The sequence below is a fragment of the Streptomyces sp. NPDC005423 genome, assembly GCF_040606415.1.
Lineage (GTDB): Bacteria > Actinomycetota > Actinomycetes > Streptomycetales > Streptomycetaceae > Streptomyces.
The window spans coordinates 1-53870 of record NZ_JBEXET010000023.1 but is presented as its reverse complement, the minus strand read 5'-3'; the positions used below and the strand labels follow the sequence as shown (position 1 = coordinate 53870).

General features: G+C 73.4%; 57 protein-coding genes and 1 pseudogene (1 of these 58 running past the window's edge). 25 read left to right on the top strand and 33 right to left on the bottom strand.

What is annotated here, in order from left to right:
* The 12 genes from ABZT12_RS23540 to ABZT12_RS23485 form a co-directional block, all read right to left on the bottom strand.
* On the bottom strand, positions 1–332 hold the 5' portion of the coding sequence (locus tag ABZT12_RS23540) for a glycosyltransferase (RefSeq protein WP_356387928.1). The gene continues 610 nt to the left of window position 1, outside the view; 332 of the gene's 942 nt are visible here — the first part of the coding sequence; it begins with the start codon at positions 330–332; the stop codon falls past the left edge of the window.
* Positions 310–1374: a glycosyltransferase family 9 protein gene (locus tag ABZT12_RS23535; RefSeq protein ID WP_356387925.1), complete on the bottom strand. Its 1065-nt coding sequence runs from the start codon at positions 1372–1374 to the stop codon at positions 310–312. Before ABZT12_RS23535 ends, ABZT12_RS23540 begins: the two co-directional genes overlap by 23 nt.
* Positions 1371–2819 (bottom strand): D-glycero-beta-D-manno-heptose 1-phosphate adenylyltransferase, encoded by a 1449-nt coding sequence (rfaE2, locus tag ABZT12_RS23530; RefSeq protein WP_356387922.1) that lies wholly within the window; start codon positions 2817–2819, stop codon positions 1371–1373. The genes ABZT12_RS23535 and rfaE2 overlap by 4 nt, the downstream gene beginning before the upstream one ends.
* On the bottom strand, positions 2816–3439 hold the full coding sequence (locus ABZT12_RS23525) for an SIS domain-containing protein (RefSeq protein WP_356387919.1): 624 nt from the start codon (positions 3437–3439) through the stop codon (positions 2816–2818). Before ABZT12_RS23525 ends, rfaE2 begins: the two co-directional genes overlap by 4 nt.
* Positions 3436–4668 carry a glycosyltransferase gene (locus tag ABZT12_RS23520; protein ID WP_356387916.1) on the bottom strand — a complete coding sequence of 411 codons (1233 nt, stop codon included), beginning with the start codon at positions 4666–4668 and terminating at the stop codon, positions 3436–3438. Before ABZT12_RS23520 ends, ABZT12_RS23525 begins: the two co-directional genes overlap by 4 nt.
* Positions 4665–5627: a glycosyltransferase gene (locus ABZT12_RS23515; RefSeq protein ID WP_356387913.1), complete on the bottom strand. Its 963-nt coding sequence runs from the start codon at positions 5625–5627 to the stop codon at positions 4665–4667. Before ABZT12_RS23515 ends, ABZT12_RS23520 begins: the two co-directional genes overlap by 4 nt.
* Positions 5624–6631, bottom strand: coding sequence for a glycosyltransferase family 9 protein (locus ABZT12_RS23510; RefSeq protein WP_356387910.1), 1008 nt, complete (start codon positions 6629–6631; stop codon positions 5624–5626). Before ABZT12_RS23510 ends, ABZT12_RS23515 begins: the two co-directional genes overlap by 4 nt.
* Positions 6628–7209 carry an HAD-IIIA family hydrolase gene (locus ABZT12_RS23505; RefSeq protein ID WP_356388021.1) on the bottom strand — a complete coding sequence of 194 codons (582 nt, stop codon included), beginning with the start codon at positions 7207–7209 and terminating at the stop codon, positions 6628–6630. Before ABZT12_RS23505 ends, ABZT12_RS23510 begins: the two co-directional genes overlap by 4 nt.
* Before the next feature lie 359 nt (positions 7210–7568).
* Positions 7569–8600 (bottom strand): glycosyltransferase, encoded by a 1032-nt coding sequence (locus ABZT12_RS23500; protein ID WP_356387907.1) that lies wholly within the window; start codon positions 8598–8600, stop codon positions 7569–7571.
* Positions 8597–10231 carry a carbamoyltransferase C-terminal domain-containing protein gene (locus ABZT12_RS23495; protein WP_356387904.1) on the bottom strand — a complete coding sequence of 545 codons (1635 nt, stop codon included), beginning with the start codon at positions 10229–10231 and terminating at the stop codon, positions 8597–8599. The genes ABZT12_RS23500 and ABZT12_RS23495 overlap by 4 nt, the downstream gene beginning before the upstream one ends.
* Before the next feature lie 54 nt (positions 10232–10285).
* The gene (locus ABZT12_RS23490; protein ID WP_356387901.1) at positions 10286–11281 is read right to left on the bottom strand and encodes an NAD-dependent epimerase/dehydratase family protein; all 996 of its coding nucleotides are present in this window, start codon (positions 11279–11281) and stop codon (positions 10286–10288) included.
* A 300-nt stretch (positions 11282–11581) separates the two neighbouring features.
* Entirely contained in the window at positions 11582–12028 is a 447-nt protein-coding gene (locus ABZT12_RS23485; RefSeq protein ID WP_356387897.1) for an SsgA family sporulation/cell division regulator, read from the bottom strand.
* A gap of 298 nt (positions 12029–12326) precedes the next feature.
* On the opposite strand from ABZT12_RS23485, the gene ABZT12_RS23480 reads away from it, so the two are divergent.
* Positions 12327–12554, top strand: coding sequence for a hypothetical protein (locus ABZT12_RS23480; RefSeq protein ID WP_356387894.1), 228 nt, complete (start codon positions 12327–12329; stop codon positions 12552–12554).
* 76 nt (positions 12555–12630) lie between these two features.
* On the opposite strand, the gene ABZT12_RS23475 is transcribed toward ABZT12_RS23480, so the two are convergent.
* Entirely contained in the window at positions 12631–13071 is a 441-nt protein-coding gene (locus ABZT12_RS23475) for an STAS domain-containing protein (protein WP_356387891.1), read from the bottom strand.
* Positions 13068–14576 (bottom strand): PP2C family protein-serine/threonine phosphatase, encoded by a 1509-nt coding sequence (locus tag ABZT12_RS23470; protein ID WP_356388019.1) that lies wholly within the window; start codon positions 14574–14576, stop codon positions 13068–13070. The genes ABZT12_RS23475 and ABZT12_RS23470 overlap by 4 nt, the downstream gene beginning before the upstream one ends.
* Before the next feature lie 376 nt (positions 14577–14952).
* Here ABZT12_RS23470 and ABZT12_RS23465 point away from each other — a divergent pair, with 376 nt between their 5' ends.
* Positions 14953–15828, top strand: a complete 876-nt coding sequence (locus ABZT12_RS23465) for a SigB/SigF/SigG family RNA polymerase sigma factor (protein ID WP_356387888.1) — start codon at positions 14953–14955, stop codon at positions 15826–15828.
* Positions 15829–15898: 70 nt separating this feature from the next.
* On the opposite strand, the gene ABZT12_RS23460 is transcribed toward ABZT12_RS23465, so the two are convergent.
* The 3 genes from ABZT12_RS23460 to ABZT12_RS23450 all read right to left on the bottom strand — a co-directional run bounded on the left by ABZT12_RS23460 (position 15899) and on the right by ABZT12_RS23450 (position 17759).
* The gene (locus tag ABZT12_RS23460; protein ID WP_356387885.1) at positions 15899–16072 is read right to left on the bottom strand and encodes a CsbD family protein; all 174 of its coding nucleotides are present in this window, start codon (positions 16070–16072) and stop codon (positions 15899–15901) included.
* A gap of 295 nt (positions 16073–16367) precedes the next feature.
* Positions 16368–16625, bottom strand: a complete 258-nt coding sequence (locus tag ABZT12_RS23455; protein WP_356387882.1) for a DUF5133 domain-containing protein — start codon at positions 16623–16625, stop codon at positions 16368–16370.
* A 114-nt stretch (positions 16626–16739) separates the two neighbouring features.
* Positions 16740–17759: an SDR family NAD(P)-dependent oxidoreductase gene (locus tag ABZT12_RS23450; RefSeq protein WP_356387878.1), complete on the bottom strand. Its 1020-nt coding sequence runs from the start codon at positions 17757–17759 to the stop codon at positions 16740–16742.
* Positions 17760–18146: 387 nt separating this feature from the next.
* Here ABZT12_RS23450 and tal point away from each other — a divergent pair.
* Together tal and ABZT12_RS23440 are read left to right on the top strand one after the other, a co-directional pair.
* Positions 18147–19262 (top strand): annotated as a pseudogene (gene tal, locus ABZT12_RS23445) (transaldolase); the annotation flags it as partial.
* A 753-nt stretch (positions 19263–20015) separates the two neighbouring features.
* A complete protein-coding gene (locus tag ABZT12_RS23440) occupies positions 20016–22295 on the top strand; it encodes a catalase (protein ID WP_356387875.1) in 2280 nt (759 codons plus the stop codon).
* A gap of 175 nt (positions 22296–22470) precedes the next feature.
* On the opposite strand, the gene ABZT12_RS23435 is transcribed toward ABZT12_RS23440, so the two are convergent.
* The 4 genes from ABZT12_RS23435 to ABZT12_RS23420 form a co-directional block, all read right to left on the bottom strand.
* Complete coding sequence (locus ABZT12_RS23435) at positions 22471–23781, bottom strand: ANTAR domain-containing protein (RefSeq protein ID WP_356387873.1); 1311 nt, start codon at positions 23779–23781, stop codon at positions 22471–22473.
* 331 nt (positions 23782–24112) lie between these two features.
* Complete coding sequence (locus tag ABZT12_RS23430; protein WP_356387870.1) at positions 24113–24403, bottom strand: hypothetical protein; 291 nt, start codon at positions 24401–24403, stop codon at positions 24113–24115.
* Positions 24385–24522: a hypothetical protein gene (locus ABZT12_RS23425; RefSeq protein WP_356387867.1), complete on the bottom strand. Its 138-nt coding sequence runs from the start codon at positions 24520–24522 to the stop codon at positions 24385–24387. The genes ABZT12_RS23430 and ABZT12_RS23425 overlap by 19 nt, the downstream gene beginning before the upstream one ends.
* A 52-nt stretch (positions 24523–24574) precedes the next feature.
* Positions 24575–25351, bottom strand: a complete 777-nt coding sequence (locus ABZT12_RS23420; protein ID WP_356387864.1) for a GAF and ANTAR domain-containing protein — start codon at positions 25349–25351, stop codon at positions 24575–24577.
* 689 nt (positions 25352–26040) lie between these two features.
* On the opposite strand from ABZT12_RS23420, the gene ABZT12_RS23415 reads away from it, so the two are divergent.
* Positions 26041–26385 carry a helix-turn-helix domain-containing protein gene (locus ABZT12_RS23415; protein ID WP_356387861.1) on the top strand — a complete coding sequence of 115 codons (345 nt, stop codon included), beginning with the start codon at positions 26041–26043 and terminating at the stop codon, positions 26383–26385.
* A 95-nt stretch (positions 26386–26480) separates the two neighbouring features.
* On the opposite strand, the gene ABZT12_RS23410 is transcribed toward ABZT12_RS23415, so the two are convergent.
* The 3 genes from ABZT12_RS23410 to ABZT12_RS23400 all read right to left on the bottom strand — a co-directional run bounded on the left by ABZT12_RS23410 (position 26481) and on the right by ABZT12_RS23400 (position 31190).
* The gene (locus ABZT12_RS23410) at positions 26481–28511 is read right to left on the bottom strand and encodes a fibronectin type III domain-containing protein (protein WP_356387858.1); all 2031 of its coding nucleotides are present in this window, start codon (positions 28509–28511) and stop codon (positions 26481–26483) included.
* Between the two features lie 79 nt (positions 28512–28590).
* Positions 28591–30315: a SpoIIE family protein phosphatase gene (locus ABZT12_RS23405; RefSeq protein ID WP_356387855.1), complete on the bottom strand. Its 1725-nt coding sequence runs from the start codon at positions 30313–30315 to the stop codon at positions 28591–28593.
* Between the two features lie 191 nt (positions 30316–30506).
* Positions 30507–31190 carry a type III effector protein gene (locus ABZT12_RS23400; protein WP_356387851.1) on the bottom strand — a complete coding sequence of 228 codons (684 nt, stop codon included), beginning with the start codon at positions 31188–31190 and terminating at the stop codon, positions 30507–30509.
* A 130-nt stretch (positions 31191–31320) separates the two neighbouring features.
* Here ABZT12_RS23400 and ABZT12_RS23395 point away from each other — a divergent pair, with 130 nt between their 5' ends.
* Both ABZT12_RS23395 and ABZT12_RS23390 read left to right on the top strand, forming a co-directional pair.
* A complete protein-coding gene (locus tag ABZT12_RS23395) occupies positions 31321–31755 on the top strand; it encodes an Hsp20/alpha crystallin family protein (protein ID WP_356387848.1) in 435 nt (144 codons plus the stop codon).
* 304 nt (positions 31756–32059) lie between these two features.
* Positions 32060–32500: a DUF2267 domain-containing protein gene (locus ABZT12_RS23390; RefSeq protein WP_356387845.1), complete on the top strand. Its 441-nt coding sequence runs from the start codon at positions 32060–32062 to the stop codon at positions 32498–32500.
* A 324-nt stretch (positions 32501–32824) separates the two neighbouring features.
* Here the strand turns inward: ABZT12_RS23390 and ABZT12_RS23385 are convergent, their stop codons facing one another.
* A complete protein-coding gene (locus ABZT12_RS23385; protein WP_356387842.1) occupies positions 32825–33202 on the bottom strand; it encodes an STAS domain-containing protein in 378 nt (125 codons plus the stop codon).
* 156 nt (positions 33203–33358) lie between these two features.
* Between ABZT12_RS23385 and ABZT12_RS23380 the strand changes: the two genes are divergently transcribed.
* Positions 33359–33838 carry an ATP-binding protein gene (locus ABZT12_RS23380; RefSeq protein WP_356387839.1) on the top strand — a complete coding sequence of 160 codons (480 nt, stop codon included), beginning with the start codon at positions 33359–33361 and terminating at the stop codon, positions 33836–33838.
* 498 nt (positions 33839–34336) lie between these two features.
* Here ABZT12_RS23380 and ABZT12_RS23375 read toward each other — a convergent pair whose 3' ends face one another.
* Entirely contained in the window at positions 34337–35212 is an 876-nt protein-coding gene (locus ABZT12_RS23375; RefSeq protein ID WP_356387836.1) for an alpha/beta hydrolase, read from the bottom strand.
* 115 nt (positions 35213–35327) lie between these two features.
* Here ABZT12_RS23375 and ABZT12_RS23370 point away from each other — a divergent pair, with 115 nt between their 5' ends.
* The 3 genes from ABZT12_RS23370 to ABZT12_RS23360 all read left to right on the top strand — a co-directional run bounded on the left by ABZT12_RS23370 (position 35328) and on the right by ABZT12_RS23360 (position 37424).
* On the top strand, positions 35328–35834 hold the full coding sequence (locus ABZT12_RS23370) for a CGNR zinc finger domain-containing protein (protein WP_356387833.1): 507 nt from the start codon (positions 35328–35330) through the stop codon (positions 35832–35834).
* A 91-nt stretch (positions 35835–35925) separates the two neighbouring features.
* Positions 35926–36483 (top strand): DUF2243 domain-containing protein, encoded by a 558-nt coding sequence (locus ABZT12_RS23365; RefSeq protein WP_356387830.1) that lies wholly within the window; start codon positions 35926–35928, stop codon positions 36481–36483.
* A gap of 14 nt (positions 36484–36497) precedes the next feature.
* Positions 36498–37424 (top strand): cytochrome c oxidase assembly protein, encoded by a 927-nt coding sequence (locus ABZT12_RS23360; RefSeq protein ID WP_356387827.1) that lies wholly within the window; start codon positions 36498–36500, stop codon positions 37422–37424.
* Here ABZT12_RS23360 and ABZT12_RS23355 read toward each other — a convergent pair.
* The 3 genes from ABZT12_RS23355 to ABZT12_RS23345 form a co-directional block, all read right to left on the bottom strand.
* Positions 37414–38478: a hypothetical protein gene (locus ABZT12_RS23355; protein WP_356387824.1), complete on the bottom strand. Its 1065-nt coding sequence runs from the start codon at positions 38476–38478 to the stop codon at positions 37414–37416. The two genes, ABZT12_RS23360 and ABZT12_RS23355, sit on opposite strands and share 11 nt — an antisense overlap.
* 83 nt (positions 38479–38561) lie before the next feature.
* On the bottom strand, positions 38562–39008 hold the full coding sequence (locus ABZT12_RS23350) for an ATP-binding protein (protein WP_356387821.1): 447 nt from the start codon (positions 39006–39008) through the stop codon (positions 38562–38564).
* A gap of 160 nt (positions 39009–39168) precedes the next feature.
* On the bottom strand, positions 39169–39711 hold the full coding sequence (locus ABZT12_RS23345; protein ID WP_356387818.1) for an MOSC domain-containing protein: 543 nt from the start codon (positions 39709–39711) through the stop codon (positions 39169–39171).
* A 256-nt stretch (positions 39712–39967) separates the two neighbouring features.
* Here ABZT12_RS23345 and ABZT12_RS23340 point away from each other — a divergent pair, with 256 nt between their 5' ends.
* The 6 genes from ABZT12_RS23340 (at position 39968) to ABZT12_RS23315 (ending at position 43670) form a co-directional block, all read left to right on the top strand.
* Positions 39968–40771 (top strand): alpha/beta hydrolase, encoded by an 804-nt coding sequence (locus ABZT12_RS23340; protein ID WP_356387815.1) that lies wholly within the window; start codon positions 39968–39970, stop codon positions 40769–40771.
* On the top strand, positions 40771–42069 hold the full coding sequence (locus ABZT12_RS23335; RefSeq protein WP_356387812.1) for a SpoIIE family protein phosphatase: 1299 nt from the start codon (positions 40771–40773) through the stop codon (positions 42067–42069). Before ABZT12_RS23340 ends, ABZT12_RS23335 begins: the two co-directional genes overlap by 1 nt.
* Positions 42066–42404 (top strand): STAS domain-containing protein, encoded by a 339-nt coding sequence (locus ABZT12_RS23330; RefSeq protein ID WP_356387809.1) that lies wholly within the window; start codon positions 42066–42068, stop codon positions 42402–42404. Before ABZT12_RS23335 ends, ABZT12_RS23330 begins: the two co-directional genes overlap by 4 nt.
* A 138-nt stretch (positions 42405–42542) precedes the next feature.
* Entirely contained in the window at positions 42543–42776 is a 234-nt protein-coding gene (locus ABZT12_RS23325; protein ID WP_356387806.1) for a type II toxin-antitoxin system VapB family antitoxin, read from the top strand.
* Entirely contained in the window at positions 42773–43180 is a 408-nt protein-coding gene (locus ABZT12_RS23320; RefSeq protein WP_356387804.1) for a PIN domain nuclease, read from the top strand. The genes ABZT12_RS23325 and ABZT12_RS23320 overlap by 4 nt, the downstream gene beginning before the upstream one ends.
* 82 nt (positions 43181–43262) lie before the next feature.
* A complete protein-coding gene (locus tag ABZT12_RS23315; RefSeq protein WP_356387801.1) occupies positions 43263–43670 on the top strand; it encodes an amphi-Trp domain-containing protein in 408 nt (135 codons plus the stop codon).
* A 77-nt stretch (positions 43671–43747) separates the two neighbouring features.
* Here ABZT12_RS23315 and ABZT12_RS23310 read toward each other — a convergent pair whose 3' ends face one another.
* Positions 43748–45172 (bottom strand): MFS transporter, encoded by a 1425-nt coding sequence (locus ABZT12_RS23310; protein WP_356387798.1) that lies wholly within the window; start codon positions 45170–45172, stop codon positions 43748–43750.
* 472 nt (positions 45173–45644) lie between these two features.
* Here ABZT12_RS23310 and ABZT12_RS23305 point away from each other — a divergent pair, with 472 nt between their 5' ends.
* On the top strand, positions 45645–46049 hold the full coding sequence (locus ABZT12_RS23305) for an SHOCT domain-containing protein (protein ID WP_356387795.1): 405 nt from the start codon (positions 45645–45647) through the stop codon (positions 46047–46049).
* 125 nt (positions 46050–46174) lie between these two features.
* On the opposite strand, the gene ABZT12_RS23300 is transcribed toward ABZT12_RS23305, so the two are convergent.
* Both ABZT12_RS23300 and ABZT12_RS23295 read right to left on the bottom strand, forming a co-directional pair.
* A complete protein-coding gene (locus ABZT12_RS23300) occupies positions 46175–46372 on the bottom strand; it encodes a hypothetical protein (protein ID WP_356387792.1) in 198 nt (65 codons plus the stop codon).
* 219 nt (positions 46373–46591) lie between these two features.
* Entirely contained in the window at positions 46592–46867 is a 276-nt protein-coding gene (locus ABZT12_RS23295) for a GlsB/YeaQ/YmgE family stress response membrane protein (RefSeq protein ID WP_356387789.1), read from the bottom strand.
* Between the two features lie 447 nt (positions 46868–47314).
* Here ABZT12_RS23295 and ABZT12_RS23290 point away from each other — a divergent pair, with 447 nt between their 5' ends.
* Positions 47315–47518, top strand: a complete 204-nt coding sequence (locus tag ABZT12_RS23290) for a cold-shock protein (RefSeq protein WP_069934205.1) — start codon at positions 47315–47317, stop codon at positions 47516–47518.
* Positions 47519–47660: 142 nt separating this feature from the next.
* On the opposite strand, the gene ABZT12_RS23285 is transcribed toward ABZT12_RS23290, so the two are convergent.
* Complete coding sequence (locus ABZT12_RS23285; RefSeq protein WP_356387786.1) at positions 47661–48461, bottom strand: helix-turn-helix transcriptional regulator; 801 nt, start codon at positions 48459–48461, stop codon at positions 47661–47663.
* A 203-nt stretch (positions 48462–48664) separates the two neighbouring features.
* Here ABZT12_RS23285 and ABZT12_RS23280 point away from each other — a divergent pair, with 203 nt between their 5' ends.
* The 6 genes from ABZT12_RS23280 to ABZT12_RS23255 all read left to right on the top strand — a co-directional run bounded on the left by ABZT12_RS23280 (position 48665) and on the right by ABZT12_RS23255 (position 53796).
* Positions 48665–49402: an SDR family oxidoreductase gene (locus ABZT12_RS23280; protein ID WP_356387783.1), complete on the top strand. Its 738-nt coding sequence runs from the start codon at positions 48665–48667 to the stop codon at positions 49400–49402.
* A 251-nt stretch (positions 49403–49653) separates the two neighbouring features.
* On the top strand, positions 49654–50529 hold the full coding sequence (locus ABZT12_RS23275; RefSeq protein ID WP_356387780.1) for an aldo/keto reductase: 876 nt from the start codon (positions 49654–49656) through the stop codon (positions 50527–50529).
* 428 nt (positions 50530–50957) lie between these two features.
* Entirely contained in the window at positions 50958–51161 is a 204-nt protein-coding gene (locus ABZT12_RS23270) for a cold-shock protein (RefSeq protein ID WP_023586116.1), read from the top strand.
* 344 nt (positions 51162–51505) lie between these two features.
* Positions 51506–52993, top strand: a complete 1488-nt coding sequence (locus tag ABZT12_RS23265) for a DEAD/DEAH box helicase (protein WP_356387777.1) — start codon at positions 51506–51508, stop codon at positions 52991–52993.
* 48 nt (positions 52994–53041) lie between these two features.
* Positions 53042–53434, top strand: coding sequence for a CBS domain-containing protein (locus tag ABZT12_RS23260; protein WP_356387774.1), 393 nt, complete (start codon positions 53042–53044; stop codon positions 53432–53434).
* Between the two features lie 53 nt (positions 53435–53487).
* On the top strand, positions 53488–53796 hold the full coding sequence (locus ABZT12_RS23255) for an SCO5918 family protein (protein WP_356387771.1): 309 nt from the start codon (positions 53488–53490) through the stop codon (positions 53794–53796).
* Positions 53797–53870: the final 74 nt, after the last annotated feature.

Sequence of the window (53870 nt, the reverse complement as noted above, 5' to 3'; positions counted from 1 at the left end):
GCGCCCGGGGCCCACCAGGAGTCGTCGTCGCTGAACGCCACGTAGGGCGTGCGGGCCTGCCGCACCGCGAGGTTGCGGCCCAGGGCGCCGGTGTTGCGGCGGGCCCGCAGGAGGCGGGTGGCCGGCGGACGGCCGCGCAGGGCGGTGAGGGTGGAGTCGTCACAGCTGTTGTCGACGACGATGACGGGGGGACGTTCCGGGAGCGCGGCGAGGACGCCGAGGGTGCGCAGGACGGCGGCGCTCCGGTCCCGGGTGATCATCGCGACCGTGATCCGGCCGTCCGGGGCGGCGGTGCGGGCGGGGGCGGGGTCAGGGCCGGGCCGAGAAGACACCGGGTGCTTCTCCTTTCCCCTGGGCTGTCCCCTGGGCTGTCGTCCGGGGTGCCTCCCGCGTTCCTCCTGGTGCGGGGGCCGGGTGGGGCGGGAGCAGGCGCAGCGCCGCGGCGGCGGTCTCCTCGACGCCGATACGCAGCAGCAGCGGGTCGGGGAGGGTGCCGTGCGGGTCGCCGGGCGGGCCGGGGACCCACAGGGCGGTGTGGCGCGGGGAGGGGGGCGGCCCCCACCGGCGGGGCGAGACCGGCCCGAAGAGCGTGACGGAAGGGGTGGCGTGGGCGACGGCGAGGTGGGCGACGCCGGTGTCGCCGCTGACCAGGAGCGGGGCGTAGGCGATCAGCGCCGACAGCCGGCCCGGCGGCAGACCGCCGCGCAGCACGTCCTGCCGGGGCAGCTCCGCATAGGCGGCGACGTCCAGGACCAGGGCGTCCTCCCGGGGGCCTCCGGTGACGACGACCCGGTGGCCCGCGGCGCGCAGCCGGCGGATCAGGGCCGAGTAGCGTTCGGCCGGCCAGCGCCGGGACGCGGACTGCGCCCCGGGGTGGACGACCACCGCCCCCGGCGCCGGGGAGGGCCCCTCGGGCGGCGGCAGCCGCAGGTCGCCGGGGTCGGCCGTGATGCCGTAGGCCGCCAGGAAGGAACACCAGCGGTGGCGTTCGTGCTCCTCGGCGCGCCACACCGGGGGCCGGGCCGGCGGCGGACCGGGCTGGGCGTGGGCCAGCAGCCGGCGCGGGGCGAGAGCGGCCAGCGCGTCGCGGCTCTCGGGCCCGTTGCCGTGCAGGTCGATCGCGATGTCGGGGGCGGGCCCGGCCCACCCGGCCAGCGACGGTACGGCGCGGCCGGGTGCCTCGGCGGCCAGGACGGTGTCGACGGCGCCGACGGCCGGCACCAGCTCGCCCAGCGCCGCCGGCATCGCCAGCACGATCTCGTGCGCGGGAAAGGCCCGGCGGATGCCGCGCAGCGCGGGTACCGCGGTGAGCAGGTCGCCCAGGCCCAGCGCGCGCAGCACCAGCAGCCGAGGGCGGGGCGGCAGCGCGCTCACCTCGGCCCGCGTTCCATCGGCGGGGCGGCGGCGGCGCGTTCGGCGATGCCGGTGGTGGAGCGGCCGTCGAGGTAGGGCAGGAGGACGACCTGGCCGCCCCAGCTCTCCACGAGCGCGGCCTCCGGCAGGCGGCCCAGCGCGTAGTCGCCGCCCTTGGCCCAGATGTGCGGCCGTACGTCGGCCAGCAGCCGCTCGGGGGTGTCCTCCTCGAACACGGCGACCGCGTCGACGCACTCCAGCGCCCGCAGCACCCGCACCCGGTCGGCGAGCGGAACCAGCGGCCGGCCCTCGCCCTTGCCCCGGCGCACCGACGCGTCGGAGTTCACGCACACCACCAGGCAGTCCCCGGCGCGCCGGGCCGCTTGCAGGAGGGCGACATGGCCGGCGTGCAGCAGGTCGAAGCAGCCGCCGGCGGCGACGACGGTGCCGCCCGCCGCCCGCACCCGGGCGGCGGTACGCAGCGCCTCACCGGCCGGTCCGCCCCCGCCCGCCGGACGCGGCCCGCTCCGCGCCACGGTGTCCGCCACGGTGTCGGGGACAGCGTCGGGGGCGGTGTCCGCCACGGTGTCCAGGGTGCGGGCGCCGCCCTCGGCGACGTAGCGGGTGGCGGCGTGGACCGCGGCGCGGACGGCGGTCTCGGTCAGCCCGCCGTCCGCCAGCACGCCGGCCGCGGTCGCCGCGAAGCGGTCCCCGGCGCCGCAGGCATCGCCCTGGACGGTGGCGGCCGACGGCACGAGCAGCGGCGTCTGCCCGTGCGAGAGCAGCGCGCCCCGCCCGCCCATCGTCACCGCCACCGACGCCGCCCGCCAGGCGCGCACCAGCGCGTCGGCATCCCGCGCCGCCCGCCGCAGGGGGCGGCCGGCGGCGGGCCCGGCGGCGAAGGCCCGCGCCTCGGCCGCGGAGGGGGTGGCCAGCCGCACGCCCGGCACCGGCGGCTTCCCGCGCGGATGGGGGTCCCAGACGACGGGCACCCGGCCGGCCGCGGACGCCAGCGCGCCGCGCAGCGCGTCGGCGGTGCCGCGCCCGTAGTCGGCCACCAGGATCGCGCCGGCCCCGGCGACGGCCCGGCGGGCCTCCTCGGTGGCGGGCCCGGCCCGTCCCTCGCCGTCGTCCAGCCGCAGCAGGGGCGTGTCTCCCGCGATGACGCGGGTCTTGCTGGACAGGGCGCCGGCCAGGGGCAGCCGCACCAGGCGGACGCGCCCGGCCAGCAGCCGTTCCAGCAGCCCGCTGGCTTCGTCGTCCCCCAGCGCGGTGACCAGGGTGACGGGCCGGCCGCCGGCCGCGGCGAGACAGGCCGCCAGCGCGGCGCCGCCGGGCCGGCTGGTGCGGTGCGCCGAGGTGAGGACCGGGACGGGGGCGTCGGGCGCCAGCCGGTCGGCCCGGCCGCGCAGATCGTGGTCGAGCAGCGCGTCACCGACGACGAGCAGCGGCGCCGGGGCGCTCATGAGCGGCTCTCCCCGCTCACGGCCGGCCACCGGCCCAGGGCGGGCTGCCGTGGCTCCACGGCCCGGTCGAAGGACTCGCAGAGCATGTGGACGGCCACGAGGTGCAGTTCCTGGACGGTGGCGGAGGCGGCCGCCTCCACGCAGAGGGCCTCGTCGGCGGCGCCCGCCAGCGGGTTGGGCGCCGGCCCGGTCAGGACCAGGACGCCCACCCCGGCGCGGTGCGCCTGCCGCGCGGCGGCCACCAGGTTGGCGCTGGCGCCGCTGGTCGACAGGAGGATCAGCAGGTCACCGCCGCGGCCGTGGGCGGCGACCTGCCGGGCGAAGATCTCCTGCACGCCGTAGTCGTTGGCGATGGCGGTGGTGGCGGAGGTGTCGGCGTGCAGGGCGAGCGCGGAGAACGGGGGGCGGTCGTCGCGGTAGCGGCCGACCAGTTCGGCGGTCAGGTGCTGGGCCTGGGCGGCGCTGCCGCCGTTGCCCGCGGCCAGGAGCCGGCCGCCCGCCGTCAGGCGTTCGGCGAGCAGGTCTCCCCACCGCTGCAGCACGGGTGCGGCATAGCCGCCGAATCCTTCGAGGGCCTTCATCAGGTCCCCGCAGTGGGTGGTACCGGTGGCGAGTTTCATCGGACGACTCCCGAGAGCGAGGGGACACAGGAGACGGCGCCGTACACGCGGCTCACCCCGTCGGACACGCGGTCCCAGGTGTAGCGGGCCAGGACACGCCGCCGTCCGGCGGCGCCGCAGCGCGAGAGACGGGCGGGGTCCGCCAGCAGGCCGCGGACGGCCGCGACGAGGTCGTGCTCCCCGTCGGCGGGGACCAGGGCGCCGGTGACACCGTCGACGACGGTGTCGAGCTGCCCGCCGACGGCGGTGGCCACCACCGGGGTGCGGCAGGCCATGGCCTCCACCGGGACGATGCCGAACGGCTCGTAGCGGGGAACGGACAGCACCAGGTCGGCGTCCGACATCAGGGCGGGCATACGGTCGCGGCCCACGCCGCCCAGCAGCGTCACCCGGTCCGCCACCCCGTACTCCTCGGCGGTGGCATACAGCCGTTCCGCCTCCGGTTCGCCCAGCAGCAGGGCGGGTTCGGGACCGCCGGCGATGAGCAGGCGCGCGCCGGGCAGGCCGGCGACGGCCCGGATGGCCCGGTCGAAGCCCTTGCGGGGCACGAGCCGGCCCACGGTCAGCAGCCGCGGCGGCCCGGCCCGGCGGGGCGCGGGCAGCGCGGTGAACTGTGCGGGGTCCACTCCGCACGGCACCACGTGGAGGTGGCGCCGGGGCAGGCCCATGGCGAGGAGTTCGGCCACCTCGTCCTGGCAGGTGGCGATGATGCCGGCGCACTCCCGCCCCACCGCCGTCTCGATGGCGATCCGCTGGGCCGGACTGGAGTCCGCCTCTCCCTGGTACCGCTTCTTCACCGTGCCCAGCGCGTGGTACGTCTGCACCACGGGCACCCCGAGGCCGCGGGCGCCGGCCAACGCCGCCATCCCCGACATCCAGAAGTGGGCGTGCACCACGTCGGGCGGCCCGCTCGCCCACTCGGCCGCCAGCCAGTCACCGAACTCCGCCATGTAGGGCAGCAGTTCGTCCTTGGGGACCGGCGCCGGCGGCCCGGCGGGCACGTGCACGACCTGCACGCCGTCGGCGGTGAGGACCCGGGGCGGCAGCCGGGGGTCGTCCCGGCGGGTGTAGACGACGACCTCGTGACCCCGGCGGGCCAGCTGCGCGGCGAGCTGGGCCACGTAGACGTTCTGGCCGCCGGCGTCCGGGCCGCCGAGCTCGGCCAGCGGACTGGCGTGCTCGGAGACCATGGCGACACGGCCGGCCGGCGGGCGAGTGGGGCGGCTCATCGGATGACCTCCTTGATCAGGCGTTCCCAGTCGTCCCGGAAACGGGGTTCTCCGTAGCGGGCCTGTGCCGCGGCCCTGGCGGCCTCCCCTGTGCGCCGGGCGTGGACGGGATCGGCGAGGAATCCGCGGACCGCCTCCTCCAGCACCTCGAAGCGGTTGGAGACCACCCCGGCGCCGGCCGGTACGGCCTCACGGGTCTCGGTGGTGTCCAGTGCCACCACCGGCATCCCCAGGAACATGGCCTCCAGCAGGGACAGCCCCAGCGAGGTCCACCGCACGGGGTGGAGGTAGAGGCGGTCGCGGGCCATGGCCGGGTGCAGCTCGCCCTGCGGCAGGTCCCGGCCGCGGCAGCGGCTCGCCGGCAGCCCGAGGTGGCCGGCGAGTCCGGGGGTGCGCATGCCGAAGACGTCCAGCGGCACGGCGCGCGCGAACCGCGCCAGCAGGTCCGTCCCCGTCGTACGGCCCCGCCGCACCGGCTCGTTGACGACCACCGCCGCGCGAGGCTCCTCCCCGCTCCACAGGTGTCCGGGGTCGATGATGCCGTGCTCGATCACCTCGGTCGGGGCGCGGCCGTTGTCCCACATCAGCCGGTTGAAGTGGGTGACGTGCACGAGCGGGATGTCGTCGCGGCCGGCGAGCGGGTGGCGGCTGTCCACGGGGGAGCCGTGCGGGCTGTTGTGCTCCACGTACACGGCCGGCACGTCCCGGCCCGGGCGGCGGCCCGTCCACCGCCGGGCGAGGTCGAGCTCGTGCGGGCGTTGCAGCACCATGAGATCGATGTCGGTGCGGGCCAGTCCGGCGGGGGTCACCTCCCGCACCGTCGGCGGCCACCGCCAGGTTCTCGCCCGGCCCCGTCCGTCCGGTCCGCGCTCCGGGGTCACCGGCACCAGGAAGGTGTACGGCCCCTGGACGAACGAGGTGAGCCAGGATCCGTGGACATGCCAGACGAGGATGTTCATGTGCACTCCTTGAGCAGTTTCCGCACCGCCTGCACGACGTCCTGCGCGGTGACGCCGTCCAGGCAGGGATGGCCCGGTACGGGACAGCGCCGGGCCCTGCTGTCCGCGCACGGCGCGCCCTGGTCGCCCAGCAGGATGCTCGGCACGCCGTAGGGCGCCCACCGGCCGGCCGGGACGACCGGGGCGAACAGGGACACCACAGGGGTGGCGACCGCCGCGGCCAGATGGGCGGGACCGGTGTTGCCGCTGACCACGACGTCGGCCGTACGCAGCACGCCGGCCAGGGTGGCCGGAGGGGTCCGGCCACCGAGGTCCACCGCCCACTCCCCGCTCACCCGCCGGGTCAGCTCCCGCTCGCCGGGCCCCCCGGTGACCACCACCCGGTGACCCGCCTCGGCCAGGAGGGCGGCGGCCTCGGCGCAGCGGCCGGGGCTCCAGGCACGGGCGGGCGCGCTGGCACCGGGGTGGACGACGAGGTAGGGGCCGTTGCCGGTGAGGGAGACGGTGTCCGGCGAGGGCAGCACGCGCAGCCGGCCGTCGTCCCCCGGACGCGGCGGGAACCCCAGGGCGGCGGCGGTGTCCAGTGCCGCCTCCGTCTCGTGCCGGCCCGGCAGCCGCCGGTGGCGTACGTCGAGCAGGCGCCCGGCGTGGTCGCTGCTGTCGGCGCCGATGCGGGGGACACCGGCCAGCCGCAGCAGCAGGGCCGTGGGCAGCGGGCTCTGGTGGAAGGAGGTCAGGACCAGGGCCACGTCGAACGCCTCGGCCCGCAGCCGTTCCACGAGCGCGCCGACGTCCGCCTCCTCCACGGCGGGCGGGGCCACCCCCTCCCACGGCGCCTGCCATACGAGGATGTCGCCGACGCCGGGCAGCAGCCGCGCGGCGGGTTCGCCGAGCGGCCCGCACAGCACCGTCACCCGATCGCAGTGCGCGGCGACCGCACGGACGGCGGGCCCGGCGAGCAGAACGTCACCGAAGCTGTCCAGCCGGACCACGAGCGCCTTCACGACAGGCTCCCGCGCTCCCGCGCGAGCAGCCGGCGGACCGCGGTGAGCAGGTCGGGGGCGGTGCAGGGCGCCGCGCGGACCTCCTCGGGCCGGGTCGCCGCGGTGGGGACGAGGACCCCGCGGGCGCCCGCGGCCCGGGCGGCGCCCACATCGGCGGCGATGTCGCCGACCACCACGCACTCCCGCGGCGCCACCCCCAGCCGCCGGGCCGCCTCCCGCACCAGGCCCGGCCGCGGCTTGCGGCACCCGCAGCCGTCCCGGGGAAGGTGCGGGCAGTACACCCAGACACCGAGGCCGCCCAGCAGGGCGTCGGCGCGGGCGTTGACGCGCCGCACGTCGGCGTGGGTGAGCCGGCCCCGGCCGATGCCCGACTGGTTGCTGACCACCCCCGTCGCCACCCCCGCCGCGCGCAGCAGCTCCAGGGCCGGCCGGGCCGCCGGCAGCAGCCGGACCAGGGCGGGGTCGCCGTTGTAGGGGACGTCCTCGATCAGGGTGCCGTCCCGGTCGAAGAGAACGGCGGCCGGCCGGCCGGCCCAGGGCCGACGACATCCGGAACCATCCGACCCGGCGTGCGCCACCGCGATCTCCCTCCCGGCGTCCGCCACCGCCTCCGCCGCCCCGGTCTGCGCCACCGCGTCCGCCGACACCGCCTGAACCGCCGCGATCGCCGACACCGCCTGCGCTGCGGTGTCTGCCGGCACGGCCACCGTCGCCGCGTCGGCTGGCCCGGTCTGCGCCGCCGCGTCGGCCGTCCCGGCGTGCGCCGCCGCGTCCGTCGGCACGGCCGCCGTCGCCGCGAGCGCGGGCCCGGTCTGCGCCGCCGCGTCCGCCGACACCGCCTGAGCCGCCGCCGTGTCCGTCGGCACGGCCGCCGTTGCCGTGTCCGGTGTGGTCCTCGGTCCGGTGGCGGGGTGCTCGGGCCTTCTGGTGGGGCCGTTCACGGCGCGTTCCTCAGTACGGCCTCGGCGCCCCCGGGTCCGGCGCCGACAGGCAGGGCACGCCGGTGGCGTATCGCGCCGTCGAGCCGGTGACGGACCGCCAGCGGCGGGATGACCACGCTGGTGGCGAGCATGGTGGTGACCTCCCCGGCGGTCCGCGGGCCCGGCCGGATGCGCGCCAGGGCGAACTCGGCCGTCCCCAGCGCCCACAGGGCCATGGCGGCTGCCGCGGCCCGGCGCCGGCCGGCGAGAGCGCAGCCGAACCCGGCCAGCGCCGCGCCCGTCACCAGGAGGTGAGCGGGAAACCGCCCCCGGGGTGCCTGGGCGCGCGCCCACCAGTCACGGCCGTGCAACCGGTTCATCAGGGCGTCGTCGGCGTTGCCGCGCTGGGCCCGCACCGACACCCAGCGGTCGGCCGCACGCACCGGATGGCGGGTCCCGCGCCGTCCCTGGCGCAGGGTCCAGCCCGCGCCCCGCACCCGCAGCGCCAGGTCGGCGTCCTCCCGGAAGGCCCGCGGGAACCGCTCGTCGAAGCCGTCCACGGCCGCCAGTACGGCCGTCCGGTAGGCCATGTCGGCGGTGGCCCAGGCGGCGCTCTCCAGTCCGGCCGTTCCCCGCTCCCAGTCGGTCGGCCTGCGGCCGGCGGGCAGCGGGACGGCCAGCCGGCCCTGGACGCCGCCGGTGGCCGCGTCGACGGACCGCAGGTCCTGGGCCAGGCGGTGCGACCAGTCGGGCAGGACCTGGACGTCGTCGTCGAGGAAGACGGTCCAGGGCGCGGTGACCGTACGCCAGCCGGTGTTGCGCGCGGCGGCGGGGCCCCGGCCGCCGCTGCGCAGCGTGCGCACCCGCCCGTACAGCGCACCCGCGGCCCGCACGGACAGCTCCCGGGCCGGCCCGGGCCGGTCGTCGACCACGACGACCTCCTGGGGCGGATGGCAGGCCGTGGCCGCGCCGAGGGCGCTCAGACACTCCTCCAGACAGGCACGTCCGATCGTGGGGACGACGACGGCGTAGGCGAGGGGGCCGCTCATGCGAACACCTTCTTGCGCCGGACCGCGAACGGGCCCAGGGCCAGCAGGTCCACCGGGGCGGACCCGAAGCACTCCAAGGCGTCGCGCGGATCGTCGACCATCGGCCGGCCGGCCGTGTTGAGGCTGGTGTTGACGACGACGGGCAGCCCCGTACGCCGTTCGAAACCCTCGATCATCCGCGCCACCAGCGGTTCGGTGCCGCGGTCCACGGTCTGGATGCGGGCGGTGCCGTCCACGTGGACGACGGCCGGGATCCGCTCGCGCCAGCCGGCCGCGACCTCGTGCACGAACAGCATGTACGGGCTGGGCAGCGGCCCCTCGAACAGCTCCGCGGCCCGCTCCCGCAGGACCATCGGGGCGACCGGGCGGAACTCCTCGCGCCCCTTGACGGCGTTGAGCCGCTCCAGGTTCGCGACATGGCCGGGATGGGCCAGCAGCGACCGGTGCCCCAGCGCGCGCGGCCCGAACTCGCTGCGGCCCTGGAACCAGGCCACCACACCGTCCCGGGCCAGCTCCTCGGCGACCGTCTCGGCGATGTCCTCGGGCTCCTCGTAGGGGACGGCCGCGCGCTCCAGCCAGCCGCGCAGCTCCTCGTCGCTCCAGCCGCGTCCCAGGGCGGCGGTCCCCATCGCCTCCACCGCCTCCTTCTCGTGGGCGACGTGCAGCGCGGCCCCCAGGGCGGTGCCCGCGTCCCCGGCCGCCGGCTGCACCCAGACCCGCCGGAAGGGCCCCTCCCGGTACAGCCGGGTGTTGGCCACGCAGTTGAGCGCCACCCCGCCCGCGAGGGTGAGGACCTCACCGCCGGTGTGCTCGTGCAGCCAGCGCGCCAGGCCGAGGAGGACCTCCTCCACGCACAGCTGCGCGCTGGCCGCCGCGTCGGCGTGCTCCCGCGTCCAGGGATCGCCCGCCCCGCGCGCGGGCACCAGCGAGGACCAGGGCACGGGCCGGGCCCGGAAACCCCCGGCGCCGTCCGCGTGGACGTACTCCCGCAGCCGGCCGGCCAGCCGCGGCTCGCCGTAGGAGGCCAGCGCCATCACCTTGAACTCGTCGTTGCTGCGCAGGAATCCCAGGTGCTGGGTGAGGTCCTCGTAGAACAGGCCCAGGGAGTCGGGCAGTCGCTGGGCCGCCAGCACGGTGAGTTCCCGGTCGGTGTAGCGGCCGGCCAGGTGGGAGCCGCATTCGCCGCGGCCGTCCAGGACCAGGACGGCGCAGTCCGGGTAGGGGGAGGCCTGGCCGGCGGAGGCGGCGTGGGCGACATGGTGGGCGACGAAACGGACCTTGGCCGGGTCCAGTCCGGGCAGGGCCTCGGCGAGGAACTGCGGGGCGCGGCGCGCGTACTCCTGGCGCAGGTGGTCGAAGGGGTCGTGCAGGCCCAGTTCGCCGGCGGGGCGGGCGAGCGCGGGATCGTAGGAGTAGGCGACCGCGTCCAGGTCGGCCGGGTCCAGCCCGGCCTGCCGCAGGCACCAGCGGGCGGACAGTTCGGGCAGCTCCCACGCGGAGAAGGGCAGGGGCCGCTTGCCGTGTTTGCGGCGGCTGAACCGCTCCTCCTCGGCGGCTGCCACGATCGCGCCGTCGACGAGCAGGGCGGCGGCGGGATCGTGGAAGAGGGCGTTGATTCCCAGGACGCGCATGGATGCCTCCGTGGCGGCGTGAGGGCGGCGGGCGGGGGGCCCGGGGCGGCCGGCTCACACCCGCTGGGCGGGCTCGCGCGTGCGCCGCGCCCTGACGAAGTGGTCGATGGTCTGCTTGAGCCCTTCCTTCCACGGCACCCGGGGCTCCCAGCTCAGCAGTTCGCGGGCGAGCCGGGTGTCGGGGCGGCGCCGCTGCGGATCGTCGGTGGGGCGGGGGACGAACTCGACGGGGGAGCGGGAGCCGGTCAGTTCCACCACGCGGCGGGCGAGGTCGCGGACGGTGATCTCGTCGGTTCCGCCGATGTTGACGGGGCGCACCGAGCGGCTCGCGGCGACCAGCAGGATCCCCTCGACCGTGTCGTCCACGTAGCACAGCGACCGTGTCTGGCTGCCGTCGCCGGCCACCGTCAGGGGTGCGCCGTCCAGGGCCTGGCGGACGAAGGTGGGTACGGCGCGGCCGTCGTCGGCGCGCATCCGCGGGCCGTAGGTGTTGAACAGGCGCACGATGCCCGCGTCGGCGTCCCGCGCCCGCACGTGGGCGGTGACCAGCGCCTCGGCGAACCGCTTGGACTCGTCGTAGACGCTGCGCGGGCCCACGGGGTTGACGTTGCCCCAGTAGTCCTCGCGCTGGGGATGGACCAGGGGGTCGCCGTAGACCTCGGAGGTCGAGGCGAGCAGGAAGCGGGCGGCGTCCCGTTCCGCGACGGCGAGCAGGGAGCGGGTGCCCAGGCTGCCGGCGTCGAGGGTCTCCAGCGGCAGGCGCAGGTAGTCGGCCGGTGAGGCGGGGCAGGCGAAGTGCAGCACCAGGTCGTAGGGGCCCCGCAGCCGGTGCCGGCAGCCGGGGGCAGACACGTCGCACTCGACGAACCTGAATCCGGCGTGGCCGGCCAGCGCGGCGATGTTCTCGCGCGAGCCCGAGCACAGGTTGTCGGCGCAGTCGACTTCGACGCCTGAACCCAGCAGACGCTCGCAGAGGTGACTGCCGATGAAGCCGGCGCCGCCGGTCACCAGGGCGCGGCGCCAGGGCATGGGGAACACGGCGTCAGTCATGGGACGTCCTTCTGTCCGCGCTCGCGGGCCGTAGCGGCCGACGTGGGGCCGTCTGGTGCTGCGGAGGGCGGCGGGAGCTGGGTGAGGGGGACGGGGGGAGGACAGACGGGACGGGCGGGGAGCGGGCACCGCACGGGCGCCCGGTGAGCGGAGCCGTCTCGGCCGGCCGCCGTGGTCCCGACGGCCCGGTCCGGAATTCACGGGGTTCCCACGGCAGTCGCTTTCACACCTTGACGCCTACTGCGGGCGGGGGGACCTCGCCCTCGCGCCCACGGGGCGGAGGGGAAGGGGCGGGGCGGCTCAGTTGTGGTCGAGCAGGGACGCCAGGAAGGTGTCCCAGGGCAGGTAGTCGCCCTCCGTCTCCTGGGGGACCAGCCGCAGGGTGACGTCGAGCCAGTCGGAGATCACGTCCCGTTCCGTCTGGAAGACGGCACAGCCCCTGAGCGGCCCCAGCCGGATGCGCAGCCATCCGGGGCCGCCCGGCTGGTGGACGGGCCACGCGGCGACGTCGCCGATTCCCTCGTGGCGGCGCAGGCCCAGCAGCAGCGTCTCCCGCGACAGGGACCAGTGGACGCAGGCGTCCTCCGCCCGCAGTCCGATGCGGACGGCGAAGGGGTCCAGCGAGGTGTAGCACAGCTCCAGGTCGAGGGAGACGGGAGGCTGGGCGTCGCGGACCATCTGCGCGCGGTGGCGCAGGGTGGTGACGCGGTGGGGATGGAGTTCGGTGAGCGTGACTGGCTTGGGCACGGGGGATCACATCCGGAGCGTGAGGGTGACGGACCGGCTGCCGCCGGCCCTCCTCGTACCTGCCGTCCTAAGCACGGGAGGCGACGGGTACCCCTGATGGCGGGGGGCCATGTGGCGTTCGCGGCGCGAAGACCCACCTCCCCGCCGGACCGCTCCACGGCCCCGCGGGGACGGTGTGGGACCGCCGGCGAGGGGGTACCCGGCGCCACCCGGACGAGCCGGGGAGACCGCTCGCGCGCGCCCCGTGCGCGGACACGCCCCTTGCGGAAGACCGCAGCTACCCACAGCGAGGCCCGGCATGAGCGAGCAGACCCCGTCCCAGGCGGAGGGCGAACGGCAGGAAGCCGCGCCCACGGAAGGCCCCGAGGAGACCCGGGGCCGCGACGTCCCGCGTACGACGCCCTCGCAGGCGGAGGGCGAGGACGTCGACGAGGAGGAGGAGGCGGAGAAGGAGGCCAAGGAGGAGGCAGAGGAAGAAGCGGCGGAAGAGGCCGAACGGCGCGAGAAGCGTGATGACAGCAACTGAACCGGTCGCCCCCGCCCCCGGAGAGACCGCCCCCGTCCCCTCGCCCGGCAGGACCCGCAGGGCCCGGCTCCGCCGGTCAGGCGCTGTCGTGCCGGGCGGCCACCCCGGCCGCCGCGGGAAAGCCGCCCGCGCCGGCGGGCGGCGCCGTGAGGTACTCCAGGGTGCCGGTGAGGGCGAGCAGCCGGTCCAGTGCGGGGGTGCGCTCCTCCAGATACAGCGCCACGTCCGCTTCGTCGGTGCGGCGGCGGACCATCAGCAGGATCGACAGGCCCATCGAGTCGACGAAGCCGAGCCCCGCGCAGCCCAGGCGCAGGGCGCGCAGTCCCGGACGGGCGGCCAGCTCACCGGTGACGGCCTCCAGGAGGAGGCCGGCGCTGTCGTGGTCGAGGTCGCCGCGCAGGCCCAGCCGCACGGTGGTGCCGGTGCCGAGGGACGTCAGCCGCAGCCGCCGCTGCTCGCCGAGGCCGCTCATCGCGGTCCCTGACGCGGGGGAAGGGGCGGGGTGGACGGTGGTCATGCGGTGAATCTGCCCCGGGTGCGGCCGTTCACCGCCCTGAGGTGATGGGTGTGCGGCGCGGAGACCACCACGAGGGCCATGTCGTCGTGGTGCCCCTTGCCCACCCACTGCGCGGCGAGCATCTGGACGTGCTCCACGATGCTTTCGCCGGGCAGGCCCGCGCACTGGGCCAGAGCCCGCCGCAGCCGCTCCTCACCGAACATGGTGTCGCCCATCGGGCCGCCGCGGGCCTCGGTGATCCCGTCCGTGTACAGCACGCAGCTCTCGCCCGGCGCGAGGAGGAGGTCGGCGCCGGCGGTGCGGATGTCGGGAAGGACCCCGACCAGGGTGCCGTGGGTGTCGGCCTCCTCCACCACGCCGCCGGCCCGCACGATCAGCGGGGCGGGGTGGCCCGCGCTCGTCACCCGCATCCGTACCGAACCGCCCTCCCGTACGGCGGAGGCGAGGACCAGGGTGGCGAAGCGGGTCTGGCGGGAGCTGAGCAGGGCCTTGTTCAGCAGGCTCAGCACCCGCTGGTGGTCCTCGGCCAGGGGGAGCAGGGCGTGCAGGGTGTTACGGATCTTGCCCGTCAGCGCGGCGGCTTCCAGCCCCTTGCCGCACACGTCCCCCAGTACCACCAGGGACGGATCGCCTTCGGTGGCGCCGGGATGGACGTCGTAGAAGTCCCCGCCGATGCGGTGGTCGTCCTGCGAGGGGCGGTAGCCGCCCGCGAAATCCACCCCGCCCACCTGGTGGAGGGCGGGCGGCAGCAGCTCCCGCATCAGGACGTCGGTGATGGCCGACTGATCCGCGTACAGGCGGGCTGCGGACATCGCCGCCCCGGCCCGGGCCGCGAACAGCCGGGCGAAACTCTCCTCCTCCCCGGTGAAGGCCTCGCCGCCCGCGCGCCGCAGCAGGATCAGCGCGCCGGCCGGCACACCGTGCCCGGGCAGGGGGGTGATCACGATCGGACCGACGGGCCCGAACCCCGCGGGCACGATCCAGTCGGGGGCCGTGGCGGGGTCGATCCAGCGGGTGGACGCCGCCGGGAAGCCCTGCAGCGCCTCGCCCAGGCCCGGCACCTCGTGCGGGTCGACGCCGGGGAGAGAGGCGGCCGGGCTTCCGCCGCGCAGACAGGTCACCACCGGCAGCCGGCTGCCGCGCGGGGGTGCGACGACCAACGCGGCGTCCGCGAGGTACTCCGCGGCCATCCGGGCGGTGACGTCCATGCAGCGGTCGAGGTTGAGGGAGGAGAGCAGCGCGGTGGAGGCCCTGCCCAGGAAGGCGGTGCGCTCGCGCTCCAGGCGCAGCGCTTCCCCGACCCGGTGGTGGTCGGTGGCGTCGACCAGCCACCACAGCACCGTGCCGTCGTCCTGGACGGTGGGGTGCGCCTCGAAGGCGCGCCCCTGTATCTCGCCCGACACCGCGCCGGACCCCGTCACGCCGGACCGCTCCGCGCCGGGCCGGCGGGGCCGGTGCAGGGCGGCGTGCGCCGAGGACAGCCAGCCGGGGACGGCGTCGGCCATGGGGGCGCCGGGCCGCGCCCGGGGCAGCAGCGTCGAGGCCGCCGCGTTGACCTGGAGGAGGGTGCCCTGGGAATCAGCGGCCAGGAGGGGATGGGGGGAGCCGCTCCACAGCGGTCCTTCCCGGGTGCCGGTGCTGTTTTCCGCGTTGGTGGAAGTCACCAAATCAAAGGGGATCCGCTGGGCGAACCCCTCACCTCATAGCCTCATAGAAAAAAAATTGCCGTACGGCAACCATCCTCCTTCGTCTCCCACTTGGCAACCGTCCCCCAAGGCGTGGGCAACCGCCGGGGAGCTGCCCGGAATATGTGCATGGCCCGCCCGAACCGGGGAATTCGCTGCTCGCATCATCCCTGGAACAAGCGGAAGGAAACACCTGATGAAGGAGACGACGGAGCGAACGGGGTCGCTGACGTCGGAGGCAGCGGAAACGCTGCCCTGGATCGAGGACGCCGGAAAGGTCGCTCCGCGTGACGCCCGCGCCCTGTCGAAGGTGTTCTTCGACCGGCTGCGGGTCCTGGAGGAGGGCACCCGGGAGTACCAGTACGCGCGCAACACCCTCATCGAGATGAACCTCTCCCTGGTGCATTTCGCCGCCCGCCGCTTCCGCAACCGCGGCAACGGCGAGATGGAGGACATCATCCAGGTCGGCACGGTCGGCCTCATCAAGGCGATCGACCGCTTCGACCTCTCCCGCGAGACCGAGTTCACCTCCTTCGCCGTGCCCTACATCGTGGGCGAGATCAAGCGCTACTTCCGCGACACCACCTGGGCCGTCCACGTCCCGCGCCGGCTGCAGCAGCTGCGCGGCGAGATATCCAGGTGCGAGGAACGGCTCGCCCTGGACCTGGGCCGCGAACCCACCGTGAGGGAACTCGCCGGGCACCTGGAGCTGAGCGAGAAAGAGGTCGTCGAGGGGCTGGTCGCGGCCAACGGCTACACCGCCGGCTCCCTGGACACCGCCCCCGGCGCGGCGGAGAACCCCGGGGCCACGGAGAGCCGCGGCCTCGCCGACCTCCTCGGCGCGGAGGATCCCGCGCTGGAGAAGATCGAGTACCTGCACGCCCTCGCCCCGCTGATGCGCACCCTGGACGAGCGGGAGCGCCGCGTCGTGGACATGCGCTTCGGCCTGGAGATGACCCAGTCCCAGATCGGGGCCGAGCTGGGCGTCTCCCAGATGCACGTCTCCCGCCTCCTGGCGAAGATCGTGCACAAGCTCCGGGCCGGCCTGGCCGACGAGGACACCGCGCCGTAGGCGCTCCGCACAGCGCTGCGGGGCCGCCAGGAAATCCTGGCGGCCCCGCAGCGCTGTGCGGTCGCGGACGTCAGTCCTTGAAGACGTCCTTGACCTTCTCCTTGGCCTGCCGGGCGTCGCCCTTGGCCTGGTCGGCACGTCCCTCACCGCTCAGACGCTCGTTGCCGACGGCGTCGCCCGCGGCTTCCTTGACCTTGCCCTTGGCCTGCTCGGTCTTGGCCTGAGCCTTCTCATTGCCCGACATTACGCTCAACTCCTGTGAATCACTCGACGGATTCGGCATCAGCACTCGTGACCCGAAAGCCCGCTTCCAAACCGTGCGACGGAAGATTAAAAAAATTCCCGCCGGTGGCCGGTGAACGCGCGGCCGGAGAATGGGGGGAGGGGGAGCGGCACAAGAACAGGAAAAAGGCGCGCGCGGCCCCGGTCGAAAAGCGCCCGCGGAAAGAATTTCCGGGCCCCCGCCACGCCTGCCAGCGCCGCCCCCATATTTCCCGGGGCGGCGCTGGCAGGCGTGGCGGGGGCCTGCGGGGCCGGTCTCAGGCGACCAGCGTCTGGTCGGCCTGGCCCCTGCAGGACCGGCCGGCGGCCGTACCCGACCGCTCCTCGGCCAGCATGGCGTCCGCCTTCGCCAGCGCTTCCTTCACGTCCGAGGTCCCGGTGGTGACGCACAGCGTGTACGACACGTCCTCCAGGACGTGCCGGGTCGCGGCGGTGTCGTCCTCGAGCATCCGGACACACGCCTCCGCGTACCGGGACAGCAGCGCACGCAGGATCCGGGGATGGGGAGTGATCATGTGCGGGGGGCTCCCTTGTTCTTCAACGACTCCCTTCCCGGATGTCCCCTTACGCGCATCTCATGCCTGCCTGTCTCACGGACACCGGTACGCAGCCGCCCTCCTGGGGGTGCGTCAGGTATGCGGAGGGCGCTCCTGGGCGGTGCGGTGGCGCTGGTTGTAGGCGAGCGCCGCCCGGTCGTTCAGGGCGCTGCCCGCCGAGCGCAGGCGCTGACCGAGGGTGTGGGGGGCGGCCGGTTCGACGTCGATGCCCGGGCGTGGCTCCGGCTCGCCCGCCGCGGCCGGCAGCAGCGCGGCCACCGCGTGGCTGAGCCGCGCGGTGAGCACCGGGGCGAGACCGTGCGCGGTGTCCGCGGCCCGCGCGGCGGGGGTGAGCACCAGGCGGATACGGCGGCGCTGGACGGCGGTGACGATCCGGCCGGCCGCGCGGCGCGCGTCCATCGACACCAGCGGGGTGCCCGCCAGGGCGGAGAACCAGGCGAACTCCCGGCGCCGGTCACCGCCGAACACGGCGTGCAGGTGGGAGCCGGTGCGCATGAGGCCGGGATGGACAGCCGTCACCGAGACGCCGTCGCGCGCCGCCTCCGCGTACAGCCCCTCGGCCAGGGCGCCCACGGCGGCCTTGGCGCAGGAGTACGGCAGCAGATGCGGTACGGCGAGCAGACCTCCCACCGAGCCGATCAGGGCCAGCCGTCCGCCGGCCCGGCTCTCGCGCAGGTGGGGGAGGGCTTCGAGGCTGGTGTGCAGGGCGCCGTTGAAGATGGTGCTCATCGCGTCGTCGAATCCGGGCACGCCGGCGGTCTCGGCCGGTGCCACCTGGATGGTGCCGGCGTTGGCGATGACCACGTCGACGCTGCCGCACTCCGCCGCGGTCCGGCGGAACAGACCGGCGACGTCCTGCCTGTCGCGCACGTCGGTCACCGCGGTACGCACGGACCCTTCCGGATGCCGCCGGCGCAGGAGGGCGCGGGCCCGCCGGAGTTCGGCGTCGTCCCGTGCGGCGAGCGTCACCCGGCAGCCGCGGCGCAGCAACTCGTCCGCGAGGAGCAGGCCCAGACCGCGCGAGCCGCCGGTGACCACGGCGCTGAGACCGTGCAGTGATGCCGATGAACGCTGGAGCAGTGGTGGCGGCATGGGACGTCTCTCCCTGTTCTTCGAGGCCGGGGGAAGCCCGGGGGAAGGGGCAGCCGTGGCCGGGGGCGGTGGGGGCTGTCCGCCGCCACCCGGGGAAAGGGGGTGGCCGCCAGGCGGGTACGGGCGCCCCGGGACCGCCTGAGTACCCTCCCGCCGGACGGCCAATCCGCCGCCCCGGGCCCTGCCGTGGACGCCGGCCCGCGAGGGGCCGGCCCGGGCGGACATACCGCCCCCGGTATCCGGGCGGTACGTGCGTGAAGACGCCCGGCGCGGTTACCCGAGGGGTGCACCGCGTGCACGGGGGGTGCGTGACGGGCAGGTGGCACACCGGCCCGTCCGCCCGCACGAGGTGGGCGCCGGCCGGCGCCGTGTATTTGGAGGTTACCGATGTCTGTCTCACCCCCGTCCGACCCGCTGGCCGAACTCTCCGCAGCCGGGGTGTCCGTCTGGCTGGACGACCTCTCCCGCGAACTGCTGGCCGGCGGCGGACTGGAGAAGCTGATCACCGACCGGCACGTCGTGGGGGTCACGACCAACCCCACGATCTTCGCCTCAGCCCTGTCCAAGGGGGAGCGCTACGGCGAGCAGCTGCGCCGGCTGGGCGGCGAGGGGGCGAGCGTCGACGACGCCGTCTACGCCCTCACCACCGACGACGTACGCACCGGCTGCGAGGTGTTCCAGGGGGTGCACCAGCAGACCGGCGGGACCGACGGACGGGTCTCCATCGAGGTCGATCCCCGGCTGGCCAGGGACACCGACGCCACCATCGAGCAGGCACGCAGACTGTGGGAGACGGTCGCGCGGCCCAACCTCATGGTCAAGATCCCGGCCACCCGCGAGGGACTCGCCGCCATCACCGCTGTCATCGCCCGGGGCATCAGCGTCAACGTCACGCTGATCTTCTCCCTGGACCGCTACCGCGCGGTGATGGACGCCTACCTGTCCGGCCTGGAGCAGGCCCGGGACGCCGGCCACGACCTGTCCGGCATCCACTCCGTCGCCTCCTTCTTCGTCTCCCGCGTCGACACCGAGGTCGACCGCCGCCTCGACGCGCTGGGCACCCCCGAGGCCCGGGCGCTCAAGGGCAGGGCCGCGATCGCCAACGCCCGGCTCGCCCACCAGGCCTACGAGGAGATGACCGCCGGGCCGCGCTGGCAGGCCCTGGCCGCGGCCGGAGCCCGCCCCCAGCGGCCCCTGTGGGCGTCCACCGGCGTCAAGGACCCGGCCTACCCCGACACGATGTACGTCAGCGAACTGGCCATCGCGGGCACGGTGAACACCATGCCCGGCACCACCCTGCAGGCCTTCGCCGACCACGGCACCCTCTCCGCCCGCCCGCCGGGCGCCCAGGGACACGCCGCCGCGAGCGCCCACTTCGCGGAGCTGGCGCGGGCCGGCGTCGACTTCACCGATGTCACCGACACCCTCGAACGCGAGGGGCTGGCCAAGTTCGAGGCCAGCTGGAACGAGCTGGGGGAGTCGGTGGCCCGCGAGATGCACGCCCCCGCCCCTTCGGGCGAGGACACCCCGGACGGTGCCGGGCTGCTGGCGATCTACCTCAACGACCACCTCTCCGGCGCCACCGCCGGTCTGGAGCTCTTCCGCAGGGCCGCACAGGCCCAGCAGGACCACGACCCCGACACCGACCCCAACCCCGGTCAGAACCACGACGACCAGGACCAGGCCACCGTGCTGGGCGAACTGGCCCGGCAGGTCGAACAGGACCGGGACGCGCTGACCCGGATCATGACCGACCTCGGGGTGGGGACCGACCGCACGAAGGTCGCCGTCGGCTGGGTCGCGGAGAAGGCGGGCCGCCTCAAGCTCAACGGCCACCTCTTCTCCCGCTCCCCGCTCAGCGACCTCCTGGAGCTGGAATCCATGCTCCTGGGCGTCCTGGGCAAGGCAGCGTGCTGGCGCACCCTGAGCACACTCGCCAAGACCGACACCCGGCTGCGCCCCGAGGAGCTGGAGACCCTGCTGGAGCGCGCCGAGGACCAGGCCGCCGCCCTGGAACAGCTGCGGCTGGCCGCGGCGGACCGGGTCTTCCCCGCCGCCCAGCCCTCCGCCTGACCCCACCCCCACCGGCCCGCGCGCCCTCCGCGCGGGCCGGTGGGGTGAAATCCGGTACCGCCCGGGCGTACCGGCTGCGTCGCGGTTACCGAAGGGGGTAACCGCGCTGTGCGGACTTCCCGCGGGTCCCTCCTCCGGGACGGCCCGCGCCCATCCGGCCACCCCCTCAAGGAACGGAACCCTGTGAGCGCCAAGAAGAACCCGGTGGCAGCTGCCGCCGACAAGGTCGTCGAGAAGGTCCAGGAGGCCGTCCGGCCCGGTAACGAGATCCCCGGCGCGCCGGGCCCGGTACCGCCCCCGCTGGAGGAGCCCACCGAGCCGGCCGGTCCGCTGCCGCCCAAACACGACCAGCGGGGGCCCGACACCTACAGCCCCACCGGCCAGGAGACCGGGGTGGCGCAGAAGAAGGTCGCCCAGGGCGGCGACCGGCTCACCACCGCCCAGGGCGCCCGGCTGTACGACACCGACCACTCGCTGAAGGCGGGCCCGCGCGGACCGGTGCTCCTCCAGGACCACCACCTGCGGGAGAAGATCACCCACTTCGACCACGAACGCATCCCCGAGCGGGTCGTGCACGCCCGTGGCGCCGCCGCGCACGGCGTCTTCCAGGGGTACGGCGCCGCCGAGCGGATCAGCAAGGCGGCCTTCCTCGGCAAGGACGTCGAGACGCCCGTCTTCGTGCGTTTCTCGACCGTGCTGGGCTCGCGCGGCTCCGCCGACACGGTGCGCGACACCCGGGGCTTCGCGACGAAGTTCTACACCTCCGAGGGCGTCTTCGACCTGGTCGGCAACAACATCCCGGTCTTCTTCATCCAGGACGCGATCAAGTTCCCGGACGTGATCCACGCCGGCAAACCGCACCCGGACCGGGAGATCCCCCAGGCGCAGAGCGCGCACGACACCTTCTGGGACTTCGTCACCCTGCACACCGAGGCCACCCACCACACGCTGTGGAACATGTCCGACCGGGGCATCCCCCGCTCCTACCGGATGATGGAGGGCTTCGGCGTCCACACCTTCCGGCTGGTCAACGCCGAGGGCGCCACCACGCTGGTGAAGTTCCACTGGAAGCCCAAGCTCGGCGTGCACTCCCTGGTGTGGGAGGAGGCGCAGATCACCGCGGGCATGGACCCCGACTTCCACCGCCGCGACCTCGCCGACGCGATCGAGGCCGGCGCCTTCCCCCAGTGGGAGCTGGGCGTGCAGACCTTCCCCGACACCGAGGACCAGATGTTCGAGGGCATCGACCTCCTCGACCCGACGAAGATCGTGCCCGAGGAACTGGCCCCGGTCCAGCCCGTCGGCCTGCTCACCCTCAACGCCAACCCCTCCAACTACTTCGCCGAGACCGAGCAGGTCGCCTTCCACCTCGGCAACCTCGTCCCCGGCATCGACGTCACCAACGACCCGCTGCTGCAGGGCCGCCTCTTCTCCTACCTCGACACCCAGCTCACCCGGCTGGGCGGCCCCAACTTCAACCAGCTGCCGATCAACCGCACCCACACCCCGGTCAACGACATGCTGCGCGACGGCATGCACCAGACCGCCGTCCACCGCGGCGTGGCCCCCTACCGGCCCAACTCCCTCGACGGCGGCTGCCCGTTCCTGGCCGGCGCCGACACCGGCGCCTACATCGAGGTCCCCGTGGAGGTCCCCGCGGCCCGCAAGGTCCGCGAAGCCGCCGCCTCCTTCGACGACCACTACAGCCAGGCCCGCCTGTTCTGGCTGAGCATGACCCCCACCGAACGCGAGCACATCGTCGCCGCGTACACCTTCGAGCTGAACAAGTGCTGGGAGAACGCGATCAAGGAACGGGCGCTGAAGGTGCTCGCCAACATCGGCCCCGACCTGTGCGCACAGGTCGCCGCCGGCCTCGGCCTGCCCGCCCCCGCGCCCACGGTGCCCCTCACCGAGCCGCAGCCCAGCCCCGCCCTCTCCCAGCTCGGCGGCGTCTGGCCGCTGGACGGCCGGATCATCGGCATCGTCACCGCGGGCGAGCAGGACCTGAGCGGGGTGCGGTCGGTCCGGCAGGCGATCCTGGACGCCGGAATGGTTCCGCTGGTGATCGCCCCCACCGGCGGCACCCTCGACGGCGACGGCGACCCCGTCACCGTCCAGCGCACCTTCGCCACCGCCCGCTCCACCGAGTTCGACGCCCTCCTGATCGCCGGCGCCCCCGCCCCGGGCGCCGACGCCTACGGCGCGCGCGACGCCAAGGTGGACGACGGCACGGCCCTGGCCACGGGGATCGACCCCCGGGTCCTGCTGATGATCACCGAGGCCTACCGGCACGGCAAGGCCCTCGGCGTATGGGCCGACGGGGCGGAGGCCCTGCGGGTCGCGGGCATCGCCCCCGACGCCCCCGGCGTCGTCACCGCCGACAGCGCCGGCACCGCCCTGGCCGCGCTCACCGAGCTGCTGGGCCGCCACCGCGCCTGGGACCGTTTCACCCCGGCCGTGTGACGCCCGGCCCCGCGCCTCCCGCCCACCGGCCGGGCGGGAGGCGCGGGCACCCCGCCCGCCCCGCCCGCCTCCCGGCCGCTGGCCCGCAAGCCGCTCCACCGGCTCTCAACTGCCGTGTGAGGGCGGGAAGTTCACAGCCAGGACAGCCAGGACAGCCAGGACGCGCGGGGCCGGCTCACTCCGGCCGGGACGTTCCGTCCGGTCCCCGGTGCTGGTGGAGGTACTCGAGCGCGTCCAGCACGACCGTGCGCCGGTACCAGGAGCGCCACAGCTCGATCTCGGCCGCCAGCACGTCGAGCGCGTCGTCCTGTTCGGCCGTCAGCCAGGAGCCGGGCTTGGCCCAGTGCAGGGTCAGGGCGCCGGTGCAGTACCCCTCGGCAGCGATCAGGGGGACACAGTGCAAGGCGCGGCTGCCCGCCGCCAGGAGCGCGCGGCCGGCGGGGTGGACGGGCAGGGCGGGATCGGCGGCGATGTCGGGGACGGTCACCGCCGCGCCCCGGGCCTGGGCGCGGGCACAGACGTAGGGCGGCCCGAGGACGAGGGCGGCCTGGTCGCGGTAGGCGGGGCCGAGTCCGTGGTGCTGTTCGAGCATGAGCGCGTCGTCCTGCGCCGGGTCGGCCAGATGGAGTTCGGCCGCGTCCACTCCCGCCAGTCCGACCGCCTCGTGGAGGGCGGCGGTGAGGACCTGCCGCCGGTCGTGGGCGTCGATGCCGTACGTGTGCAGCAGGGCCGTGGCGGGGGGCGGCACCCGGGTGGGGCGCCCGGCGAACCAGCGCGCGTCGGACCGGGGTGCCGGAGCGGTGACGACGGCGGAGGCCAGGATGCGCAGCGGCACGTTGTGGTGCTGGGAGCCCTCCCGGAGCAGGACGAAGGCGGCAGCCGGGCCGGACAGCGCGTACCGTGCCATGAGGATGCCCTGGGCGACACCGATCAGAGTCCTGGTACGGGCCCTGGCCCGCAGCCCGAAGACCTCGCCCTGGAGTCCGGTCACCTCGCCCTGGAGTCCGAAGACCTCGCCCTGGAGCCCGGTCACCTCGCCCTGGAGCCCGAACAGCTCCCCCTGCAATCCGCTCACCTCGCCCTGGAGCCCGAAGACCTCGCCCTCCAGTCCGGTGGCCTCGCGGGGGAGCACGGCCCTCTCCCCGGCCGCCGGGGCGGCCAGCGCGGCCAGCGCGCCGGCGAGGGTGTCGTGGAGCCGGATGCCGGGGATCTCCGTGCGCTCCAGCACCGCGCGGACGGCCGGCGCCGCGCCGACGGCCAGCACGGGGGCGTGCGCGAGGTGCTCGGTGACCCGCTGGAGGGTGGCGCGGGCCTCCTGGCTGAGCGAGCTCACCCCGGCCAGGTCCAGGACGAGCCGCCGGTCGTCCAGGCCGGCCTGCCCGAGCTGCCGGCGCAGCTCCCGCTCCAGCTCTGGACCGGTCTCGGGGCCGAGGACACCCGACAGGCACACCACGGTGGTGAGGCCGGTGACCGTTCGTAGGGTCAAGGTTGGGTGGCTCGTCATGCGTATCGCTCCAGCAACCGTGCGCCGTTGTCGGCGGGCTTGCGCCGGTCGCGCACCGACGACCGAGGCGGCCCCTGCCTGACCGCGCGCTTCCACCTTCCCCCTGCCGGAGGGTGTATGCAAGGACGCGCCGACTGTGTCCCGGGCGCTCGCCGGCGCCCGCCGGCGCCCCCTGACGCACCGCCCTCTGACGGGGTGCGGGCCGTCCCAGGTCACCGGCCCGGCCGGCGTCCGCACCTCCCGGCGGGCTGTCCCCGGCCGCCGGCGGAGGCGGGAACGAGGACCGCCGCGGCCCGATGCCGGGCGCCGCGGCCTACCGCTGGCGCGCCTCGGCGACGACGGTAGGGGGCAGAGCGCGGGTGACCAGGGCGTAGGCGGTCTCGGTGAGACGCAGCCGCCGCTCGTGCACATAGGCGCTGAGCAGGCGGGCGGCCTCGGCGATGGTGGCGCCCGTGTGCTGCGCGAGCATGCCCTTGCAGTCCATGCAGGGACTGCGGCCGTTCTGCATCTGGAGCAGCTCGGCGAAGGCGGCCTCCTCGTCGGTGGTCGCCATGGTCTTCAGCTCACCCCGGGCGTCGGCGATCATCACCGCCGCCGCGTCCACGTCCAGCAGGTCCTGGCAGCTGTGGACCAGGCGGTGGAAGAGGGAGAGGGGGCGAACTCGGCGGCGTAGGTGTCGGACAGGGCGACGAACACCTGTGCCAGCTGCCGCTCGCGGTTCATGGTCGCCTCCCCAGCGCTGTCGTTGCGGATAAGGACATCTGGGCCGGGCCGTTCAGTCATCGCGCAGGTCCAGCGTGCGGCCGATGACCGCCCGGGCCACCTCGACGGTGGTACGGCCCTGGGCGAACGCCCGTGCCCGCAGCCGCAGCAGGGCCTCCTCGGCGCTCACATCGAGCTGCACCATGATCATCCCGGTGGCCTGGTGCACCTTCTCGCGGTCGGCTTCCACTCCTGCCAGCCACGTTACGACTCCTTCGGGGTCCGAGGAAGCGTGATCGAGGGCGGTGACCGCCAGAGTGACCGCGTCGGCGACCAGCAGCGCGGTGCGGACCTGGTCACCGCTGAGGAAACCCGGCACGTCCATGTACAGGTCCAGGGTGCCCAGCGCGATACCGGTGCCCCCCAGCGGCAGCGAGAAGGCCGCCCCCGCTCCGGCCTTGGCGGCCTGCGTGGAGAACAGAGGCCAGCGGCGGGCGTCCGGAGGCCGGGTCAGGTCGGCCGCGAAGACCGGCGCGCGCAGTCGCAGCGCCTCCTGGCACGGCCCCTCGCCCAGCGTGTACTGGATCTCCGCGAGCCGTGCGGCGACCTCGTCACTGGCGCACAGCACCACACCCAGGTCGAGGCTGTCGGCCATGACGGAGATCGACAGGCCCGAGACCACCGGCAGGAGTGAGACGCAGGTACGGCACAGCGCGTTGGGCATCTGGGACGGTGACATCCCGCGTACCCCGGCGATGAGTTCGCGGGCGATACGGGTCCGCTCGGCCGCTGTTTCTTCCTGGGCGTCCCCGCCGTCCCGCGGGGCCCCCTGTGGGTCGTCGCCCCCCATATCCCTCACCTCCCCACAGTCGCCTGGCACCACGGCATCACCCGATCGATCTTGGCACAAGCCCCGGGCGCCCCCGCTCGCTGCCTCCGCACCCCGAGTGTCCGCCCCGTGCCAGGGGAAACGCCGTCCGGCCGGCACGGAGAGGCGTCCGGGTCCCGCAGGACCGGGACCGGACCCGCCCGGCCAGGGAGCCACCCCCGGGACACCACTCTTACAGATGCAGGTACGACAGAAGTCCACGCACCGGGCCGAAAGGAAACCTGTTGTGGTGACGATAGACATTAGGTCGCCGCAGGGGTACTGTTGAGGGTGTACCCAGGAAGTCGAACGGCACGGCAGGGACGAACCGCCGTGCGTGCGCACCAGGCAGGACGTGGCTCGGCCGAGAGCCGCGAGTGGTTGAGCAGTACCCGCGGTACCCAGCAGTACGACGGAGCAACGACGAAGGTAAGGAGCAGACGCCATCAGGATCGCCCGGGCGAGGAGGACTGCCGCCCGGGTACCGCAGGCCCCGGATAGGAAGGTGGTCCCCGGTCACGCATCCGCGATCCCCGCAGCACCGCCCCTCCGGGCGGACCTGCGGACAGAGAACGCCGGCGCTGTTCGCCGGTAGATGGTGTTGAAAGTTAGGGGCCCGGGCGCCGACACGGCACCCGGGCCCCCCGACGCGTCCCCGGAAGAAGAGGTCTATGCCCCCTGTCCGTTCCCGTCCCGTCGACAAGCTCGACGATGACGACTACCCCGCCTACACCATGGGCCGCGCCGCCGAGATGCTCGGCACCACCCCCGCCTTCCTCCGCGCCCTCGGCGACCACCGCCTGATCACCCCGGGGCGCTCCGAAGGCGGCCACCGCCGTTACTCCCGCTACCAGCTGCGCGTCGCCGCCCGCGCCCGGGAACTCGTCGACCGGGGCACCCCCATCGAGGCCGCCTGCCGCATCGTCATCCTCGAGGACCAGCTCGAAGAGGCCCGGCGCACCAACGACCGCCTGCGCACCCACGGCTACCAGGAACAGGCGAAGACCCCGGCCTGACCCCGGCAGCCCGGTGCCGGCGCCCGGCTGCCGGAGCGCGGCGCCGCACCGCCTTCGCCGCGGTGGGCGCCGCGTCGGCCGGGGTCTTCCGGGGGTCAGGCCGGCTGCCAGGAGAGGATCGGCCGGTACGGCGACTCGATGCCGGCGGCCGCGATGAGGGCCGGCGGGACCTCGGACGCCCCGGTGACGGCGTGGTTGTCCTGGATCAGGACGCCCTTGCTGTCGTAGTCGGCGGGGCCGCCCGGCCAGTAGTTGCCCTCGATGTCGGTCGGGTCGTACGTCCCGTCGCCCAGGGTGTAGTTGACGTGTTTGCTGCCCCAGGGGGAGACGCTGATGTTCCACACCGCGTTGCCGAGGACGGACACGTAGGAGGCGCCGTTGTCGGTGTACAGGACGTGGCCGCCGGAGGTGTTGAGCTGGTCGTGGACCACGTTGCCGCTGACGTGCTCACCGCTCGCCATGGAGGTGCCGGTGATCCCGTTGGTGTAGACGGCGCCGCCGTCGCCCAGCAGCGCCATGTGGTCGTGGATCAGGTTGTCCGAGACGGTGTTGTGGTGGGAGTAGTTGGGCTGGGCGGGCAGGCTCACCTTGTCGGGCCAGCCGCCCCAGCCGATGGAGATCGCCGTGTAGGGCACGTGGTCGATCTGGTTGTGGGTGACGGTCGAGGTCTCGATGTAGCCGGCGTCGATGGCGACCCCGCCGTGGTACTCGGTGGCGGTGTCGTAGAAGTGGCTGTCCTTGACGGTGATCGCGCTGGTGTGCTGGGCGGAGGTGGTGGGCTGGGGGATGTCGACGCCGCCCAGGTCGAGGCCGTTGCCGGAGATGTCGGTGAACACGCAGGCGGTGACCGTGTCGCTCTGCGAGCCGTCGCCGAGGTCGAGTCCGGCCGCGCCGAGGTGGACGAAGTAGTCGTGGTCGAAGTGGATGCTCTTGTCGTAGGTGAACCGCACCGCGCCCGGCATCTTCGTCCAGTTGCCGTAGGGGCAGGAGCCGCCGGGGACGAAGCCGCACAGGCCCTGGGTGGCGTAGCCGGTGGCGCCGGTGACCTGGTAGGTCGCCTGGATCTCGGAGAAGCCGGTGCCGGTGTCGGAGGCGGTGTAGTTCGCGTAGCTGAACTGGATGCCCTGGAAGCCGACGTGGGTGGGCTCGTCCGAGGCGCTGCCGGAGGAGGCCACCAGGGTGTCGAGCGAGGGCGCCTCGACGTCCGCGGTGCTCAGGTTCTCCCCGGGGCGCGGAATGTAGTAGAACCGGTGCTCGCTCCTGTCGAGGTAGAACTCGCCCGGCTGGTCGAGGAGTTCGTAGGCGTTCTCCACCGCGGTGGGCGCCTCGGTGATCGAGGCGCGGCCGACCAGGTTGTAGGTGCGGCCGGAGCCGTCGGTGCGCATCACCCGCCGGGTGGAGTTGTTCCAGCAGGGCTGGCCCATGGTGACGGCGGTGGAGGTGACGGAGGCGACCGGGCAGCGCGGTTCGGTCCACAGCCCCAGGCCGCCGCGGTAGACGAACTCGATCGCCGAGGGGTTGCGCCAGCCGGCCATCGGGTCGCCGGAGGCGGTGGTGTAGCCGGCCGCGGTCTGGGTCAGCGACACCGGCAGGGAGCCCGTCGCGCGCCGGGCGCGCACACCGTCCACGTACAGCTGCCGGGTGTCCAGGCCGCTGGGGGCCGGGGCGGACCAGATACCGCCGGTGCCGGTGCCGGTCCAGCCGGTGATGGGGACACCGCCGCTGATCACGGGGGTCTGGCCGGCCGCCGCCTTCCACCAGACAGTGCCGGCCGTACCGCCGCCTGAGTCCGCGGCGGTGAAGGTCAGCGTCTTCGTCAGCCGGTAGACGCCGCCGGCCAGGGTCACGGTGACCGGGCCGGAGGTGGAGGTGTCGACGGCCCGGACCGCGCTCTGGGCCTTGGTGAGGGTGCGGAAGGGGGCGGCGGCGCTGGTCCCGGGGTTGCTGTCGCTGCCGCCGGGCGAGACGAAGTAGGTGACCGCGGCCGCCGCGTGGGCCGGCGGGGCGAGCACTCCGAGGGGCAGAAGCGCGCAGAGGAAGCCCGCCAGGACACGATAAGACCCGATGAATAAGCGGAACGCTTCCATGGGTCTGGTGCCGTACGCCTGCTCTCTTGTGGGAAACATGCTGGCAAAGTAGGGGTGCCGCAAGGAGACGTCAACGACCCGGACGGTAAGACATCGGATCAATTTTCTGGGGGTTGCCTCAGGCCTCAGGGGAGAGCGGCGTCCGCAGGGCGAGGAGGGCGACGTCGTCGTCGTTGGCTGTGGGGCGGACCCGGCGCAGCAGCTGGTCGGTGAAGGAGGCCAGCGGGCGGTGGGCGAGGCCGGCGGCGTGCCGGCGCAGCTGGTGCAGGCCCTCGTCGAGCGTGTGGCCGGGCTCCTCGATCAGGCCGTCGGTGTACAGCACGAGGGTGGAGCCGGGCGGCAGCAGGGCGGTGGCGTCGGTGCGCGGCCTGCGGGCTCCGGTGCCCAGGAGGATGCCGTGGCCGTCGGTGAGGTAGGTGGCCAGGCCGTCGTGGCCGATCAGGAGCGGCGGCGGGTGGCCGGCGTTGGTCCAGGTCAGTTTCCACCGGCCGTCCTCGGCCTCCTCCACCCGCGCCAGGATCATGGTGGCCATGGCCACGTCGGTGATGTGCCGCAGCGCCTCGTCGAGGCGCTGGACGATCAGGCTGGGCGGCTCGTGCAGGGCCCAGGCGTAGGCGCGGAGCATGTTGCGCACCTGCGCCATGCCGGCCGCGGCCTCCAGGTCGTGGCCGACGACATCGCCGATGGCCAGCGCGGTGGCGCCGTCGGAGAGGGAGAAGGCGTCGTACCAGTCGCCTCCCACCTGCGAGGCGTCGGGCGCGGGCAGGTAGCGGACCGTCATCTGCAGCCCGGGCACGCTCGGCATCTGGGGCAGCAGATGGTTCTGCATGGTCTCGGCGACCTTGCGCTGACGCTGGTAGAGGCGGGCGTTGTCCAGCGCGAGGCCGGCCCGGCGGGCGATGTCCTCGATCAGGGGCAGGTCGCCGGTGCTGAAGTCCCCCGGCTGGCCGGCCCGGCCCACGGTCAGCGCTCCCAGGACCGCGCGGGTGCTGCGGATGGGGGCGATGGCCGCGGAGTGGATGCCGGTGGCGTCGAAGAGGCGGCGCTGTTCGACTGCGATGCCGGAGTCCGGCGGGTCCTGGTAGGTCTGCGGGCCGGCCAGTGTCGAGGCGACCCCGCGCAGGGCCCGCGACAGCGGCATCGGGGACTCCTGGGGGACCGGCGGCATCGGTCCCTGCAACTCCTCGTGGCGCACCACGGTGTCACCGTCGGCTTCGGCGACGACCGTGCGCCACACCTCGTCCCGCTCGGTGATCAGGTCGATGACCGCCCAGTCCGCCAGCCGCGGCACCACCAGCCGCACCAGCCGCCGCAGGGCCTCTTCGACGTCGAGCGTGGAGGTCAGCTGGGTGGTGGTCTCGGCCAGCAGCGCGAGCCGTTCCAGTTCGGGCAGCAGCGTCGCGGGCGCCTCCGGCGGCGCGTCGGGCCGGCGCTCCTGCCGGGAGTGGAAGAGGACGAGCGTGCCGGGTTCGTGGGCGCCGGGCTCGAAGGGGGTTATCAGCCACGAGATGGGCAGCAGGGAGCCGTCCCCGCGGGCGAAGTAGTCCTCGTCCGTCTGGACGGTGCTCCTGGTGTGGAAGGACTGCCACATACGGCACTGCGACCTCGACATGCGCTGGCCGTGGGCGTCCCGGTGCAGCAGGTCGTGCGCGTCGTGGCCGAGGAGCTCCGCGGCGGACCGGCCCAGGAACTGCTCGGCGCGGGAGTTGACGCCGAGGATGAGGCCCTCCTCGTCCACGACGTACGCCCCGGTCCCGATGGCTTCCAGCAGCCCGCCGAGCACCTCGGCAGGGGCCGCCGGGAGCCGCTGCCCGTGGGTCTGCGTGTGCTCCGGTCCTGCCATGCCCTGATCTCCCTAGCTGACTCGCGGCCCGCCCGCTGAGCGGTGGCCGCTTACCCCGACTGCCCCGGCGCGGGCGACCCAGCCTCACCCTCGCATGCCCGGAGAGGAAAAGGCTGCCCGGGACCGGGGTCCGGACACCCCCCGGCGCGGGGCGGCCCGGGCCGGGGCGGGCACCTCCGGGGCCGGGGAGATCACGTGGGGTTGCGGCGCTGGTCACCGCTGTCCCGGCGGAGCCGGCCGGTGTGGCGGGCGATGTCCTCCACGCGCGCCGCGAGGTCGGGATGGCCGGGCGCCAGATACGCCCCCGCGGCCGTCAGGGGGCCGACGAGTGCGGCGGCGTCGTTGTCGGCGAGGGCCGCGTCGAGCTCGGTGAGCAGGGAGGAGCGGGCGTCGGCGGGGAGGTCGGTGAGCGCGGTGATCTGCCCGGCGAGCCGGCGGAGGTCGGCGGCGTTGGCGCGGGCCCAGGCGGTGACGGTGCGGTCGGCGGCGCGCCGGTCGCGGGTGGCCCGGACCCGCTGCTCGCCGGTGGTGCCCGGGTTCCCCGGGCGCACCCGCAGGTAGCGGCGTTCGGCGGCCTGGCGGCTGGAGACGCCCAGGGGACGGGCGAGGTCGGCCCAGTTGGCGCCCTGCTCCCGGGCCGCCTCGATCAGGCCCGGTTCCCACTCGGCGAGCTGGTCGCGCACCTCGCGCAGCAGCAGGAGCGCGGCGAGTGCCTGCTCCGCGCCGGCCGGACCGGACCGCGGGGGGTGCCCGTCCCGCGAAGTCCGGGCCGCGCGCAGGGTCTCGTTGATCGTGTCCAGGGCGGTGGCGGCGGCGAGGAAGGACGCGGGGGTGGGGGCGGGGGTGCGGGGGGCGGACGGATCGTCGCTGGTCATGGAGCCTCCAAGAGGTGATGTCACCCTTTCGACGACACTCTGCTTGTCATCACTTCGATGACATGTTACAACGATGGCAGGTGAACCGCATTGGCAGCAATGGCCTGACTGAACCTGGAGGTGTTTCACGATGTTGATGCGCACCGATCCGTTCCGTGAACTGGACCGGCTCACCCAGCAGCTCCTGAACACGACCGGCACCTGGTCGCGTCCCTCGGCGATGCCGATGGACGCCTACCGCGAGGGCGAGGAGTACGTGATCGCCCTCGACCTGCCCGGCGTCTCCAGGGACGCGATCGACATCGACGTCGAGCGGAACATGCTGACCGTCAAGGCGGAGCGGCGCCCCGTCGCCAAGGCGGACGACGTGCAGATGGAGCTCTCCGAGCGGCCGCTGGGCGTCTTCTCCCGCCAGCTCGTGCTGGCCGACACCCTGGACACCGAGCGCATCAGGGCGGACTACGACGCGGGTGTGCTGACCCTGCGTATCCCGATCGCCGAGCGCGCCAAGCCCCGCAAGGTCACCATCGGCGGCGGCTCCGCGCACAAGGAGATCAGCGGCTGACTCCCGCCGCGCCGGGCCGGAGGCAGGGAACTGCCTCCGGCCCGGACCCCGGCGCGCCCCGCGACGCCCGCCGACCGGGGGGAGAAGGCCCCCCGCCCGGCCCGCTCCCGGCGTACGAGCCGCGCTCCCGCCCGGACACCTCCCGCGCGCCGGGCACCGCACAGAGCGAACGGCCGCCGGACCTGCCACGGCGGGCGCGCTGTCCGCGGCGGCCCGGGCACACACCCCGCCGCCCCATCCCTTGCGCCCCCCGGCGGGCCGCGCCCCGCGACCACTTCAGACGAGAAAGGCAACCGCGGTACCGATGATTCCCCTTCCCCTGCAGAAGCCGCGCCGGTCCGCCGTGGGCATGACGTACCAGCAGCTGCTGGAGAGAGTGCGGTACGAAGGCGCCTACCCCACCCGTGCGCAGGCCGAGGAGTCGGTGCGTGCCGTGCTGGCCGCCCTCGGGCGCCAACTCGCGGGCGCGGAGCGGGCGGAGCTCGCGGCCAGGCTGCCCCGCGAGGCCGCCGTGGCCTTCACCTCCCGGGCCCCCGGCGCCGATCCCCTCACCGGCTGGGGTTTCGTCAAGGACCTGGCCGCCCGCACCGGCGGCACGCCCGCCACCACCCGCTGGGACACCGGCACCGTCCTGCGGGTCGTGGCCCAGCTCGCCGACGAGGATCTCCTGGACCGGATCCTCGCCCAACTCCCCTCCGGCTACGCCCTGTTGTTCGGCCGCGCCGAACTCGTCCAGGCGGCCTGAGGGCCGGGGAGCGGCATCCGGCAGGGAACGGGGCGGGCCGCACCCCCGCCCGACAGCATCCGCAAACCGGTGGGGTCGAGACCCTCTCCGGCAACAACTCCGCCCTGCCGGGGGCGAGTTCGGCAAGGACCAGGGAGGCGGGAGCCGGCCTTCGCGGTACGCCGCGACGGCCGGCCGAAGCCGGTTCTTCACCCGCCGCACCACGTGACACCCGGCCCCAAACGGCCGCCGCGCCCACCGCGGCGGCCGTTCGCCGCGCAGGCGCGCAGGCGCGCAGGCGCGCAGGCGCGCAGGCGCGCAGGCGGGCGGCGACGGGGCCGGGGCTCAGGCGGTGAGTGCCTCCTGGAGGGTGGGACGGCACTCGATGAGCTTGTCGACACCGACGAGTTGCAGGAGCCGCAGGACGGCGTCGGTGGGTGCGGCCAGGCGCAGCCAGCCGTCCGCCGCGGTGACGCCCTGGTAGGCGAGGATGAGGACGTTGAGGCCGCTGGAGTCCATGAAAGTGACCTGACGCAGGTCGATCACGATGCGGGGCCGGGCGGCGCCGGAGAGTTCCAGGGCCTGCGTGAGCCGGTCGCAGGTGTGGTGGTCGATCTCCCCGGCCAGGGTCAGCACGCGGATACCCTCCGTGGCGGTGGCCGTGATCGACAGGCCGCCAGGCGGTTCGGCTTGTCCGGTGTCCGTCATTCGTTCATCAGCCATGTCGGTGATACTTGCATACCAAGGTCTTTCACCCGAGTACGCCCTCGGACGTATCCGGTGACATCCGCGCGCCGAGAAGGGGAGTCGGCGTACGGGGTACGGCGGCCAGGGGGCCGTGCGTGCGCGGACAGACATCGGAGAGAGAAGGCGGCTGGTATGGACTCAGTGCCTGTGGGCGAGGACGACACCGCGCCGTACGAGAAGACCGTCCAGACCACGGTGGCGCTGGACGGCGACGGCAGCTGCATAGCCCAGGCCCGTCACCTGGCCGCGGATTTCCTGACCCGGGTACAGACCGAGCACGGCCTTCCCGTCTCGCAGCGCGCCATGGACCTGACCCGGCTGGTGGTCAGCGAACTGGTCACCAACGCCCGCAAGTACGCGCCCGGCCCGGTCCTGATGGACCTGGGCATCGTCGGCGACATGGTCGAAGTGGCGGTGTGGGACTCCGACACGGCGCTGCCGGTGGGCCGCGCGGCGGACGCCGGACGGGTGGGGCAGCACGGCCTGGAGATCGTGATGGCCGTCGTACAGGGCTTCGAGGTCCAGCGGGAGCCGGTCGGCAAGCGCATCACCGCCCGCATCGCCCTGCTGGACGACCCCGACGGTGACATCGCCGGCCGGAATCCCGGATGACGGACCGGACGGGCCGGACGGACAGACCGGGACCGGCTCTCCCGCAGTGACAGAAGCTCCCGCCGCCCCTGCCCGGCCGGAGCCGAGGCGGAGAATCACGTTCGGGAACCGAATGATTTCCGCGGAGGGCCCGCCGAGGAGGACGAACTCGCCCCGCAGAGGCGGCAGTTGCCCGGGGCTGAGCACGGCCGTGCGGACGCCGGCCGGGCTCTCCCGCGGCGGGAATGCCCGCCGGGCCGGTGTGGTTGAAGAGAGCGTGACGGTGAAGGGGACAGTGTCCCCGGGCCTCAATTATTGCCTGCGGGGAAGATCGTCCGGCTGAAGCCCCGCAGAGCCTTTCGCCGCGTAGGCGACCGCCCTTCACCCTCACACCACCGGGGACCGGCCCCGGCCGGCACCAGGCCGGCCGGGGCCGGTCCTTGTCCGTATCCCCGCGGGCCGGACGGCCTGTTCACCCGCTGAACCCGCTGAACCCGCTGGGGGACCTCTCCGCCGGCTTCACGCCGGTGCCGCGGCGGCGGTCAGGAACCCGCGGACGTACCCGGCCACGGTGTCCAGATGGCTTTCGAGCAGGAAGTGCCCGCCGCCGGGCACCAGGTGGATCTCCGCGTCCGGCAGGTCCCTGGCGAAGGCGCGCGCTCCGGCGGGGCCGAAGATCTCATCGCCCGCGCCCCAGACCGCGAGAAGAGGAACCCGGCGCTCCCGGAAGTAGGCGTGCACCTGGGGGTAGAGCGGCGGATTGGCGGCGTAGTCGCGGAACAGGGCGAGCTGCACGAGGTCGTTGCCCGGCCGGCCGATCTCGCGGTGGTCGGCGGCCCAGGTGTCGGGATCGACCAGCTCGGGCCGGGCCACTCCGTGCAGGTACTGCCAGCGGATGGCGTCGAGCGAGAGCGCGGCACGGACGCCGGGCTCGGTCCGGGGGCCGGGGTCCTCGCAGTATGCCCATACGGGCTTCCAGAAATCCGCTACGAAGCCGTCCTCGTAGGCGTTGCCGTTCTGCGTGATCACCGCGGTGATGGCGTCCGGGGCGCGCAGGGCCAGCCGCCAGCCGATGGGGGCGCCGTAGTCCTGGACGTACACGGCGTAGCGGGTGACGCCGAGCTGGGCCAGGAGGGCTTCGGTGATGTCGGTCAGGGAGTCGAAGGTGTAGGTGAACGCGTCGACGGGCGGGGCGTCGGAGTTGCCGAAGCCGAGGTGGTCGGGGGCGATGACGTGGAATCGGTCGGCCAGCGCCGGAATGAGGTGGCGGAACATGCGCGAGCTGGAGGGGAAGCCGTGCAGGAGGACGAGCGTGGGCGCCTCGCGGGCGCCCGCCTCGCGGTAGAAGACGCGGTGTCCCCGCACGGTCGCGTACTGGTGACGGATCTCGGCCATTGCTTACTCCTAACCCCTTAAACGCTTTATGATGGTTACTGCTCGGCATTCAGTAGACCGCCCCTGGAGTAACCTGTCAAACCACTCGATGGAGTTAGCGGGGAAGGTGGGAGCCGTGCTGGACGACCAAGCCCTCATGGAGGCGCTGAACAGCACCCCTGTCGCGGACGGCCGGCGCCAGGACCTGTGGCGCGACGACCGCGAAGTGGACGGATGGGCCCGGGACCACGGGGGCGTGGGCGGCGACGAGGAACGCGGATGGCTGCGCACCGCCCGGGACGCGCTCCAGGAGGCGGCGTCGGGCAGGCCGGCGCAGCCTCTCCTGCGCCGGGTCCTCGCCGGTGTCCGCAGAGTCCCCCGGCCCGGCGCGGCCGGCATCGAGTGGCACCTGGAGGTGCCCTCGGAGCGCCGGCTCGCCGTGGAACTCGTGCTTGCCTGGGGGGACGTCGAGGAGCGCCTGCCCGGCCGTCTGCGGCCGTGCGAGAACCCCGCCTGCCGCCTCTTCCTGCTGGACCGCAGCCGCGCCAACACCGCGCGGTGGTGCTCGATGAAGACCTGCGGGAACCGGCTCAAAGCCCGCCGGCACCAGGCCCGGGCACGGGAGACCCCGCAACCTGGGTAGGGCGCGAGGTGGCGGGCGCGGGGAGGCGGCCGAGGAGGGGGTACCCGCCCGGGACGGCACGCAGGATCCGTACCCGGACAGGAGAATGTGCATGGCCACCGCCCCGGCAGTCCGCCGCCCGCCCCCCGACGACGGCACCCCCCGCCTGAAGCGCTCGGCATGGTCGGGCGTGCTCATCGGCATCGCGACCGCCGCGTTCGTCGACGAGACGGTCTTCCACCAACTCCTGCACTGGCACCACTTCTACGACAGGTCCACTCCCGGCGTCGGCCTCGTCTCCGACGGCCTCTTCCACGCCTTCGGCTGGTTCGCCCTCGTCATCGGCCTGGTGCTCGTGGCGGACCTGCGCCGCCGCGACGCGCTGTGCGGCCGGGGACTGGCCGGCGGCATCCTCCTGGGCGCGGGGTTCTTCCAGCTCTACGACGGCACCCTCCAGCACAAGCTCCTCAAGCTGCACCAGATCCGCTACCACGTCGACCTGGTCGGCTACGACTGGACCTGGAACGTGCTGGCGGTCCTCCTCCTCATCGCCGGCGCCCTGCTGATGCGCTCCGCGGCCCGCCGGCTGCGCACGGCCGGCCCCCTGACGGAGAAGGCGGCGGAGACGGGAACAGGGACGGCGACCGGGACGGGCGGGGAGTCCCGCTGATGGGGCCGATGTCCATGCCCATGCACATGCCGGTGCCGGTGCCGGTGCCGGTTCCCACGCCGATGTCCATGTCCATGCCTATGTCCATGCCCATGTCCGGCGATCCGGCCTCCGCGGTCCCGCAGTGGTTTGCCGCCGCTCTCGCCGCCGCCGGGGTGGCCCTCTACCTGTCGGCGGCGTGGCGGCTGCGGCGGCGCGGGGATGCCTGGCCCCGGGTCCGGGAGCTGTCCTTCGCGGCGGGCGGGGGAGCGCTGGCCGCGGTGGCGCTGGCGCCGTTGCCGGGCGGGGAGTTCACCGCCCACATGACCCAGCACGTCGTCGTCGGTATGGCCGCCCCGCTGCTGCTGGTGCTGGGCCGCCCGGTCACCCTCGTCCTGCGGGTGCTGCCCGCGGGGCCGCCCCGGCGGGGCCTGCTGGCCCTGGTGCGCTCCGCTCCGGCCGGCCTGCTGGTCTTCCCGCCGGTGGCCGCGCTGATCGACATCGGCGGCCTGTGGCTGCTGTACGGCACCCGGCTGTTCGCCGGCACCCACGACCGGCCCTGGCCGCACGCCGCCGTCCACGCCCACGTCCTGGCCGCCGGTCTGCTGTTCGCCTTCGCCGTCTGCCGGCTCGACCCCCTGCGCCGCCGGTACGGCCTGCCCCTGCGCGCCGCGACCCTGGTGGCGGCGGGCGCCGCCCACTCCGTACTGGCCAAGACCCTCTACGGCGCGTCCCCGCCCGGCACCGCCTTCACCGCACACGACCTGGCCCGGGGTGCCGAAGTGATGTACTACGGCGGCGACTTGGCGGAGATCGCGCTCGCCGCCGTGCTGGCCTGGCAGTGGTACGCCGCCGCCGGCCGCACCCTCGCCCACGCCCGCCGCCGCGCCACCGTGGTGCCGGTGCCGTCAGCGCCCGTCGCTGGCCGGAGGGGACCGGACCGGGCCGGGGTCAGGTGGTGATGGTGGCCAGTCCCACGATGCCGACCAGGTAGATGACGAGGGTGGCGATGCTGTCGATGCCCATCCGGGCGTACTGCCGGCGGGGGCGGAAGATCAGTCCGGCCATGTAGACGCTGGTGAGGATGATGCCGAGCGCCGTGAGGTAGATGTCGGTGTCGTGGGCGGCGGGCAGGACGGGCTTGCCGGAGATGAGCGAGGCGAGCAGGAAGAGGACGGGGAGGAAGGCGTTGCCGCCGAAGATGTCGCTGATCGCCAGCTGGTAGTCGCCCAGCCGCGTCGAGGTCAGGCCGGTGCTCGCCTCGGGCAGGGAGGTCGCCGCGGCCAGGACGGTCGAGCCGAACAGCACACCGCTCAGCCCCTGCCGGGCGAAGAACTGCTCGCCGCTGCGTTCGAGGACGACACCGGCGACCAGGGTGGCCAGGGCGGCGGCGCCGAAGACGAGGGCGGCCCGTCCGGTGGCCGTGCCCTTGTCGCTGGCGGCCTTCTCCTTCTTCTTGCGGGAGTGGCCGCGCGGCTCGGGCTGGCCGCCGGGCGCGTTGCCGCCCTCGTGCCAGGGCAGGCCGCGGCCCGCCCGGTCGAGCAGGAAGAGGCCGGCCAGCCACAGCCCGGCGATGACCAGCGAGCCGGGGTCGAGCCGGCCGGCGTGCAGGCCGGGGGAGAGCTGGGTGCCCATGATGACCACGGCCAGCACCACCACGACCAGGGCGCCTTCCAGGACCAGTTGGAGGCTGGCCGCCATGCGGGTCAGGGGCTCGCGGGTACGGACGCCGAAGGCGTCCAGCAGGACCAGGACGACGGTCTGCAGCGCGATACCGCCCAGGATGTTGCCGACGGCCACGTCCAGGTGGCCGGAGAGGGCGGCACTGACGGTGATGGCGATCTCGGGAAGGTTGGTGGCGATCGCGAGGAGGATCAGGCCGCCCAGCGCGCTGCCCAGGTGCAGCCGTTCGGCCAGGACAGCGGTGGTGTCGGACAGTTTGATGCCCGCGTACCAGATGACGCCCGCCCCGGCGACGAACAACAGCAGCAGTACGGGTGAGCTCAGTGATCCCATGCGGCGTCAGGTACCCAGGACCGGCCCGCGTTTTCACGCCGGTCCTGGCGGATTTCGGACACTGCCCTGCCCCGGGCCGACCCCTACGGGGTGACGGGCTGGGGCAGGCGCAGGGAGGCGACGATCTGTTTGCCGGTGGCCAGGGCAATGGTGTGCAGCTGGTCGCAGAGCCGGCTGACCAGCTGCATGCCGTGCCCGCCGACCCGGCGGGCGTCCGGTTCCCGCAGTTCGGGCGGGCGGGGGGAGGCGTCCCGCACGGTGATGCGCAGCAGGGCGGCGTCGGGTGTCACCTCCAGCGCCAGGCTGCCCGGGCCGGGGGCGTGGCGCAGCGCGTTGGTGACCAGCTCGCTGACGACGATCTGGGCGTCCTGGCTCGGCCGCTGGCCGGGGTCGTGCCCGGCCAGGGCCAGCAGCGTACGTACGGCCGTCCGGGCGTCCGCGGTGGAGCCGCCTGCCGTGCTCCAGGCGGCGCTGTAACACAGGGGCGAAGCGGCTTGCTGTTCGACCGCGGCCCGGTTCTTCAGCGGCATGACCATAGAACTCTTCCCGTGGGTCGTTCCTCGCTCTTTCGCCACAGCTTGTCGGTATGGCGTAGTTCCGCCTACCCCCTGTCGCCGTGCTTATGAGCCCTCCCTCCAGCCTCCCTGAACCCGGTGGCGCGGACGGGGCGGCCCGGGGCGGGGAAGGCGGTCAGACCCGTTCCAGCGGCCGGTGCGGTCCCGGGGGCAGCTCCACTTCGACGGGGTCGCCGGGCCGCACCAGGCCGCCCGCCCGCACCACGCTCATGACGCCGGCCTTGCGCACGAGGTGTCCCGCCGCGTCGCGGCCCACCACCCGCTTGAGCAGCCCGGGGCGGAAGGCGTCGATCTGGAGGCAGGGGTTGCGCAGGCCGGTGACCTCGACGACCGCCTCGGCGCCGACCCGCAGCAGGGTCCCGGCCGGCAGGGCGAGCAGGTCGACGCCGCGCGTGGTGAGGTTCTCGCCGAGCTGGCCCGGCGCCACCGTGAACCCTTCGCCGGCGAGCTCGTCGAAGAGCTCCTCGTGCAGGAGGTGGACCTGGCGCAGGTTCGGCCGGGTGGGGTCCTGCGCGACCCGCGAACGGTGTCTGACCGTGACCCCCGCGTGCACGTCCCCCTCCACACCGAGCCCGGCCAGCAGCGTGACGCTGTCCCGGTTCGGCTTGGTGAAGGAGTACACGCCGTTGCTGCTGACCGCCGTCACCATCGCGCCCATAGCCCCTCGTCGTATCGGCGATACCCCGGCGGCCGTCCGGCGACGATCCGCCCCGAGGCCCCACTCTCCGCCCCCGCCCGCGCGGCGGTCAATCACCCGCGGGAGCGCGGAACACGGGGGTGGCCGACCGCACCCGCGCGGCCCGGGACGGCTGGGAGGAATCGGACGCTCACCCATGTGAGGGCGTTGTGGGGGTAGGTGAGCGGGACCGCCGCCGTGCATGGGAGGGCGGGCGGGATTTGAGAGAGTGGTGTGCATGGACATCGATCGCAGGAACAACGTCACCGTCACCGGAAACCCCCAGGGGCGCACGGTGGTGCTGGCTCACGGGTTCGGCTGTGATCAGAACATGTGGCGGCTGACGGTGCCGGCCCTGGCCGCGGACTACCGGGTGGTGCTCTTCGACTACGTCGGCTCGGGCCGCTCCGACCTCTCCGCGTTCTCCGAGGACCGCTACGCCTCCCTGGAGGGCTACGCCCAGGACGTGGTGGAGGTCTGCGAAGCGCTCGACCTGCACGACGCCGTGTTCGTGGGGCACTCCGTCAGCGCGATGATCGGCGTCCTGGCCGCCGCCGGGGCGCCGGAGCGCATCGGCGCGCTGGTCATGGTCGCCCCCTCGCCGCGCTACATCGACGACGACGGCTACCGGGGCGGATTCAGCGGCGAGGACATCGACGAACTCCTGGCGTCGCTGGAGTCGAACTACCTGGGCTGGTCGGCCGTGATGGCCCCGGTGATCATGGGCAACGCCGAGCGGCCCGAACTGGGGGAGGAGCTGACCAACAGCTTCTGCGCCACCGACCCCGACATGGCGCGCGTCTTCGCCCGCACCACGTTCCTGTCCGACTCCCGCACCGAGCTGAAAACCGTGCAGGTGCCCACGCTGGTGCTGGAGTGCACCCAGGACGCCATCGCCCCCCGCGAGGTCGGAGCCTTCGTCCACCGGTCGATCCCCGGCTCCACGCTGGTCACCCTCGACGCCACCGGGCACTGCCCGCACCTGTCCGCACCCGAGGCCACCAACCAGGCCATCACGACGTTCCTGGCGGGCCTGCGGTGATGTGCCGGACCGACCAGCAGCCCGACCCCCACCAGGGCAGAGGGGAGGAGAAGACCCCGAACGCGGTGAACCCCGCCTTCGCCGCCCTGCTGGAGGACAGCGCCGAGGAGCTCTACGAGAGCGCCCCGTGCGGCTATCTGTCCACCCTGATGGACGGCACCATCGCCAAGATCAACACCAGGCTGCTGGGCTGGCTCGGCCTGGCGGAGGAGGCGTTGGTGGGCCGTATGCGCTTCACCGACCTCCTGACCGTGGGCGGCAAGCTGTACCACGAGACGCACTTCGCGCCGCTGCTGCGGATGCGGGGCGAGATCGGCGGCATAGCCCTGGAGCTCAGACAGGCCGACGGCGGCCGGATGCCGGTGCTGGTCTCCTCCGTCGTCAAACACGGCGTCAGCGGCGAACCCCTGCTGATCCGCACCACCGTCTTCGACGCCCGGGACCGCCGCGCCTACGAAGAGGAACTCCTGCGCGCCCGCAGAGCGGCCGAAGCGGCACAGCGGCAGGCCGAGACCGACCGCGCCCGCCTCCAGGACGCCCTCGCCGTGCTCCAGCAGTCCCTGCTGCCCGACCGGCTGCCCCCGGTACCCGGAGTGGAGACGGCCGTCCACTACCGCGCCGCCTCCCCCGACCACCTCGGCGGCGACTTCTACGACCTCTTCCCCGTCGACGGCAAACGCTTCGGCTTCTTCCTCGGCGATGTGTGCGGCAAGGGCCCCCAGGCCGCCGCGGTCACCTCGCTGGCCCGCTACACCCTGCGCGCCGCCGCCCTGTACGACCCCGACCCCGTCTCCGTGCTGTCCGCCCTCAACCAGGCGGTCCACGAGCGCTACACCGGCGGCGACCCGCGCTACTGCACCACCATCTTCGGCGTCATCGAACCCGACTCCGCGACCGGACAGGCCACCGTCCACCTCGCCTCGGGCGGCCACCCCCCGGCCCTGGTGCTGCGGGCCGACGGCACCGCCGACTACCTGCCCACCGCCGGCGGCCTCCTCGTCGGCATCCTGCCCTCCGCGCCCTTCACCGCCGCGACCACCACCCTGGGCCCCGGCGACACCCTCCTGCTCTACACCGACGGCCTCACCGAGGCCCGCACCGGCGAGGACCGCACCGCCCTCTACGGCGACGAGGCCCTGCGCGCCTTCACCGCCCGCCACGCCGGCCGGCCCGCCCAGGCCGTCGTGGAGGCACTGACCGGACTGCTGGACGACTTCGCCGACGGACTGGAGGACGACACGGCCCTGCTCGCCCTCGGCGTCCCCGCCCCCGGCCACAGGAGTGACGCCCCCCGATGAGCCCGCTGAAGATCACCGTCCGCTCCGCCGCGACCGGTCCCGTCGTGGAGGTCGCCGGCGAACTCGACTACACCAGCGCCCCCGAGCTGCGGGACCTGCTCACCACCCTCGCCCTCCCACCCGGCGGGCGTCTCGTCCTGGACCTGGGCGGCATGGACTTCTGCGACTCCAGCGGCCTCACCGCCCTGATCGTCGCGCGCAACCTCGCCCAGGCCGCCGGCGCCGACCTCGTGCTCGCCGCCGTCCCCGCCCACACGCTGCGCGTGCTGCGCACCGTCGGCCTCGACCAGGTCTTCCTCATCCGCTCCGACAGCACCGCCGCCGCCACCGCCTGACCCGCACACCGGCCGACGGCACGGCCCAGGCCCTCCCGCGGCGGACCAGGCCGACGCTTCCCCGCCCGGGGCGTCACCGGCCGTGTAATGTTGGTGACGTTGGTCAGATGCATACATCGTGGATATGGGAGGGGTCCGGTGTCCGTCACACAGATCGACCTCGACGACGAAGCCCTGGCCGAAGCCATGCGGCTCATGGGTGTCACTACGAAGAAGGAGACCGTCAACGCGGCCCTTCGGGAGTACGTGGCGCGGATCAAGAGGCTTGAAGCTGCGGAGAAGCTGGCCGCGCGCGGTGAGCGGGGCGAGTTCGAGCAGCCCGCGGCGGCGCATGCCGCGCAGAAGCGTGCCCGCCGGCAGGCCTTCGAGTGATCACCTATCTGGTGGACACCTCGGCTCTGTGGCACCTGTTCCGCACCCCGGGGGCACTACGCCCCTGGGAGGGCCACATCGCCGCCGGGGCGTTCCATCTCTGTGAGCCGACACGTACCGAATTTCTTTACTCGGCCACCAGCCCGCCCCACCGGGATGAGCTGGCAGAGGAGCTGAACTCGCTCTGCCTGCCCTCCTCGGTGCCGAAGAACGCCTGGCGCTGGGTCGACACCGCCCAGTACAAACTCACCCAGCTGGGCCGGCACCGGGCGGCCGGAGCGATCGACCTGTTGGTGTGTGCGACAGCTGTCCACCATGGGCACACTGTCCTCCACGTGGACAACGACTTCGTGACGGTGGCCGGAGTTCTCAAGGAAGTCCAGCAGAGGGACGCACGAGGCTGATCTCCGGGCGTGCGGATGTCCGATCCCGTGGGTGGCCCCAGAATGGGCGTCATCGCCTGTTCGCCGCGGAGCGGAGGTATCCATGAAGGACCTCAAGTACGAACAGAAGAGCTCTCTGTCACGCATCGAGGCGGCTGACCAGCTCACGGCACTGGCAGCCGCGCTGCGGGAGGGCGGGGACGCCGAACTGGAATTCGGCTCCGGGACGCTCAGCCTGCGCATCCCCGACGACCTCCGCGGCGAGGTGGAGGTCGAGGTCGGTGACGGGGAGATCGAGCTGGAGATCGAGTTCACCTGGCCGGCCGCACCGGCCGCACCGGCGCCGACAGCGCCGTCGCGGACGGCGGCGGGAGCCGCCGGCCCCGACAAGCCCAGCGGCTCCGGCACCAAGGCCAGGACACGGAGGGACGTGGCCGCCGAGCCCGGTCGAAGCGGCACAGGCGCCGGCCGGAGCAGAACCGGGAAGCGGTCCGCGGCCAGAACGTCCTGAGCCGCGCGGGGCCCTGGCCGGATCGGCCGCGCGCGCCGCAGGAGGACGTCGCCTCCCCTCCCGGGCGCGGACCCCGCTCACGTGGGTTCGCGCGAGGGGGACGCGGGGAGGCGCGGAGCCGGGCCGCGGGGGAGGGACAGCGCGGCGGCGAGACCGGCCAGCCCCAGGACCGCCAGGGTGATCATCGCGGCGCCGTAGGCGTGGGCGGTGAGGCCGGCGACGAGGATGGTGCCGGCGATCGCGGTGCCGAGCGAGGAACCGAGGTTGGACACACTGCGGGACAGCCCGGAGATCTCGCCCTGCTGCCCGTCGGGGAAGCTCGACTGCACCACGTTGACGGACGGGGTCAGGCTCAGGCCGAGCCCCAGACCGATCAGCAGCAGCCCGGGCGCGAACGCCCAGGCGCTCGGAGAGCCGCTCGCCAGGGCCAGCAGGACGACGATTCCGGCGGTCGTCACGACGAAGCCCGCCACGATGAGGGTGCGCTGTGCCCACCGCTTCGCCAGGCGCTCGGCCGGCAGCGACGACGCGAGCAGGCCCAGCGTGGCGGCCGTGAAGATCACGCCGGTCTGGATCGCGTCGTATCCGCGTACCACCTGCAGATAGGTCGCCACGACGAACGACGTCCCCATGAGCAGGAGCCACTGGATGTTCTGCGTGACGAGACCGAGATCGGAGGTGCGGTTGCGGAACAGCGTCGTCGACAGGAGGGGCTCTTCGCCGGCTCTCTCCTTGGCGCGCACCCCTCGGAAGAACCACAGCAGCACGAGCGCACCGAGGACGATCAGGCCGGCCATCAGCCAGATGTTGTTGTCGGCGGCCAGGATTCCCGTGACGATGAGGATGAGGCCGAGCGCCGAGAGGATCGCGCCGGCGGTGTCGAAGGGGCGCGTGGGGTCCGGTGGCAGGGGGTCCTCGATCCGGCGGCTCAGGATGATGATCAGCGCGATCACCAGGGCCTGGAACACGAAGGCGGCCCGCCAGCTGACGGCGGAGGTGATGAGCCCTCCGAGAAGCGGCCCGGCGGCGGCACCGATGCCTCCCAGCGCCATGACGGCCCCGAACGCGCGGGCGCGCGAGGTCACTTCGGTGAAGAGCAGCGTCGTGAGGATGTAGACGGGCGGGATGAGCAGCGCCGTGCCGACACCTTCGAGGACGGAGTTGCCGAGGATGAGGACGCCCAGGCCCGGGGCGGCCGCGCTCAGCAGGGCGCCGACGCCGTAGACGGTGAGACCGGCCAGGAAGCACCGCCTGCGGCCGTAGCGGTCGGTCAGCTTGCCGCCGGGGATCATCAGCGCCGCCATCACCAGGAGGAAGATCGTGATCGCGACCTGCACCCCCTGCACGGTCGTGTCCAGGTCCTCGCTGATGTCGTTGATCATCACGTTCATGTTCGAACCGGCGAAGCTGCAGATGAACTGGGCCAGGGCGAGCGGGGCCAGCACGCCGCGTGCCGCACCGGACGCGCGTCCCGGCGTCCCCGCGGTGCGTGCTTCAGCCACCGGAACCGCTCCCTTCCGCCTGACGGGGTTCTCGGCACGCCCAGCGTTTCGCCGGCTCGTGCGCGGCCCCCGCGACAACCCGTGAGCGCCTGGGCTGCCCGCCCGGGGCCCGCCACCGCGGCTGCCGCCCTCCAGCGTGCGCCTCGGCCCAGCACGGCGCACTCCGAACAGCCGGCCGGCCGCGCAGGAGCTGACGTGGCGTGAGCACCGGCCGGACGAGCCGCAGATCCGTGCCCGGCCCGTCACCTCAAGCGGGTGACCCCGTACGGCCCGGACGGCAGGCAGCATGCGGGGAGGGACACGACCCGGCGCGCAGGAGAGAGTGGTCCGACCGGAGCGAACGCGACCACCGCACCGCCCCGGAGGCCACCCGTAGCGGGTGATCCGCGGTACTCCGTTCCGGTGGACCGTGGATGCCGACAGGACAGCCCCGCTGTGGCAACGAACGGCGGAACGGCGACCGGAGGCCAAAATGTCGGACTATCCCCTCCTCGACGCATTCTTCACCATCATGTGGTTCTTCCTGTGGATGATGTGGTTCATGCTCCTGTTCAGGGTCGTCGTCGACATCTTCCGGGACGACGGACTCGGCGGCTGGGGCAAGGCGGGATGGACGTTCTTCGTCTGTGTGCTGCCCTACCTGGGTGTCTTCGTCTACCTGATCGCCCGGGGCAAGGGCATGGGTGTGCGGGCCATGCGGCAGACCCAGGCACGGGAACAGGAATTCCGCTCCTACGTGCGGCAGGCGGCGGCCGAAGAGCCGGCGGCACCCCTGAACAGGGCCGACGAACTGGCCAAACTCGCCGGCCTGCACGACCACGGCGACATCACCGACGCCGAGTACGAGAAGGCCAAGACCAGAGTGCTCGCCGCATGAGGAGTGGGGGACGGCACCCGTAGAACTCGTCATCCGCATGCCTCGTCCCCGTCGGCCACCACCGACGGGGACGAGGCATGCGGACAACGAGCAACGAGCAACGAGCAATGGGCAATTGGCCCCGGTCACTCGGGAAGACGGCGCATCTCCACCACGGGCATGCCGAGCGACTGGAAGCGTGCCAGCAGACCGTAGAGCTGCGCCTCGTCGGTCACCTGGCCGAACAGCACGGTCTGCCCGGCCATGAGGAAGCTCTCCAGCTCCGGGAACGCCCCTGCCATCGTCCGGGACATCTCCCCGTCGACGCGGATCTCGTATCGCATGAGCGTGCTTCTCTCGCAGTCGTACGGCGGCTCTTGCCTCCGCCCTCCTCCATGCTGGGGCCGGCGGACGGCGCCCGGCATCACCCCATCAGGTGACCGCTGCCACTGACCGGCAGACGGAGGGCCGCCGCACGCACTGACGGCTCCCGCCCTGTGAACAGGGGAGGGAGCCGTCCAGATGGTGTAGGCGTATGCCTCAGCGCGTCACGCTCACGTGGGTCAGGCGTGACGGTGCGAGCGGTTGCCGACGACGAGGCGGTAGATGAGGAGCAGGATCAGGGAGCCGACGATCGCGGCGATCCAGGTGGAGAGATCGAAGAAGCCGTCGATGGAGTCGACGCCGAAGATCACCTTGCCGAGCCAGCCGCCCAGCAGACCGCCGACGATGCCGATGAGCATGGTGACGATGATGCCGCCCGGGTCCTTGCCCGGCATCAGGGCCTTGGCGATGGCGCCGGCCAGCAGCCCGATGATGATCCACGCGATGATGCCCATGGTGAGTCTCCGCTTCCTCGTATAAAGACTGTGTCAGCTCATCGTCTGCACCAATCCGGCGCGACCAAACGTCCCCTCTTCCGGATCGTGTCCCGTGAGGTGAACTTCCCTCCGTGGTACGGGCTTGGCGGACGCCGGAGAGGGTGAGCCCGGACGGAGAACGGAGGGAGCCCGGACGGAGAGGGGAGGGAAAGGAGACGGAGAACCAGTCGCCCGGAGTGGGCCGGGAGCGGGTTCGCACGGCTGATGTGGTGGTTCTGTTGAGAGCTGTGGCTGTTGCTCTCTGGTGGAGGCCGGTTTCCCCGTGTAGCGTCACTCTCAGATGTCGTGGTTCGCAGTACCTGCCCGCGCTGCTGCGCGGGCGCTTTGCTGTGTGGTGACTGGACCAGGGCGATTACCTCCGGGGCCGCGCGGTGCGGTGCCCGACAGCGACTGAGAGGCACCAGGATGGCCAGCGGAACCGTCAAGTGGTTCAACGCCGAAAAGGGTTTCGGTTTCATTCAGCAGGACGGCGGCGGGCCGGACGTCTTCGCTCACTACTCCAACATCAACGCCTCCGGCTTCCGTGAGCTTCAGGAAGGCCAGGCGGTCACCTTCGACATCACCCAGGGGCAGAAGGGCCCGCAGGCGGAGAACATCACCCCTGCCTGACCCCTCGCACGGCACATCATCAGGGCCCGGAGCGCCACGGCTGCTCCGGGCCCTGATCCGTACCCCGCGCGCCCCAACTGGCGCGCCGACCACGCGAGTTGGGCCCTCTGCGGCCCCCGCCGCGCGGGACGGCTGACAGGGCTCAGCCGGCCGGTTCCCGGTCCTCGGCATAGATCACCAGCGTCTGTTCCGGCTGCTCGGCCAGGTGGAACGCCGTATAGGCGAAATCGACCACCCCGCGCCCCGGGCGCCGCAGCCGTTTCCGTCCACCGTGCCGGGCCTGCACGTCGTACCGCGGCCACCAGTCACGCACTTCCGGGCTGCCCGCGTTCAGCTCCTCGACCAGCCGGGTGTAGCGGACGTCGCCCGGGTGGCGTCCGGCCAGCGTCCGCAGCCGGGCGAGCAGGCCGCGGGCCTCGGGCTCCCAGTCGACCAGGACGTCCCGGGCCGCGGGTTCGAGGAAGACCCAGCGGGCGAAGTTCGCGGGCCGGTCCGCCGCCGCGGTGAGGCGCGGGAACAGCTCGTCGGCCGCCTGGTTGCGGCTGAGCACGTCGTAATTGCCGCCGATGATGTACGCCGGGTGCGGCTGGAGCAGGAGCGGGACGGCCGCCACCTCGGCCGTGAGCGGCTCGGGTTCCTCGGCTTCGGACGCGGGCGCGTGACCGGCGAGGCGGAGAAGGTGACCGCGCTCGTGCGGGTCCAGGCGCAGCGCCGAGGCGAGGGCGTCGAGCACCTGGGCCGAGGCGCGGACGTCCCGGCCCTGCTCCAGGTACGTGTACCAGGTGGCGCTCATCCCGGCGAGCAGCGCGAGTTCCTCCCGGCGCAGACCCGGGGTCCGGCGCCGGCCGGTGTGCGGCAGCCCGACCTGGTCAGGGGTGATCCGCTCCCGGCGGCTGCGGAGGAAAGCGCTCAGCTCACGGCGTCGGTCCGACTGCTGCTGCATGGTGAATGGCACCTCTGGTTCCAGAATAAACCCGCTCTGGATACCAGGCTAAATGCATCGCAGACTGAAGCCGAGTGAGGGTGCGGCCCTCACCGATGGCCCTGGACGGTCCTCCCCGCGCCGGGCGGCCCGGGGAGCGGACGCGCTCCGGGCGATCACCGGGAACCAGGTACCAGGTACCGAAAAAGAAAGAGGAAGACATCGTGTCGGGAATCGACGGCAAGGTCGTGGCGATCACGGGAGCCAGCAGCGGCATCGGCGAGGCGACCGCCCTGCTGCTCGCCGGGCAAGGCGCGCGGCTCGTCCTGGGGGCGCGCCGCTCCGAGCGCCTCGCGGAGCTGGTGGCGCGGATCGAGAAGGCCGGTGGCGCGGCCGTGCAGACCCGTACGGACGTGACCCGGCGGGAGGACCTGCACGCCCTGGTCGCCTTGGCCGGCGAGCGCTTCGGCCGGCTCGACGTGCTGGTCAGCAACGCCGGGGCCGGTCCGATCTCGCCGCTGGACGACCTGCGGGTCGAGGAGTGGGACCAGATGGTCGACGTCAACGTCAAGGGTGTGCTGCACGGAATCGGCGCCGCGCTGCCGGTCTTCCGGGCCCAGGGCACGGGCCACTTCGTCACCATCGCCTCCACGGCCGCCTTCCGTATCGTGCCGGCCATGGCGGTCTACGCCGGTACGAAGTTCGCGGTCCGCGCCATCTGCGAAGGCCTGCGCCAGGAGGCCGGTGACTCCCTGCGGGTGACCACCGTCTCGCCCGGCGCGGTGGAGACCGACTTCGCCGAGGCGTCGACGAATCCGCGGGTACGGACGCAGATCACGGAGATGCGGGACCGGATCGCGATCCCGCCGGAGGCGATCGCCCGGGCCATCGCGTTCGCGATCGGGCAGCCCGCGACCGTGGACGTGAACGAGATCGTCGTCCGGCCCACCGCCCAGAGCTGACCCCCGGCCAGGAGAGCCGGGAGGGCGGTCGCAGAGGCGCGAGGTCCGGGCACCCTCCCTGGCGGAAGGCCGAACGAGGAGCCGCGGGTCCCGCGGGGGAGCCCGCTCGACTCGGTCCGGCCCGGCCCTGACACCTGGGACGCACGGGGCAGCCGCGCATCGGGGGAAGGGCGTCCGGACAGATCGTCGTGTTCCGGCCACGACCGGGTACGCGATCCGTCCGGCCATCCGATCAGAAGGGACCACCCCTCATGAGCAACGCACCCGACACCCGCCCGGCAGAGGCTTCGGGCACCTTCCGCCTCGGCGGCGACCTGGAGATCAACCGCCTCGGCTACGGCACGATGCAGCTGACCGGCAAGGGAGTCTGGGGGGAGCCGAAGGACCGCGACGAAGCCGTCCGCGTGCTCAAGCGTGCCGTCGAGCTCGGCGTGAACTTCTTCGACACCGCCGACAGTTACGGCCCCGATGTCGCCGAGCCCCTCCTGCGCGAGGCCCTGCACCCCTACGGCGACGACATCGTCATCGCCACCAAGGCCGGCCTCACCCGCCAGGGTCCCGACCTCTGGACGCCCGTCGGCCACCCCGCCTACCTCCGTCAGCAGGCCGAGCTGAGCCTGCGCCGCCTCGGCGTGGAGCGCATCGACCTCTTCCAGCTGCACCGCATCGACCCCGACACCCCCCTCGAAGACCAGATCGGGGAACTGAAGAAGCTCCAGGACGAGGGCAAGATCCGCCACATAGGCCTGAGCGAGGTCACCGTGGCCGAGGTCGAGGCGGCGCGGCGGATCGCGCCGGTCGTCTCCGTGCAGAACCTCTACAACCTCACCAACCGCTCCTCGGAAGAGCTGCTCGACTGGTCGGCCGAGCAGGGCATCGGCTTCATCCCGTGGTTCCCGCTGGCGACCGGACAGCTCACCGGCGAGGGCAGCCCGCTCACCGAACTCGCCGAGCGGCACCACGCCTCACCGTCGCAGCTCGCCCTGGCCTGGCTCCTCAAGCGGTCCCCGGTCATGCTGCCGATCCCGGGGACGTCAAGCGTCGCGCACCTGGAGGACAACCTCGCCGGCGCGACCGTCGAGCTCACCGACGAGGAGTTCGAGGAGCTGTCGAAGGCCGGCGCCTGAGCCCGCACGGTGCTCCGGTCGCGAACGGCGCGGGGTCCGCTCGCGTGGGCGCGCCGGCCGCCCGCGGCGGATGAGGTGACGGCCGGCGCCCGGCCCGCGCCGGGTGCGCCCGCGGACCCTTCCGGGAACATCGCCCTCCGGGCAATCAATATCTGCGCCCGTGAGGTGAGAGTTTGCCGGACCATGCGGTGAGAGTTCTTGCCGCAATGGAGGGAATGGAATAACTTAACTCGCACCGGCCGTTGCGACATGCTACTGTCGATCTCAGTTGCAGTTGTGGTTCCCAAAACTTCGAGTGCTCCCACCCGGCCCCGGCCGGGGAGAGTACTTTTGTATTTCCGGTCATTTTTCCGGGCGGGGCAATCATCGCGGCGACACGGGATCCGCACAGTGCGGATCCCGATGCACTGCCCCAAAGGAGATATGACATGGCTGCTGGTACCGTGAAGTGGTTCAACGCGGAAAAGGGCTTCGGCTTCATCGAGCAGGACGGTGGCGGCGCTGACGTGTTCGCCCACTACTCGAACATCGCTGCCCAGGGCTTCCGCGAGCTGCTCGAAGGCCAGAAGGTGACCTTCGACATCGCTCAGGGCCAGAAGGGCCCGACGGCCGAGAACATCGTTCCGGCCTGACGCTGACGCGCATTCTGTAGCTGGGGCCCGCATCCCTCGGGGTGCGGGCCCCAGCTCTGCGCATTCTCCCGGCGGGTTTCAGCCCGCGGGACGACGTGAGGAATCCGCGGTCCCGTCCCGCGCGGTTCGCCCCGGGACGCGGACGCGTCCCGAAGAGCTCCACCGCAGCCGACGCCCGGATTCCACGTCCCCACCGCGTCACCCATTCCAGCTTCTGCGCCCCTGCGGACTTCCGCCGGACGCATCTGCTTTTTCTTTTTCCCACGGTCCATACTTGTGATTCTTCGTGCCGCTCAATTGCCGCGGGAATTCCTTGGTATGCGCCACATCGAGGAAGGTTCCGCATGAACCGCACACGTACGAACGACCGCTCCGCCCGCACCCGTAACGGCAGCGCCGGCGACGGAAGCCGCTTCGGGTCCTCCGCACCGCGCCGTTCCGCCGGCCCCGCCCGTACCGGTGGCTACGGCCGCCGCCCGGCCCCGGTGCAGGGCGAGTTCGCGCTCCCCGAGACGATCACCCCCGCGCTGCCCCCCGTCGAGGGCTTCGCCGATCTCGACATGCCCAAGCAGCTGCTCGCCGAACTCGGCAGGCAGGGCATGACCGTGCCGTTCCCGATCCAGGGCGCGACCCTGCCGAACTCCCTGGCGGGCCGTGACGTCCTGGGCCGCGGGCGCACCGGTTCCGGCAAGACCCTCGCCTTCGGCCTCGCCCTGCTGGCCCGCACCGCCGGACAGCGCGCCGAACCCCGTCAGCCGCTGGGCCTGATCCTCGTACCGACGCGCGAACTGGCACAGCAGGTCACCGACGCGCTCACCCCCTACGCCCGCTCCGTCAGCCTGCGGCTGGCGACCGTGGTGGGCGGTATGTCGATCGGCAGGCAGGTCGGCGTGTTGCGCGCCGGCGCCGAGATCATGGTGGCGACCCCGGGCCGGCTCAAGGACCTCATCGACCGTGGCGACTGCCGCCTGGACCAGGTGGGCATCACCGTGCTGGACGAGGCCGACCAGATGGCGGACATGGGTTTCATGCCGCAGGTCACCGCACTGCTGGACCAGGTACGTCCGCAGGGGCAGCGGATGCTGTTCTCCGCCACCCTGGACCGTAACGTCGACCTGCTGGTGCGCCGCTACCTGACCGACCCCGTCGTGCATTCGGTCGACCCCTCGGCCGGTGCGGTCACGACGATGGAACATCACGTCCTGCACGTCCACGGCGCCGACAAGCACGCCGCCACGACCGAGATCGCCGCCCGCGAGGGCCGGGTGATCATGTTCCTGGACACCAAGCACGCCGTCGACCGGCTGACCCAGGACCTGCTCAACAGCGGGGTACGGGCCGCGGCGCTGCACGGCGGCAAGTCCCAGCCGCAGCGCACCCGCACCCTGGCGCAGTTCAAGACCGGGCACGTCAGCGTGCTGGTGGCCACCAACGTCGCGGCGCGCGGCATCCACGTCGACAACCTCGACCTCGTCGTCAACGTCGACCCGCCCACCGACCACAAGGACTACCTCCACCGCGGCGGCCGTACCGCCCGCGCCGGTGAGTCCGGCAGCGTCGTCACCCTCGTCACGCCCGGCCAGCGCCGCGGCATGATCCGCCTCATGTCGGACGCCGGGATCCGGCCCCAGACCACGCAGGTCCACTCGGGCGGCGACGAGGCCCTGCACCGGATCACCGGCGCCCAGACCCCGTCCGGCGTCCCGGTCGTCATCACCGCACCGGTGGTCGAACGCTCCAAGCGCAGCAGCACCTCCTCCCGCGGCCGGCGCCGCCCCGCTTCGGTCACGGGCCGCCGCCCGGCGCGCCAGGCCTTCGACGCGGCGGCCTAGAGCCTCCGCGAGATCAGGAAGCCGGCCCATCTCCGCAGGAGGCACCTTTTGACGCTGGTCCAGACGCAGCCCCGTCCGGCGGGCGCCGGCCCTGTGCCCGGGGCGGGGGCCGAGCTCATGGACGCGGCCGGACCGCAGGTCTGGGACGACATGAGCGTCGAGGTGGCGCTGTCGGTCATGGCCGCCGCGCGTACCGGCCGGCTGGTCGTCTGCGACCAGGACGGCCAGTGCACCGGCCTGGTCACCCGCGGCGAGCTCATCGCCGTACGCGCCGGCTCCGCCTACACCGACCAGGTCCGCCTGCGGGACGTCCTGGGCGGCCACGGGCCGTTCACCTCACCCGTGCTCACGGTGGCCGAAGCCGAACACGCGATGTGCTCCCGCCGGCGCGGGGGCCTGCCGGCGGCCGGGGCGCTGGGCGTTCTCGTCCTCTCCCGCTGAACTGGGCGCCACACCCTGGCCGGACCGTTCTCCCCTTCTCCCTGTGAGGCCTCATGCGCTGCGTCATCGCCCGTTTCCCCTTCGATCTCACCAAGAGCGGTGTGCTGGAATCGATGAAGGGCGTCAAGCCCGAGCAGGTCGTGGGTGAGTCCGTGATCATCGGCCGCCGTCACTACCCCGTCAAGCAGGTCGGCCAGGTCATCACCCGCCAGGACCGCCGCGACTTCAGCGCCGGCGAGGTCCTGCGGGCCATGGCCAAGCTCGGCTTCACCTGCCGTACCGCGCCCGCGGCCGCACCCGTGAGCATCCTCGGCTCACTCCAGGAGGCCTCCGCGATGCTCGGCACCCCCATGCCGGTCTGACCGGCGCGGGACCGGCGCGAGCCGGCACCCCCGCCGAGCACCAAGCCGGCCCCCATCAGTGGCACGTCAGCCTG

Coding starts and splice junctions, on each gene's coding strand:
- ABZT12_RS23380 (WP_356387839.1), top strand. CDS start 33,359: ATGGACTCAGTGCCTGTGGGCGAGGACGACACCGCGCCGTACGAGAAG.
- ABZT12_RS23470 (WP_356388019.1), bottom strand. CDS start 14,576: ATGGCCGACGCCGTCCCCGGCTGGCTGTCCTCGGCGCACGCCGCCCTG.
- ABZT12_RS23305 (WP_356387795.1), top strand. CDS start 45,645: ATGTCGGACTATCCCCTCCTCGACGCATTCTTCACCATCATGTGGTTC.
- ABZT12_RS23330 (WP_356387809.1), top strand. CDS start 42,066: ATGAGCCCGCTGAAGATCACCGTCCGCTCCGCCGCGACCGGTCCCGTC.
- ABZT12_RS23285 (WP_356387786.1), bottom strand. CDS start 48,461: ATGCAGCAGCAGTCGGACCGACGCCGTGAGCTGAGCGCTTTCCTCCGC.
- ABZT12_RS23400 (WP_356387851.1), bottom strand. CDS start 31,190: ATGACCAGCGACGATCCGTCCGCCCCCCGCACCCCCGCCCCCACCCCC.
- ABZT12_RS23290 (WP_069934205.1), top strand. CDS start 47,315: ATGGCCAGCGGAACCGTCAAGTGGTTCAACGCCGAAAAGGGTTTCGGT.
- ABZT12_RS23390 (WP_356387845.1), top strand. CDS start 32,060: ATGATTCCCCTTCCCCTGCAGAAGCCGCGCCGGTCCGCCGTGGGCATG.
- ABZT12_RS23375 (WP_356387836.1), bottom strand. CDS start 35,212: ATGGCCGAGATCCGTCACCAGTACGCGACCGTGCGGGGACACCGCGTC.
- ABZT12_RS23255 (WP_356387771.1), top strand. CDS start 53,488: ATGCGCTGCGTCATCGCCCGTTTCCCCTTCGATCTCACCAAGAGCGGT.
- ABZT12_RS23425 (WP_356387867.1), bottom strand. CDS start 24,522: ATGAACCGCGAGCGGCAGCTGGCACAGGTGTTCGTCGCCCTGTCCGAC.
- ABZT12_RS23495 (WP_356387904.1), bottom strand. CDS start 10,231: ATGCGCGTCCTGGGAATCAACGCCCTCTTCCACGATCCCGCCGCCGCC.
- ABZT12_RS23335 (WP_356387812.1), top strand. CDS start 40,771: ATGTGCCGGACCGACCAGCAGCCCGACCCCCACCAGGGCAGAGGGGAG.
- rfaE2 (WP_356387922.1), bottom strand. CDS start 2,819: ATGAGCGCCCCGGCGCCGCTGCTCGTCGTCGGTGACGCGCTGCTCGAC.
- ABZT12_RS23525 (WP_356387919.1), bottom strand. CDS start 3,439: ATGAAACTCGCCACCGGTACCACCCACTGCGGGGACCTGATGAAGGCC.
- ABZT12_RS23515 (WP_356387913.1), bottom strand. CDS start 5,627: ATGAACATCCTCGTCTGGCATGTCCACGGATCCTGGCTCACCTCGTTC.
- ABZT12_RS23340 (WP_356387815.1), top strand. CDS start 39,968: ATGGACATCGATCGCAGGAACAACGTCACCGTCACCGGAAACCCCCAG.
- ABZT12_RS23500 (WP_356387907.1), bottom strand. CDS start 8,600: ATGAGCGGCCCCCTCGCCTACGCCGTCGTCGTCCCCACGATCGGACGT.
- ABZT12_RS23450 (WP_356387878.1), bottom strand. CDS start 17,759: ATGCCGCCACCACTGCTCCAGCGTTCATCGGCATCACTGCACGGTCTC.
- ABZT12_RS23420 (WP_356387864.1), bottom strand. CDS start 25,351: ATGGGGGGCGACGACCCACAGGGGGCCCCGCGGGACGGCGGGGACGCC.
- ABZT12_RS23415 (WP_356387861.1), top strand. CDS start 26,041: ATGCCCCCTGTCCGTTCCCGTCCCGTCGACAAGCTCGACGATGACGAC.
- ABZT12_RS23360 (WP_356387827.1), top strand. CDS start 36,498: ATGCCCATGCACATGCCGGTGCCGGTGCCGGTGCCGGTTCCCACGCCG.
- ABZT12_RS23465 (WP_356387888.1), top strand. CDS start 14,953: ATGAAGGAGACGACGGAGCGAACGGGGTCGCTGACGTCGGAGGCAGCG.
- ABZT12_RS23520 (WP_356387916.1), bottom strand. CDS start 4,668: ATGAGCCGCCCCACTCGCCCGCCGGCCGGCCGTGTCGCCATGGTCTCC.
- ABZT12_RS23300 (WP_356387792.1), bottom strand. CDS start 46,372: ATGCGATACGAGATCCGCGTCGACGGGGAGATGTCCCGGACGATGGCA.
- ABZT12_RS23460 (WP_356387885.1), bottom strand. CDS start 16,072: ATGTCGGGCAATGAGAAGGCTCAGGCCAAGACCGAGCAGGCCAAGGGC.
- ABZT12_RS23315 (WP_356387801.1), top strand. CDS start 43,263: ATGAAGGACCTCAAGTACGAACAGAAGAGCTCTCTGTCACGCATCGAG.
- ABZT12_RS23275 (WP_356387780.1), top strand. CDS start 49,654: ATGAGCAACGCACCCGACACCCGCCCGGCAGAGGCTTCGGGCACCTTC.
- ABZT12_RS23265 (WP_356387777.1), top strand. CDS start 51,506: ATGAACCGCACACGTACGAACGACCGCTCCGCCCGCACCCGTAACGGC.
- ABZT12_RS23345 (WP_356387818.1), bottom strand. CDS start 39,711: ATGGGCGCGATGGTGACGGCGGTCAGCAGCAACGGCGTGTACTCCTTC.
- ABZT12_RS23295 (WP_356387789.1), bottom strand. CDS start 46,867: ATGGGCATCATCGCGTGGATCATCATCGGGCTGCTGGCCGGCGCCATC.
- ABZT12_RS23270 (WP_023586116.1), top strand. CDS start 50,958: ATGGCTGCTGGTACCGTGAAGTGGTTCAACGCGGAAAAGGGCTTCGGC.
- ABZT12_RS23395 (WP_356387848.1), top strand. CDS start 31,321: ATGTTGATGCGCACCGATCCGTTCCGTGAACTGGACCGGCTCACCCAG.
- ABZT12_RS23480 (WP_356387894.1), top strand. CDS start 12,327: ATGAGCGAGCAGACCCCGTCCCAGGCGGAGGGCGAACGGCAGGAAGCC.
- ABZT12_RS23350 (WP_356387821.1), bottom strand. CDS start 39,008: ATGCCGCTGAAGAACCGGGCCGCGGTCGAACAGCAAGCCGCTTCGCCC.
- ABZT12_RS23365 (WP_356387830.1), top strand. CDS start 35,926: ATGGCCACCGCCCCGGCAGTCCGCCGCCCGCCCCCCGACGACGGCACC.
- ABZT12_RS23475 (WP_356387891.1), bottom strand. CDS start 13,071: ATGACCACCGTCCACCCCGCCCCTTCCCCCGCGTCAGGGACCGCGATG.
- ABZT12_RS23385 (WP_356387842.1), bottom strand. CDS start 33,202: ATGGCTGATGAACGAATGACGGACACCGGACAAGCCGAACCGCCTGGC.
- ABZT12_RS23490 (WP_356387901.1), bottom strand. CDS start 11,281: ATGACTGACGCCGTGTTCCCCATGCCCTGGCGCCGCGCCCTGGTGACC.
- ABZT12_RS23410 (WP_356387858.1), bottom strand. CDS start 28,511: ATGTTTCCCACAAGAGAGCAGGCGTACGGCACCAGACCCATGGAAGCG.
- ABZT12_RS23355 (WP_356387824.1), bottom strand. CDS start 38,478: ATGGGATCACTGAGCTCACCCGTACTGCTGCTGTTGTTCGTCGCCGGG.
- ABZT12_RS23405 (WP_356387855.1), bottom strand. CDS start 30,315: ATGGCAGGACCGGAGCACACGCAGACCCACGGGCAGCGGCTCCCGGCG.
- ABZT12_RS23455 (WP_356387882.1), bottom strand. CDS start 16,625: ATGATCACTCCCCATCCCCGGATCCTGCGTGCGCTGCTGTCCCGGTAC.